The sequence below is a fragment of the Priestia taiwanensis genome (assembly GCF_014638355.1).
Taxonomy (GTDB): Bacteria; Bacillota; Bacilli; order Bacillales; family Bacillaceae_G; genus Priestia_D; species Priestia_D taiwanensis.
Genome location: NZ_BMFK01000003.1, coordinates 115,343 through 173,013 on the forward strand (window position 1 = coordinate 115,343; position 57,671 = coordinate 173,013).

51 protein-coding genes and 2 pseudogenes (1 of these 53 cut by a window edge) are annotated in these 57,671 nt (G+C 37.0%); 16 read left to right on the forward strand and 37 right to left on the reverse strand.

Going from position 1 to position 57,671, the window contains the following annotated elements; all coding sequences use genetic code 11:
- Nucleotides 1–128: 128 nt before the first annotated feature.
- Nucleotides 129–773, forward strand: a complete 645-nt coding sequence (locus tag IEV41_RS15465) for a DUF1796 family putative cysteine peptidase (RefSeq protein ID WP_188389402.1) — start codon at nt 129–131, stop codon at nt 771–773.
- Between the two features lie 144 nt (nt 774–917).
- A complete protein-coding gene (locus IEV41_RS15470; protein WP_188389403.1) occupies nt 918–1,562 on the forward strand; it encodes a DUF1796 family putative cysteine peptidase in 645 nt (214 codons plus the stop codon).
- Between the two features lie 27 nt (nt 1,563–1,589).
- Here IEV41_RS15470 and IEV41_RS15475 read toward each other — a convergent pair whose 3' ends face one another.
- The 3 genes from IEV41_RS15475 to IEV41_RS15485 all read right to left on the reverse strand — a co-directional run bounded on the left by IEV41_RS15475 (nt 1,590) and on the right by IEV41_RS15485 (nt 5,656).
- Nucleotides 1,590–2,114, reverse strand: coding sequence for a 2'-5' RNA ligase family protein (locus IEV41_RS15475; protein ID WP_188389404.1), 525 nt, complete (start codon nt 2,112–2,114; stop codon nt 1,590–1,592).
- Nucleotides 2,115–2,167: 53 nt separating this feature from the next.
- Nucleotides 2,168–4,153, reverse strand: coding sequence for a YhgE/Pip domain-containing protein (locus IEV41_RS15480; RefSeq protein ID WP_188389405.1), 1,986 nt, complete (start codon nt 4,151–4,153; stop codon nt 2,168–2,170).
- A gap of 219 nt (nt 4,154–4,372) precedes the next feature.
- A complete protein-coding gene (locus IEV41_RS15485; protein ID WP_188389406.1) occupies nt 4,373–5,656 on the reverse strand; it encodes a DUF8451 domain-containing protein in 1,284 nt (427 codons plus the stop codon).
- A 273-nt stretch (nt 5,657–5,929) separates the two neighbouring features.
- Here IEV41_RS15485 and IEV41_RS15490 point away from each other — a divergent pair, with 273 nt between their 5' ends.
- Nucleotides 5,930–6,628: a response regulator transcription factor gene (locus IEV41_RS15490; protein WP_188389407.1), complete on the forward strand. Its 699-nt coding sequence runs from the start codon at nt 5,930–5,932 to the stop codon at nt 6,626–6,628.
- Complete coding sequence (locus tag IEV41_RS15495; RefSeq protein WP_188389408.1) at nt 6,606–8,762, forward strand: HAMP domain-containing sensor histidine kinase; 2,157 nt, start codon at nt 6,606–6,608, stop codon at nt 8,760–8,762. The genes IEV41_RS15490 and IEV41_RS15495 overlap by 23 nt, the downstream gene beginning before the upstream one ends.
- Nucleotides 8,763–8,770: 8 nt before the next feature.
- Here the strand turns inward: IEV41_RS15495 and IEV41_RS15500 are convergent, their stop codons facing one another.
- The 12 genes from IEV41_RS15500 to IEV41_RS15555 form a co-directional block, all read right to left on the reverse strand.
- Nucleotides 8,771–9,001 (reverse strand): excisionase family DNA-binding protein, encoded by a 231-nt coding sequence (locus IEV41_RS15500; RefSeq protein WP_188389409.1) that lies wholly within the window; start codon nt 8,999–9,001, stop codon nt 8,771–8,773.
- A gap of 24 nt (nt 9,002–9,025) precedes the next feature.
- Nucleotides 9,026–9,976, reverse strand: a complete 951-nt coding sequence (locus IEV41_RS15505) for a carbohydrate kinase family protein (protein WP_188389410.1) — start codon at nt 9,974–9,976, stop codon at nt 9,026–9,028.
- A gap of 264 nt (nt 9,977–10,240) precedes the next feature.
- Entirely contained in the window at nt 10,241–10,849 is a 609-nt protein-coding gene (locus IEV41_RS15510) for an SAM-dependent methyltransferase (RefSeq protein ID WP_188389411.1), read from the reverse strand.
- Between the two features lie 79 nt (nt 10,850–10,928).
- The gene (locus tag IEV41_RS15515) at nt 10,929–11,522 is read right to left on the reverse strand and encodes a hypothetical protein (RefSeq protein ID WP_188389412.1); all 594 of its coding nucleotides are present in this window, start codon (nt 11,520–11,522) and stop codon (nt 10,929–10,931) included.
- 151 nt (nt 11,523–11,673) lie between these two features.
- Nucleotides 11,674–12,345: a hypothetical protein gene (locus IEV41_RS15520; protein ID WP_188389413.1), complete on the reverse strand. Its 672-nt coding sequence runs from the start codon at nt 12,343–12,345 to the stop codon at nt 11,674–11,676.
- A gap of 1 nt (nt 12,346) precedes the next feature.
- Complete coding sequence (locus IEV41_RS15525; RefSeq protein ID WP_188389414.1) at nt 12,347–12,883, reverse strand: sigma-70 family RNA polymerase sigma factor; 537 nt, start codon at nt 12,881–12,883, stop codon at nt 12,347–12,349.
- Nucleotides 12,884–13,054: 171 nt separating this feature from the next.
- A complete protein-coding gene (locus tag IEV41_RS15530) occupies nt 13,055–14,101 on the reverse strand; it encodes a HAMP domain-containing sensor histidine kinase (RefSeq protein WP_188389415.1) in 1,047 nt (348 codons plus the stop codon).
- The gene (locus tag IEV41_RS15535) at nt 14,098–14,796 is read right to left on the reverse strand and encodes a response regulator transcription factor (RefSeq protein ID WP_188389505.1); all 699 of its coding nucleotides are present in this window, start codon (nt 14,794–14,796) and stop codon (nt 14,098–14,100) included. The genes IEV41_RS15530 and IEV41_RS15535 overlap by 4 nt, the downstream gene beginning before the upstream one ends.
- Before the next feature lie 50 nt (nt 14,797–14,846).
- Nucleotides 14,847–15,311 carry a DM13 domain-containing protein gene (locus tag IEV41_RS15540; RefSeq protein WP_188389416.1) on the reverse strand — a complete coding sequence of 155 codons (465 nt, stop codon included), beginning with the start codon at nt 15,309–15,311 and terminating at the stop codon, nt 14,847–14,849.
- 204 nt (nt 15,312–15,515) lie between these two features.
- Nucleotides 15,516–16,073 (reverse strand): hypothetical protein, encoded by a 558-nt coding sequence (locus IEV41_RS15545; RefSeq protein WP_188389417.1) that lies wholly within the window; start codon nt 16,071–16,073, stop codon nt 15,516–15,518.
- A 119-nt stretch (nt 16,074–16,192) separates the two neighbouring features.
- Nucleotides 16,193–16,996, reverse strand: coding sequence for a GNAT family N-acetyltransferase (locus IEV41_RS15550; protein WP_188389418.1), 804 nt, complete (start codon nt 16,994–16,996; stop codon nt 16,193–16,195).
- Between the two features lie 16 nt (nt 16,997–17,012).
- A complete protein-coding gene (locus tag IEV41_RS15555) occupies nt 17,013–17,888 on the reverse strand; it encodes a LysR family transcriptional regulator (protein WP_188389419.1) in 876 nt (291 codons plus the stop codon).
- 130 nt (nt 17,889–18,018) lie between these two features.
- Between IEV41_RS15555 and IEV41_RS15560 the strand changes: the two genes are divergently transcribed.
- Both IEV41_RS15560 and IEV41_RS15565 read left to right on the forward strand, forming a co-directional pair.
- On the forward strand, nt 18,019–18,966 hold the full coding sequence (locus IEV41_RS15560; RefSeq protein ID WP_188389420.1) for an AEC family transporter: 948 nt from the start codon (nt 18,019–18,021) through the stop codon (nt 18,964–18,966).
- A 98-nt stretch (nt 18,967–19,064) separates the two neighbouring features.
- Nucleotides 19,065–19,406 carry a winged helix-turn-helix transcriptional regulator gene (locus IEV41_RS15565; RefSeq protein ID WP_188389421.1) on the forward strand — a complete coding sequence of 114 codons (342 nt, stop codon included), beginning with the start codon at nt 19,065–19,067 and terminating at the stop codon, nt 19,404–19,406.
- A gap of 65 nt (nt 19,407–19,471) precedes the next feature.
- Here IEV41_RS15565 and IEV41_RS15570 read toward each other — a convergent pair whose 3' ends face one another.
- Nucleotides 19,472–19,999 carry an NAD(P)H-dependent oxidoreductase gene (locus IEV41_RS15570; RefSeq protein WP_188389422.1) on the reverse strand — a complete coding sequence of 176 codons (528 nt, stop codon included), beginning with the start codon at nt 19,997–19,999 and terminating at the stop codon, nt 19,472–19,474.
- 124 nt (nt 20,000–20,123) lie between these two features.
- Nucleotides 20,124–20,723, reverse strand: coding sequence for a TetR/AcrR family transcriptional regulator (locus IEV41_RS15575; RefSeq protein WP_188389506.1), 600 nt, complete (start codon nt 20,721–20,723; stop codon nt 20,124–20,126).
- 165 nt (nt 20,724–20,888) lie between these two features.
- On the opposite strand from IEV41_RS15575, the gene IEV41_RS15580 reads away from it, so the two are divergent.
- Nucleotides 20,889–22,088, forward strand: coding sequence for a YhgE/Pip domain-containing protein (locus IEV41_RS15580; RefSeq protein WP_188389423.1), 1,200 nt, complete (start codon nt 20,889–20,891; stop codon nt 22,086–22,088).
- Between the two features lie 43 nt (nt 22,089–22,131).
- On the opposite strand, the pseudogene IEV41_RS15585 reads toward IEV41_RS15580, so the two are convergent.
- Nucleotides 22,132–23,588: pseudogene (locus IEV41_RS15585) on the reverse strand (amidase family protein).
- A gap of 123 nt (nt 23,589–23,711) precedes the next feature.
- On the opposite strand from IEV41_RS15585, the gene IEV41_RS15590 reads away from it, so the two are divergent.
- Entirely contained in the window at nt 23,712–24,332 is a 621-nt protein-coding gene (locus IEV41_RS15590; RefSeq protein ID WP_188389424.1) for a hypothetical protein, read from the forward strand.
- A 45-nt stretch (nt 24,333–24,377) separates the two neighbouring features.
- Here the strand turns inward: IEV41_RS15590 and IEV41_RS15595 are convergent, their stop codons facing one another.
- Both IEV41_RS15595 and IEV41_RS15600 read right to left on the reverse strand, forming a co-directional pair.
- Entirely contained in the window at nt 24,378–24,854 is a 477-nt protein-coding gene (locus tag IEV41_RS15595) for a DinB family protein (RefSeq protein ID WP_188389425.1), read from the reverse strand.
- A gap of 90 nt (nt 24,855–24,944) precedes the next feature.
- Nucleotides 24,945–25,904: a phosphotransferase enzyme family protein gene (locus tag IEV41_RS15600; RefSeq protein ID WP_188389426.1), complete on the reverse strand. Its 960-nt coding sequence runs from the start codon at nt 25,902–25,904 to the stop codon at nt 24,945–24,947.
- A 402-nt stretch (nt 25,905–26,306) separates the two neighbouring features.
- Here IEV41_RS15600 and IEV41_RS15605 point away from each other — a divergent pair, with 402 nt between their 5' ends.
- Entirely contained in the window at nt 26,307–26,918 is a 612-nt protein-coding gene (locus IEV41_RS15605) for a GNAT family N-acetyltransferase (protein WP_188389427.1), read from the forward strand.
- Between the two features lie 122 nt (nt 26,919–27,040).
- Here IEV41_RS15605 and IEV41_RS15610 read toward each other — a convergent pair whose 3' ends face one another.
- The gene (locus tag IEV41_RS15610) at nt 27,041–28,333 is read right to left on the reverse strand and encodes a helix-turn-helix domain-containing protein (RefSeq protein ID WP_188389428.1); all 1,293 of its coding nucleotides are present in this window, start codon (nt 28,331–28,333) and stop codon (nt 27,041–27,043) included.
- A gap of 1,277 nt (nt 28,334–29,610) precedes the next feature.
- Nucleotides 29,611–30,381: a DUF7225 domain-containing protein gene (locus tag IEV41_RS15615; RefSeq protein ID WP_188389429.1), complete on the reverse strand. Its 771-nt coding sequence runs from the start codon at nt 30,379–30,381 to the stop codon at nt 29,611–29,613.
- A gap of 141 nt (nt 30,382–30,522) precedes the next feature.
- On the opposite strand from IEV41_RS15615, the gene IEV41_RS15620 reads away from it, so the two are divergent.
- The 5 genes from IEV41_RS15620 (at nt 30,523) to IEV41_RS15640 (ending at nt 34,715) form a co-directional block, all read left to right on the forward strand.
- Complete coding sequence (locus IEV41_RS15620; protein WP_188389430.1) at nt 30,523–30,963, forward strand: Rrf2 family transcriptional regulator; 441 nt, start codon at nt 30,523–30,525, stop codon at nt 30,961–30,963.
- Between the two features lie 70 nt (nt 30,964–31,033).
- Nucleotides 31,034–31,732, forward strand: a complete 699-nt coding sequence (locus IEV41_RS15625; protein WP_188389431.1) for a class I SAM-dependent methyltransferase — start codon at nt 31,034–31,036, stop codon at nt 31,730–31,732.
- A gap of 434 nt (nt 31,733–32,166) precedes the next feature.
- Nucleotides 32,167–32,730 carry an alkyl hydroperoxide reductase subunit C gene (gene ahpC, locus IEV41_RS15630; RefSeq protein WP_188389432.1) on the forward strand — a complete coding sequence of 188 codons (564 nt, stop codon included), beginning with the start codon at nt 32,167–32,169 and terminating at the stop codon, nt 32,728–32,730.
- A 42-nt stretch (nt 32,731–32,772) separates the two neighbouring features.
- Nucleotides 32,773–34,302 carry an alkyl hydroperoxide reductase subunit F gene (gene ahpF, locus IEV41_RS15635; protein ID WP_188389433.1) on the forward strand — a complete coding sequence of 510 codons (1,530 nt, stop codon included), beginning with the start codon at nt 32,773–32,775 and terminating at the stop codon, nt 34,300–34,302.
- A 137-nt stretch (nt 34,303–34,439) separates the two neighbouring features.
- Nucleotides 34,440–34,715, forward strand: a complete 276-nt coding sequence (locus IEV41_RS15640) for a hypothetical protein (protein WP_188389434.1) — start codon at nt 34,440–34,442, stop codon at nt 34,713–34,715.
- 419 nt (nt 34,716–35,134) lie between these two features.
- On the opposite strand, the gene IEV41_RS15645 is transcribed toward IEV41_RS15640, so the two are convergent.
- From IEV41_RS15645 to IEV41_RS15660, 4 genes are all read right to left on the reverse strand, one after another.
- Nucleotides 35,135–38,572, reverse strand: coding sequence for a VWA domain-containing protein (locus tag IEV41_RS15645; protein WP_188389435.1), 3,438 nt, complete (start codon nt 38,570–38,572; stop codon nt 35,135–35,137).
- A 111-nt stretch (nt 38,573–38,683) separates the two neighbouring features.
- Complete coding sequence (srtB, locus tag IEV41_RS15650; protein WP_188389436.1) at nt 38,684–39,391, reverse strand: class B sortase; 708 nt, start codon at nt 39,389–39,391, stop codon at nt 38,684–38,686.
- 378 nt (nt 39,392–39,769) lie between these two features.
- Entirely contained in the window at nt 39,770–41,689 is a 1,920-nt protein-coding gene (gene abc-f, locus IEV41_RS15655) for a ribosomal protection-like ABC-F family protein (protein ID WP_188389437.1), read from the reverse strand.
- Nucleotides 41,690–42,168: 479 nt separating this feature from the next.
- Nucleotides 42,169–42,879: a M48 family metallopeptidase gene (locus tag IEV41_RS15660; protein ID WP_373284255.1), complete on the reverse strand. Its 711-nt coding sequence runs from the start codon at nt 42,877–42,879 to the stop codon at nt 42,169–42,171.
- A gap of 427 nt (nt 42,880–43,306) precedes the next feature.
- On the opposite strand from IEV41_RS15660, the pseudogene IEV41_RS15665 reads away from it, so the two are divergent.
- Nucleotides 43,307–43,964 (forward strand): annotated as a pseudogene (locus IEV41_RS15665) (class I SAM-dependent methyltransferase).
- Between the two features lie 72 nt (nt 43,965–44,036).
- Here IEV41_RS15665 and IEV41_RS15670 read toward each other — a convergent pair.
- The 3 genes from IEV41_RS15670 to IEV41_RS15675 form a co-directional block, all read right to left on the reverse strand.
- Entirely contained in the window at nt 44,037–44,723 is a 687-nt protein-coding gene (locus IEV41_RS15670; RefSeq protein ID WP_188389439.1) for a Dph6-related ATP pyrophosphatase, read from the reverse strand.
- Nucleotides 44,724–44,866: 143 nt separating this feature from the next.
- Nucleotides 44,867–44,992 (reverse strand): hypothetical protein, encoded by a 126-nt coding sequence (locus tag IEV41_RS20205; protein ID WP_268235147.1) that lies wholly within the window; start codon nt 44,990–44,992, stop codon nt 44,867–44,869.
- A complete protein-coding gene (locus IEV41_RS15675; RefSeq protein WP_188389440.1) occupies nt 44,989–46,056 on the reverse strand; it encodes a Rap family tetratricopeptide repeat protein in 1,068 nt (355 codons plus the stop codon). The genes IEV41_RS20205 and IEV41_RS15675 overlap by 4 nt, the downstream gene beginning before the upstream one ends.
- 203 nt (nt 46,057–46,259) lie before the next feature.
- Between IEV41_RS15675 and IEV41_RS15680 the strand changes: the two genes are divergently transcribed.
- Complete coding sequence (locus IEV41_RS15680) at nt 46,260–47,123, forward strand: outer membrane protein assembly factor BamD (protein WP_188389441.1); 864 nt, start codon at nt 46,260–46,262, stop codon at nt 47,121–47,123.
- A 109-nt stretch (nt 47,124–47,232) separates the two neighbouring features.
- Here the strand turns inward: IEV41_RS15680 and IEV41_RS15685 are convergent, their stop codons facing one another.
- From IEV41_RS15685 to IEV41_RS15720, 8 genes are all read right to left on the reverse strand, one after another.
- Complete coding sequence (locus IEV41_RS15685) at nt 47,233–48,192, reverse strand: 5-oxoprolinase subunit C family protein (protein ID WP_188389442.1); 960 nt, start codon at nt 48,190–48,192, stop codon at nt 47,233–47,235.
- The gene (locus IEV41_RS15690; protein ID WP_188389443.1) at nt 48,189–48,959 is read right to left on the reverse strand and encodes a LamB/YcsF family protein; all 771 of its coding nucleotides are present in this window, start codon (nt 48,957–48,959) and stop codon (nt 48,189–48,191) included. The genes IEV41_RS15685 and IEV41_RS15690 overlap by 4 nt, the downstream gene beginning before the upstream one ends.
- Before the next feature lie 10 nt (nt 48,960–48,969).
- Nucleotides 48,970–49,677, reverse strand: a complete 708-nt coding sequence (pxpB, locus tag IEV41_RS15695; protein WP_188389444.1) for a 5-oxoprolinase subunit PxpB — start codon at nt 49,675–49,677, stop codon at nt 48,970–48,972.
- 19 nt (nt 49,678–49,696) lie between these two features.
- Entirely contained in the window at nt 49,697–50,896 is a 1,200-nt protein-coding gene (locus IEV41_RS15700; RefSeq protein ID WP_188389445.1) for an NRAMP family divalent metal transporter, read from the reverse strand.
- Between the two features lie 688 nt (nt 50,897–51,584).
- Nucleotides 51,585–52,859, reverse strand: a complete 1,275-nt coding sequence (locus IEV41_RS15705) for a hypothetical protein (protein ID WP_188389446.1) — start codon at nt 52,857–52,859, stop codon at nt 51,585–51,587.
- Nucleotides 52,860–53,478: 619 nt separating this feature from the next.
- Nucleotides 53,479–54,861 (reverse strand): reverse transcriptase domain-containing protein, encoded by a 1,383-nt coding sequence (locus tag IEV41_RS15710; RefSeq protein WP_188389447.1) that lies wholly within the window; start codon nt 54,859–54,861, stop codon nt 53,479–53,481.
- A 526-nt stretch (nt 54,862–55,387) separates the two neighbouring features.
- Nucleotides 55,388–56,302, reverse strand: coding sequence for a replication protein (locus IEV41_RS15715; RefSeq protein WP_188389448.1), 915 nt, complete (start codon nt 56,300–56,302; stop codon nt 55,388–55,390).
- 370 nt (nt 56,303–56,672) lie between these two features.
- A protein-coding gene (locus IEV41_RS15720) for a DGQHR domain-containing protein (protein ID WP_188389449.1) crosses the window boundary here: on the reverse strand, nt 56,673–57,671 show its 3' portion. 102 nt of this gene lie beyond the right edge of the window; only the last 999 of its 1,101 coding nucleotides appear in the window; the start codon falls outside the window, past its right edge — the gene reads right to left on this strand; it ends in the stop codon at nt 56,673–56,675.

Below are 57,671 nucleotides of genomic sequence, written 5' to 3' on the forward strand. Positions count from 1 at the left end.
TATGCAACGTACGCACCTTTTGCTCCAACTATTCATCTTCATCATGTTGAAATAGCATTGCTAGATGAGCATTTGTACCATGTCCTTTCTTTTCTATTGTACATACGATATAGAAAGGGGGGATATTAATGAGATTACAAGATATTAAAGGAAAATATGATGCGACGTATAGCCTTGGGAACCAATGTGCCATCGCCAACAAATTACGTCATTATCGACTACGCCCATATGCTGGCGTAACCGACTGGATGCTGACGGCTTACTTACCTGGATTGTCAAAACTATTACGAAACCGCTTTGCAAATTTCATGGAAAAAGAAAATATGATATTCGACGGATATCACGCAGCTGGTGCACAACTCTTTATCAAAGATACACTCTATGATATTTCCGCTGCACATGACTTTTCAACGATAGCAAATACGCCAACTGATTGGCCCGTATATCCACAATTTAAAGCAAAAGTTGATCGACGAATCCGCCGTTTTTTACGGGACATGGAAACATGTGAACGGATTTTATTCATACGTATGATGGGGACATTCGAAGAAACGAAAGAATTGGAAGCCGCACTCTCTTCCATCATCAAACACGACTTCACTCTCCTCATGTTGAATCCAATTAATGAAATCAAAATTATTGAATATGAATGGGACATTCCACATGTATGTAGCCTTGGAATTCCAATGGGGGATGAATTCCCTGAAGTTTGGGACGTTATCATGGGCGGCATTATGTGTAGTGGACAGCTTATTATGGAAGAACATGTATAGAAATCGTCCAGTATCCATGGGCGATTTTTTAATGCTGTCATCTTCCTATCTTTCAACAAAAGGATACATTTTTATTGGTAAATAAGTATTTCTCCTATGCTCTCTCTCTCCTATGGTACATACACTATAGAAAGGAGGATTGTCATGAAATTACTAGATATTAAAGGAAAATATGATATGATTTTTAGCCTCGGGGATCGCTGCGAAATTTCTACTAAATTACGTCACTATCGATTACGTCCATATGCTGGTGTCTTCGATTGGATGATTACCTTTTCTTTGCCTGATTTGACAAACCTTTTACGTAACCGCTTTGCAAACTTCATGGAAAAAGAAAATATGGTGTTTGAAGGTCTTCATGCTGGTGGGGAAAAATTATTATTGCGTGATACTCTCTATGATATCTATTCTGCCCACGATTTCTCTGCCCCTCCGAACACAGCGTATCACTGGCCAACGTACCCAGCGGTCAAAGAAAAATTTGGGAGAAGAATACACCGCTTTCTCAAAAATCTAGAAGACTGCGAACATATCTTGTTTGTTCGCATGAATGGAACATATGAAGAAACGAAAGAATTAGAAGTGGTCTTATCTTCTCTTGTAAAACATAAATTTACCCTACTCATGCTAAATCCAATCAACGAACATACCATTATCGAATACAACTGGGATATTCCACACGTATGTAGCTTAGGTATTCCGATGGGTAAAGAGTATCCAGACATTTGGGATACTCTCATGGGAGGCATTATGTGTAGTGGTCAATTAGTGATAGAAGAAATTGCATAAAAACCGTCCAATAGCGGACGGTTTTTATCATTGTAGTATATATTCTTTATGCAAAATCCACGTATGTTGTTCCCATCTATATAAGGAAATAGTCGAAAAACTGCTCTCAAAATCACACGGAGATTGGTGCACATACTCCCATAATTCCGAGAATATCTTCTGTATCTTCTTTGACGTAATTGTCAGATGAAAGATTTTATCTTTTCCATCGTGAGCTTGAAACTGTAACCATGGCAATGTTTGTAGGTTTTCTATTAGCCTATCGTGCATTTCTTTCGCTTCTTTTGATGCAAACACATCCATATAAATCACACGATCATCAAAATGATTATATCCTTTTATATGAATTGGTGCAGCTTTCTCTTTCTTAGCAAATCTCTCTAATACATGCTCCATCTCCTCAATTCGTTCCGCTTCAAATGGTGATTTAATCGTAATATGTGCTGGTAGCTTCGATGATTTCGCTCCGAATTTCTCAAATACATCACGACGCATTTCGTTATTGAACGTTCCTGCAGCGTCGTCTAACACAAATGCTAATACATACCTCATACTATCCCTCCTAAAAGAAAAATGGTGCCTATCTACTAGACACCATTTTATCACTATTTAATATTCGCCAGTTTCTTAAATTGAATGCGGAAATACATGTAACTTCCTGCTAAGCAGACAGACATAAATGTACAGATGACCGCAACATTTTCCCAAATATATGTCATATCTCCTGTTGATACAATTGCACGGAACCCTCGAATGGTATACGTCATCGGTAACCATGGATGTAAGTTTTGGAAGAAATTAGGAACCAATTCAATCGGGAATGTTCCCGCTGTTGAAGATAACTGGAATAAAAGTAACAAGATAACGATGAAACGTCCGACATTACCAAATACCGTTATGAAAAACTGTACCATCGCAAAGAACATAAGACTCGCTATAATACATAGGAAGTAGAACATCGGAATACTTGTGACTTCAATCTTCAAGTAACCTATCACAAACGTTGCGACGATAACCGCTTGAAGTATCCCTTCAATCGCCATAACTCCAAATTTACTTGAAAACCAAGCTCCTCCAGATGGTGGTAGGCTAAATGGATCTTTCATCGGGAACACTGTTGATAACATAAATGCCCCAACGAATAAACCAAGTGACAAGAAGTACGGTGCCATACCAACACCATACGTCGTGACGTCGTTATTCGCCGCTTTATCCTTTTCTACTGGAGAAGCAAAATGCTTATACGTCTCTAACGTTGTATCTTGCGTCGCTGCCTCTGCACCTTCACGTAATTTCTCTTTCAATTCTTTCGAACCGTCTGTAAGTTGCTTCTGACCATCTTGCATTTGCGCAAACCCTGCATTCGCAGCCTTCTGTGCATCTTCTACTTTCTTTAATACTTCCTGCACTTGCTTATCTGCAGCTTCTTGCACTTTCGCTTGTTCTTTCGGAAGATTTTCATTAACGACTTGATGCGCCTTATCCTGCAAGATAGGTTTCAAACGATTGAATTCATTTGTTGTCACCTCATGCGCCTTGTTCACTAACACAGGCTTTTGTTTTTCGACTTGCTTTTGCACTTCCTCTTGTGCACGAGGTGTAATTGATTCTGTTACGACTTCCATAAAGCGTTTATCTAACGCTTCTTTATATGGCTTTAATTGCTCTTGTAGTTCTGGTGGTAACGTACTAAGGAGGTTATTTTGATTTGTTACTTCTTTCGCCTTATCGCGCACACCTTTTGCAACAGCTTCATTTATTTTCTGCTTTGCTTCATTTGAATGTTCGTTAATCGTACGATCTAACTTTTCGTGAATAGCAGCATTCGCTGCATCGCTATGTTCAGCAATATAGCTATCAATTTTACCGTTAATCGTGTTCTTCGCCACGTCACCGTACTTATTAATATACGCATCCACCTGGTTAGGTGTTTTTGATACTTTCTCGTTAATTTGCGTATTTAATGTGTCTTTGAATTGCTGAATTCCTTCTCCTAACAGGTTCAGTCCATCCTCGATTTGGCCAGCACCGTCACTCGCTTGTGATAAGCCATCTGCTACATTACTTAACGCAAGAAACATTTGCTCGACATACGTTTCTGTCAAACTAGTAGATACTTCACCACGAATCGTTTCAACAATTTTATCGGCAATCTGTGCTGAAATGAAGTTAAAACTACTATTCTCTTTATAAATTAACTGCATTGGCTTTGGTGAAGGGTCCATAATTGTCGTTGCGTGATCTGACATCCCTTCTGGAATATAAATCGCTAAATAATACTCGTGATTATCCAACCCTTCCTCCGCATCTTCTCGCGTCATGAATTGAAAATTAACGGTATCCTTTTCGCCTAACTTCTTAACCAACTCTTCTCCAACCGCAATACGGTTTCCTTGGAAATCAACAGGTTGATCTTCATTGACAACTGCAACAGGTAAATGTTTTATATTCCCATATGGGTCCCAATTTGCAATTAAATAAATACCACAATAGAGGAGTGGAATAACAAGTAAGCCAAGAAGCGGAACAATTACTTGCCTAGACTTTACTATATTCCGAACTTCTCCCCAGAAAAACGTCCAACCTTTCATTCTCTCATCTCCTTCTATTATTATTTTACTAGTACTAATTACATGCTTTGACTATTTTGTTATTATGTTCATTTTTAAAAATATGTTAGTAATTATATAACTTTAGGCAGAAACTACGCAAGGTGAAGTGACTTCAAGAAAGCGCTTTAATGTTATCTTAACGAAATATTTACATATAAAAAGCACTGTTTTCTATACAAAACAGTGCTCTCTTCTTCTTTATTCAACAGACATATATGCTTGTTTCGGATGATTCGGTTGATCTGGATATTTTAGTTGCAGCAAACCTTTTGCTAATATTTTTCCTAAATAGTTGTTTCGAAGACCATCCGGCGTACGTTCAAGTAAATCAGCTAACTCTTTTAAACGAAGAGACTTTTTCTTACATAATTGAACAATAATCTCTTCCATCACCGCTGGACTAAGGCGTTTTTTCTTTCGTGCTAGCTCGGCAATGTTCCATAACTCTGTTTCGACATCTTCTGTCATAAATATCGATTCACTCACTACTTCTCTTTCCTCTTTATTTATAGAGCTGCCTTCTTTATTATATGAGTTATCCACCATATTATAGGACTTAACACCCTTATTAAAGGAGCTTCCTACATTAATTAAGGAGTTGTCCATTTTACTTATGGAGTCCGGATTTTTATTTATGGAGTTGTTCGTTTTTTCATCGTTATTAACGGAGTTGTTCTTCTTATTAATGAAGCTCAATGGTTTTTTCTGTCGTTCTAGTAAGCTATCTGGAACGTGAACAATCATACGTGTACGTGCTAATTCATTATCTTGTGAAAGTATTGGTGCGTCGACATCTTCTTTACTCCATGCATCATATATACTTTTTACTCCGTAACCGGCACGTTTGCACTGACCAAGTAAGCGGAACATTTTAAAGATATTCGGATTCTGTAAGCTACTTATACCACCTTCTTGCACTTGTTCCATTGATACAGGTAATAAGCCTGGATTAGCGAAGTGAAAGATATTCTTCTCTTTATCAACGAGAACACCGCCATCCCCTTTATAATCACTATGCACAAGCATATTGACAAGCATTTCTTGCATTGCCGATACGATTCTTCCTTTCCCTATAGGAAGGAATTCTTGCACTTTACAATAGAAATCATATATATTTCCCGACCATGTACCATCCTGTGACGTAAGACGCGTTGACCAACCCTTTTTCTTGTTTTCACGATACTCTAGGAAATAACGCGGAATCACTTCCATAATGATTCTCTCTTCGCTGAACATAAGTAAGCCTGCAACCGTCAAACCTTCCTTGTTCGTATCACGAATCTTTCCCCACGCCCCAATTTTATATAGAAACTCTTTCATTTCTAGACTGTTCCACGGATGGCTCGGTTGTAACGTAGCGAAACAATCTCGGTAATGCTGAACCGCAGGTAAATGTAATTCATTCAATCCATAGTGTTCTAAAATAATACTATCTTGTAAAAATGACGGGTATTCCACCACGTTATTCGCATATTTATTCACACTTCTTCTCCCTTTTCTCTGTTAACTATCTTCATTTATTCTACCACTTTTCCTGCCCTTCTTCTGCGGAAATATCCTACTCTTTTGTTCTTCTGCAAGAACAAAAGAGTCTTTTTGTACTACTACCTATCCCACTTCCTACTAATACAGAAGTGATTCCTCTATTAATATTAAGAAATTCTTAAGATTTATCCTTCCTGTATGTTAATAATTACCGTTTATATTAAACGTATAACTAGACGTGTTATAATCTGGAAAGAGAGGTGACGAAAAATGACGAATTATTGTGTATTAGTCGTAGATGATGAAAAAGAAATCAGAGATGCGATTGAAATTTATTTAAAAAACGAAAATATTACTGTTATAAAGGCACAAGACGGACTAGAAGCAATTGAAAAACTACATGAACACGAAGTCCACCTTATTATTTTAGATATTATGATGCCAAGACTGGACGGTATCTCGACAGCTTTTAAAATACGAGAAGAAAAGAATATTCCTATTATTATGCTAAGCGCAAAGAGTGAGGATACCGATAAAATATTAGGGTTACAAATTGGCGCAGATGACTATGTCACAAAGCCTTTTAATCCACTTGAACTCATCGCACGTGTGAAATCTCAGCTGCGTAGATATATAACACTCGGTATTTACGAAGGCGCAGGAACAAGTAAACACGTAAATATTAACGGTCTTGCACTGAATCAAGAAGCAAAAGAAGTTGCCTTGCACGGTGAAACAGTGAAATTAACCCCCATTGAATACAAGATTGTGGAGTTACTGATGCTGCATGCTGGACGTGTCTTCTCCATCAGTGAGATATATGAGCGTGTTTGGAGTGAACCGAGCTACAACGCCGAAAATACAGTAGCCGTTCATATTCGAAAAATACGAGAAAAAATCGAAATTAACCCGAAGAATCCAAAATATTTGAAGGTGGTATGGGGACTTGGATACAAGATGGAGAAGTAAAACACTATTAATTACATGGTTACTACTTATTACGTATGGATTTAGTAACTTTATGATGGGTATACCTGCCGCGACAACTTACACGCACAAAGACTATTTTGAATCCAGTATATTTCACAATAATTTAAGAGAATTCACAAATGGATTACGTGAATATACAGCATTCTCTAAAGAAAAAGAACTAAAAAATCTTACCGTTTCTACTGAGGAAATAAGGAATCATCGCTATCAATATGGAGAATTAACGGAGCAAGTTGCATCTATTCGTCGACAATATGACAACAAAATTTCAGAAGCAACGAATTCAGGATTGAATGACCTTGTAAAGAAATACGAAGAAGAGCAAAACAAAAAAATTGAAGACATTACCCAAAACTTCATGAGCGATGATCACATCCGTGCCAAAATTAAAGAAGAAAAAGAAAAAGAAGTAGAGCAACAATACGCAATGTTAGAAGAGAGAAGACAAGATTTTAACAAACGTTATTCTCATATCCAGTATTTCTTTGAGAACCCTGAAACAAAGCAAATATATACGAATGCTCCTTCTGATTTCAAGACTCTCAGTGATTTTAATAATTATTTTACTGACACAGACATTTTATTTTCGCAAAGCTTCCCAAATAATGATTCCCGTTCATATAATCCAAATATGCCACTATTAAATGGGAAAATAATTATTACGGAGTTATCAGCTACAGGATATGTTGAATTGCAAATGTATGAAGATAAACGAACACTCTACTTTATTCAAATGATTACAGGGTTATTAGCACTCATTGGTAGTTTCTTTTTGTATCGTCATGTAAAAAAATTCGCAGTTAAAGTCATGGAACATCATCACCCAACTTTAACGAAAGTACCAATTGACATATGCCTTGGTGCCCTATTTGTTTCTATCACCATAGCACTGAACGTAATGAGACCATTATCGTCATTACCTTCACTATCACGAGAAGTAATTACGGAATACTTCACCATTACATTGACCATTTCGGTAGCATTTATATTCTTGATTCTTATTGAGCTACTGATACTAATTAGCCATTTTCATCATCAGTCGGAGCCATTAGAAGCTTGGAAAAGTTCGTTTACCTATAAGTTCCTGCAAATGATAAAAGATACCTTCATTCAGCAAAAAGTCGGACTGCAACTTTTCTTCTTACTAGGTGTTGTATACGCAGGTGGATTTGGTATATGTGTCGTCCTATTTCATCCAAACACAATAGTAGTGTATCTTGGGCTATTCATCTTAATCTTCTTACCGGTTCTGTATATATTCTTTAAACACATCGGCTACTACAATCGAATTAAAGCCGCAACAGACGAACTCGTAAAAGGAAACTATAACTACGAAGTACCAGTAAAAGGAAAAACAACGCTAGCACAACTGGCAAAAAACATTAACATCTTAAAAGAAGGCATGAAATCTTCCCAAAAAGAACAAGCGAAAAGCGAACGATTGAAGACAGAACTTATCTCGAACGTAAGCCATGACTTACGGACACCGCTAACGTCCATCATTACGTACACAGACTTATTAAAGAAAGAAAATTTAACGAAAGAAGAACAAGCTGACTATATTACGATTATTGATCAAAAGTCACAGCGCTTAAAACTATTAATTGAAGACTTATTTGAAGTATCAAAAATGTCGAGTGGTAATATCGAGCTACAACGTGAAAATATAGACGTTGTACAGCTCTTACAACAAGCACTCGCGGAATTAGATGAGAAGATTCAGGCATCATCCCTTCAATTCCGCTTCAAAACACAGAAAGAGCAGATTGATGCCTTCATCGATGGTCAAAAAATGTGGCGTGTCTTCGATAATTTAATTAACAATACGTTGAAGTACTCACTAGAACATACTCGTGTGTATATTTCGGTAACTGAGACAGAGAACAACGTTTCCATCTCCTTTAAGAATATCTCTGCGTTTGAACTCGGAGATAACATTGAAGAATTATTCCAACGCTTCAAGCGCGGTGATGAGTCGAGGCATACAGAAGGATCTGGCTTAGGTCTTGCGATTGCGAAGTCAATTATTGATTTACATGACGGAGAGTTACACATCGATGTAGATGGTGACTTATTCAAAATAACCATTACATTAGACAAAAAGAAGGACTAGGGATATCCCTAGTCCTCGTCTTTTATGTCATAATCCTCAGGAATTGGTTCGTTCAAGATTTCTTGAATGAGTTCCCGATACTTCTCCATCTGTTCCATGTGAGTTGTAAACTGCGCTTTGTTAATTACGTACTGTTCACCGTCATAAACAGCACGAATTTTTCGCTGTTGGATGAGACTTTCAATATATTCTTCTGGGAAGTCTAAGTACTCGGCTACTTCTTTAATCGTTACATACACGATTCTTCACCCTTTCCTAGCAAATTAAAATTTTACTACTTCCCATTTTAAACTATCTTTATATGCTTGAACGAATGGATAATCAAGTTCCGGATGAATTGTTTCAGCATGTGAAATTGTAATTGCAGACATTGCAACTGCGTACTTCACTGTTTCTTCCATGCCTAAGTTATTCATATAACCGTGACCAATTCCCGCCACAAGTGCATCTCCTGCACCAGTTACGTTCACAACTGGAATATCTAATGCTTTAATAATACCTTCTTCTTCACCGTTATGGTAGTAGATACCGTCTGCATCTAAGCTTAAGAATACATTTTCTACACCTAACTCACGGAAGTATTTACCTGCTCTGCGTACATCTTCTTGGCTCTCAATCGCAAATCCACATAACGCTTCTGCTTCGTGACGATTTGGCTTAATCGTATGGAAATAAGAGATTAAATCTCTCATTGGCACCGCTTTTGCTGCTGATACAGGATCAAGAACAAACTTTGTTGCGCCTTTGTATTTCTTCACAATATATTCAACAGTACTAGGATTGTCTGCATCGAAGAACATATACTCTGCACCTGTAATTACATCTGCTTTTGAGTCGATGAACTCCTCTGAGAATTTATCTGCAATCTTTAAATCAACAACAGCTGATACCATCTCACCTTTGTCATCTAAGACTGCTAAATAGGTTGGTGTTGACTTCCCCTCAATCACTAACGTGTCATCCATGTCTAAGTTGATGCGTTGTGCATGTGCTAACATGCTGTGCCCGTTTGCATCGTCCCCAACGATAGAGATTAACTTTGTCTTCATTCCGATTCTTGCCATGTTTTCCGCAATGTTACGGCAAACACCACCAAATGATACTTTTACAGCTCCTGGATTTGAATTATACGGCTTGAATTCGCATTGCGTGAATCCAAAGATATCGCAAATTGATACTCCAAAAACAAGAACATACGGCTCCTTACTCTTCATCTTTCCATTCCTTTCTACACCCGCTAATACAATCATGCCTTGTGCATTTTACTCGCTTTATTTATTATTTTAGTATAACATGAGATAAGACCAACTATTACAAGTTAATTTTTTCATAATGCGCCGTTTTCTGCACAATTCGACAAAAAACGTCCTTTACCTAAAAGAACGTTCTTTACACCCAATTATCTACTTTACTACAAACTTCACAAAAATTCACTACCCGATACCCATTTTCGTAAAAAAATGTCGATTTTCTCTCTTCTAATAGGTCAAACGATACACAACAAAGCGTTCACTATCATTATTTTTGTACAAACCCGGTAAAATAATCTCTTGCTTATATTCAAATGGAGTACTGTTTTCTAAGTAGAAAATATACTCTTCTGACGGATAATAAAAAATAAGTTCTACGTCTCTTGCTACTTCTTCGACAGAGCATAAAATATTAGCCGTAATCTTCCGGAAAATGTTAATAGAAAAAGGATTAAAGAAATAAAACTTATTATCACTTGGTTGAATAACATAATCCTCCGCATATCCATGATAAAAATGAATATTGTCCGTTCCTTTCGCCACCTTCTTCGCATACCTTTTCTTATTTTCTATTGCATCACAATAATAGTCATCATTCATTTCCACACCTGTAACAGTCGCACCGTAATGATAATGAAGATAGAAATTTAGCCGACCTTTCCCACATCCAAAGTCTACTACATGATCTTTGCTTGTCATTTCATATTGCTGGCATAATAGTTCTAATCCTTCATACGGTGTCGCTTCATAACGATGGTAATACGTTACTTTATTAAAACCGACTTGTTCGCCAGTTGTTGTAATGTTTAACACCTTATCATAGTCTTGCTTTTTCATTATTCGTCTCCTATTTCTTCATTATTCCTCCATCATACAACAAAAAAGCATTGCGATGTATGCAATGCCTTGTCCTTACCTATTTATCTCCCGCTAACATAAGAATTGTCATCATTGCGAAGAAGCAGAAAAGGACTGCTGCGACGATGTTCCAGCGGGTGTTTTTCTTGCTTACTTTCTGCTGAACAACAACCATCGTTTTTTGACTCATTAATATTTCTGCCGCTGGAATTGTACGTAATACATCAAATAGCTTCTCATAATGCGCTGTTCCTGCATGTAAGATATAACTCTTTCCATCTCTACAACTGATATATAGACACTCTAATTTCGAGTAATGTTCTGTATGTACCGTAATACCTCTTACTTCATCGTAGGCGTAACTAATTGTTTCGATATAGCGATTAGTAGCATCGAAGTAAGAGAGTAATAATCGATTATTCGTTACTGTCACAATTGTATGAACGCCAAAGTCCATCGTCATTCCAAATCTTGATGCCATTGTAGTCGTAGCTTGCATTGCCTTCACTTCTTCGTTCGATGTTGCTAAGATATGAAGAATCTCTTCCCCGTCTGTTAATTCTTCTGCGACATATGTACGTGCTTCTTCTTTCAACTTATTTCGTGCATGAATAATGTTAAATTCGAAATCATTTTCTCGTTTCTTCTCCATATCTTTCATCCCCTTTGCGTTGTTCTATTTACTCTCTCTACTTATTATACGAATTCTAAGTGGTCATTTCTGACAGAAAAAGAAAAAATGTTTATTTCCTCTAAAAATAATCTCGTCAGCAAAAAATGGACCGACGAGACTATTTGACTTCCTATATATCTCTCAGCATAGCTAGAATCAACATTGTTGCGAAGAAGAGGAATACCCCAAAGCCGAGAACATTCCAGATAACATTTTTCTTTCTTACTCTTTTTTGTACCTTTTTCATCCTCTCTGGATCCATTAATTCATCCGCTGCTGGAATCTTCCCTAATACATCAAACAAAATTTCATAATGAGCCGAGCCCGCATGTAATAAATATTGTTTGCCGTTCTTGCATTTGATATATAAGCATTCTAGCTTTGAATAGTTCTCATTATGTTGCACAATACCTTCAATCTCATCATACGTATAGTTAATTGTCTCCATATAGCGATGCATGGCATCGAAGAATGAAAGGAAGATACGATTATTCGTTACTGTCACAATTGTGTGGACACCATAATCCATTGTTAATCCAAATCCAGTTCCAAATGTGGACGCACCTTGTGCCGCCTTCACTTCTTCATTCGATGTTGCCATCACATGGAAAATTCCTTCTCCGTGTTGTAATTCCTTCTCTACGTACTTACTTGCTTCCCTCTTTAAGATACTTCGCGTTGCGATGATTTTGAACTCGTAGCTATCTTCATAATTTAACGTCATGTCTTTCGTAAATTCTGCTAATTCCACTTCGCTTACTTCAACATCATTTAATGCCTGTAATATCGCTCTTTCACTCATGTTATTCTCCTCCTATCGCTTGTTTTATCCGTTTTCGTCCTCGTGACAATCGACTATATATAGTATCAACCGAAAGTTGTAAGTCTGCCGCTATTTCTTCTATCGTATCTTCTTGTAAGTACCGCCTTATAAAGACGATACGATCTTGTTCGTTTAAACACTCAATTAACGTGTAAAAAGATTCATCATCTGGTGTGTCAGCGAAGGATGTCACGTGCTGTTCAATAACCCCTTCCTTGTTCACCTCTTCATATTGATATGCCTTGTTGTTTTTTCGTTTATAATCAATGGCTTTAAATTTCGAGACAGATATAAGCCAGCTTGTAAATTTCCCTCGTTCTTCATCAAATGTGTCGATATTATACCAAAGGGTCATTAGAACGTCGTTCATACATTCGTCGATATTTGATTTGTCGTATGCGCTATCGAGTACGCTATTAATAACTTTATAAATAAGTCCACCATATGTGCTGATAACTAAATGAAGTGCATCCATATTTTTCTCCCGCAAGCCTTGCAGCATCTGGGCTTCGTTCATCCTCTTCACCTCAACCTTTATTTAATCCTCTCATTCATTATACGAAACCTATTTGTTTATTTCTGACAAAAAAAGAAAATTTTTTATCTTTTTTTCAAACGATTTTATATGAAAGGTGATATGAGGTCGTTCAGACGAATAACGAGAAATAAAAAAAGCTGCCTCGTTCAACTAACGAGACAACTCCTTCATAATAGGTATAGTAAAATAAAATGTACTTCCTTTTCCTTGTTCACTACTTACGCCGATCTCGCCTCCATGGAGTTCAACAATCGACTTACAAATTGCGAGCCCAAGCCCACTTCCACCGAATTCTTTGCTTCGTGATTTCTCCACTCGATAGAAGCGTTCGAAAATGAAAGCTTGTTCCTCTAGCGGAATACCCTCACCTTCGTCTATTATACGAATACGAACCACGTGTCCTTCATCTTGCACCTCAACGTACAACTCGCCACCACTCTTTGAATACCGAACCGCATTTTGCAATAGATTCACTACTACACGCATCACCTTTTCTGGCATAACAGCAACCGCTGGGAGTTTCTCCGGTAAGTCAACATGTACATGTAGCTTCTTCTCTTCGATATGCACATATTGATTTTCAAGCGCTTCAATAATTAATTTATCGACATAGTACAACTCAGGTTCGAACTTCTCCGCTTCTGATTCAAGTTGTGTTAACTGAAACAAATCATGAATTAAGTAGCCAAGACGCTTCGTTTCAAGTTGGATTGTTTTTAAATATTGATCGAATACTTCTTTATCTTCAATAATGTCATCTTGCAACGCTTCGACAAACGATTGGATCGATGCCAGTGGTGTACGTAAATCGTGCGATACATTCGCAACTAGCTCTTTTCGCGACGCTTCTGATTGTTGAAGCTTCGTGAAACTCTCTTCTAATTTACGGCTCATCTCATTGAAATTCTCCGCAAGTTGTCTACACTCTTTCGGTCCAATTAATGACACTTTCCCATTAAAATGACCGTCAGCAACCTTCTTTGATTCATCTTTCATTTGTGACACTGCTTGTTCAATTGGCCGAATTAACATACCATGTACGAAGAACGAGAGAACCCCTGCGATTGCTGTAACAAAAGTCAGCATCACAATCGCGTCGTCCGGCAACAACATGCAAAAGTAACTGATCATCAAAAAGACAAAAATAAGAAAAATACTTAACGCGTTCGCAAGTAACAACTGAGTACGCATCTTCATTTCGAACCACTTCCATCAAATTTATAACCAACACCCCACACTGTCTTAATAAAAACTGGCTCAGACGGTGTTTGTTCTAATTTTTCACGAAGACGACGAATATGCACGGTCACGGTCGTCGTATCACCGTAAAAATCAATATCCCATATTTTATCTAACAGCTCACTTCGAGAAAAAGCTCGGTTCGGATACGATGCCAATAAATACAATAAGTCGAACTCTTTTACTGTTAAATCGACGAACCGATTCCCCACTGAAACAGTGCGCGTCTCTTCGTTAATCATTAAATCCCCGAAATGAAATGTTGATTGTTGCATACGTGCCTTTCCAATGTTCATGCGGCGGAAAATCGCTTTTATACGTAAAACGAGCTCTCGAGGACTGAACGGCTTCGTCATATAATCGTCTGCTCCCATTGTTAATCCCATTAAGCGATCTACCTCTTCACTTCGAGCTGTCAGCATAATAATTGGTACATCGTCCACATTTCGAATTTCCTCACATACTTCTAACCCATCTTTCTTTGGCATCATCACGTCTAAAACGAATAAATCTGGCCTCTCTTCCTGCCATAATCGCAAAGCCTCTTCTCCGTTATAAGCCGTGAGTACATAATACCCTTCTCGCTCTAAATATCGCCTACATACGTCTGTTATGTTCTTCTCATCATCCACTACGGCTATTTTGATTGGCAACATCCTCATCCCCTTATACGCTTGTTGTTCTTGTATCATCCCTTAAATAGCTATTGTTTTTCAAGTACAACATGACCAAAATTCACATCAAAAGCACGGCACCATACGACGACTTTGTTATACTCCATGAGATCAACATCGCTTGGTATTTCATAATTTTGATTTCCTTTGTTTCCTTTTAGTTTGCCTAAATCTATCCCTTCACTTGTATCCATTCCTTCTTTTACTACATATACGTTCAAATCTGGACCATTCGTCACTTCAAATTCTTCAAAGCGGATATATGTTTTGCCATCTGCCATAACTGTTTTTGCATTGCCTGTAATGTTGTGAATGTTGTCTACTTCAACAAACATTCCCGCATAGGTCGTTACTTGTTCTTCCTGTACTATTTCGGCTACAACTGGTGCCTTCTCATCTACTGTCTTAGTGATAAATAATGGGGATAATAACCACCATGCAATCGCAATTCCACCAATTCCAAGCACAATAAACATCCAATATTTTCGCTTCATCTCTTCCTCATCCCTTCTCTCTTTCGTTGCTTCTAGTATGAAAGACGAAGCTTATGAAACGATAACGAAAATCTTACGAAAGTATTAAATACAAATTATTAGACATTATATAACGGAAAAAGTTTTCATTTTTTATTGTTTCTCACATTTTTCTAAACATATATAAACAAAAAAGGAGCGACATGTGGATCGCTCCTTTTTGTATTAAATAAACTCAAACTTATTATTCGTAAGTAACGCATTTATTTGCTTCAGTTGCTCCGGAGAATACATACCAATTAAACAATCTTGTCCCAATTCTAGAATCGCAATTCGTTTCTCTGTCTTTTGCTGTGCCAACAGTTCATTGAATCGATCAAAAATTGTTCCGTCTACCCAATCGTTATCTACTTCAAGATCCCAATGATATTCTTTACCCGCTAACGTGAACGTAAGTGTGGCCTCTTCCTCTTCAATATCAACAGCATCTCGTATATTCTCGATTTCTAGCAAACCTTTCGATAATGCTTTTACTCGCTCTACAATTTGGACATAATCACCATTATCTTCGATGCATTCTGTATCAAAGTGCCATACATCATCTGATACATCCACGAAGTCGTCTTCCTCGACTTCTACTTCACCACCCATTGCAACTAACGCAAGTAAATACGGTTCTTTCTCAAACTCTTTCTCGTCGAACTCTTCAAGAAGAATATCTTCTGTCATTCCTTTGCGTAAGTGAATTCCCGCCTTTTGTAACTCCCTCAATTGTTCACTCAAACTTATTTTTTTCTTGGATTTAAAGAAATTAAACATATGTACCACCAATCCTTCTATTTATTCTTCTTACTAAATCATTTGCGGTACAAGCAAAAAAGACGATATTCTCGCTCCTTCTTCTAAAAATAAAACCAATATACACGATACGAATGGCTTCTCACGAGTCCTGCTTTCTCTGCTGTTTTTTGCGAAGCAATATTTTCTTCCATACAGTCCCACCAAACATGGAGTTTCTTCGTGCGTAACAGATTCACTAGCAATATTGTGAGTGAACTCGATAATCCCCTTTGACGATATGCTTCGACTGTCACCACGCCTATCGTATGTGTCGTTTCATAAACATCGGTCACAATCGCAATACTCGCAACCTCATTCTCTTTTGTGAGAGCGATATAACCGTCACCTTTTTCAATAAATGCTTCAATACTTCCCCAATACTGGATAAGATAATTCGTCATAAATTCACGGTTCCGTATCTCTTTGTTTTCAAGGAGATGGGCTGTAATTTCAACGAATGTAAAATCTGTTATTTCTCTAATCTCTTTTGCCGGAGAAGTCCAATCAGATTTGTACACATATTGACCATCTCCCTCTATTTTTCTATCGCGTAACACATGAAAAACAACGTCTTCCCAGCCCTCTGAATCTAGCGCAAATTCAAAATAGCTTATCTCTTTCTCTTGCAGAAAAGGAATAATTTCCGCTTGTACGAAGGCTTCCGTAAATAATGCAGATCCCTTTCCCATGAACTGAAAACATGCTAACCCGTTCGACCATACAAGCGCAGAAGATGGGCTCTTTTCGTCATCTACCCACATTTCTCCAGGGCTATTCCCTATCGCAACCGCTGCGAACGACTTATCACTTGTTTCTGTAATGAATTGGCTTGCTAGTGCTTTGTTTCGATTAGTGATGCGAATCATTATATATCTCCTCATTTCACTCTTCTTGTAACATTTCCTTCGTCACATCCACAAATTTTCTCAACGCATTCGACATCGACACATCACAGCGCCTGATGAAGACCGTTGTTATGTCTTTGTATGTATGTGGCACAGAATAGACTTGGATATGTTCGTCTTCCATTATCTGCTCAGCGATTCGCTTTGAAATAAGCGCCAGACCTAAGCCAGCTTTGACGCATCCGATAATGCCTTCCATCGTACCAAACTCCATTTTCTTCACCGAAACAATTCCTTCGTCTCGTAGCCATTGTTCTAACTTCGAACGATATGTACACCCTTCACGAAAGACGAGAATCGTACGTTGCTTCCATTCTTTCATCATCTGAAAAGGTGGCTGTGATTTATGTGTAATCAATACTACTTCTTCTTGAAGTAATAGCTCCTGCTCCATGTTTGGATGATGAACAGGAGCTGTAACGAACGCACCGTCTATATCATAATTCAACACCGATTCTACAAGTTCCTCTGTCGAACCTGTTTTTAACGATACATCCACGTTCGGGTATTTGTGATGATAAGCCGATAAAATCGACGGCAAATGTACCGCTGTCGTAATATCAGTAGCGCCGATACATAACGGACCCGAAGGCATTTCTGGATTTTGTAATGCTTCCTTCGCTTCTTTCATCAAGTCTACTAGTTTATCTGCATAGGTAAGAAAGACTTTTCCTTCTGCGGTTAAGATCACTCCCCTGTTACTTCGATAGAAAAGCGGTGTACCTAGTTCTATTTCTAACTTATGAATACGACTCGTCACATTGGATTGGACATAATTTAATTCTGTAGCCGCCTTGCTGACGGTACCATGCTTCGCTACTAATCTAAATATCTCTAAGTCTTTCTCGTTCATTCTCTCATCCCCACTTTTGTCATCATTATTTATGATATCTATTATCTCTTTTAGTCGTTTTACGTGATAGTATTCCTAGCATACAATCAACCTTACAATCGATACAACAATTTGAAAGCAGGGAGATACGATGAAACTTTTACTCGATGCCGTCTTACCAATCTTTGCGATTATGCTTTGTGGCTACTTAGCAGGAACATGTGGACTAATTACCAAATCAGGATCAAAAAGCTTAAACAATTACGTCTTTTATATCACACTACCAGCATTGCTGTTTCTCGCTACTGCAACCGCACCAATCGAACAAGTAACAAACTGGCACTTCGTTAGTATTAATCTAGGAGGTATACTTGCGAGTTTTATCATGGCAGTACTTATTGGAAAATATGTCTTTCACTATGACACACCGACTTCCTCTATTTACGGAATGGGAGCCTCTTACGGGACAACTGGATATATGGGGATACCACTCGTTACCGCTGTTTTCGGAACAGATGCTGCATTACCAGCCGCTCTTGCTACGCTTCTACATAACATCCTTGTTATTACAATTGTGTTAGTAACGTTCGAGGCATCGAAGATTAACAGAAAAGAACCACTTATGAAACAAGCATGGGCAATTTTCCAACCTGTCATGAAGAGCCCCATTACGATTTCTGTTAGTGCAGGAATTGTCGTCGCAATACTAGGAATTGACCTACCAGCATCTGTTCATACATTTACTAACTTACTCGCGAATGCTTCTGGTCCAACCGCTCTCTTTGCGTTAGGGCTAGGCTTAGTCGGACAAAAGAATACGATGAAGAATGAACTCCGTGTATCGGAAGTAACAGCAATAGTCGTCCTAAAAATTATCTTTCAGCCGCTTGTGACATTCCTATTGATGATGTACGTATTTGAAGTTGATGTATTATGGGGAGCTATCGCTGTCATTATGTCTGCATTACCAGTCGGAGCGGTCACGTACATATTTGCGGAAAAGTATGGAAAATTAGAGAACGTCACGTCTACTGCTATTCTGTTATCTATGTTGCTCTCTACCATGACACTCTGTCTCTTACTTCTCTCGTTTAGCTAACAAATTGCCTAAATGAAGCAGCCACATCATTTGCAATTAGATGATGTCCTATTCTATTGTAAAAAAGTAGTGATTTCATCTAAAGGAGCGTGTAACATATGAACAAAACATGTGTGCCAAGTGGCGTTGAACTTAAAGACACCGGCTTTGGATATACATTATCCTTAATAGCCGGTAAATATAAAATCATTATTATTTACTGGTTAGCTGAAAAGAAAGTGATGCGCTTTAATGAGTTAAGGCGTAGTATCCATACAATTTCTTTTAAAACGTTAAGCGTCATGTTAAAAGAACTGGAAGCAGAAGGGCTTATTATACGTAAAGAGTTCCCACAAATTCCTCCAAAAGTGGAGTATTCTTTGTCAGAACGTGGACTTTCCCTCGTACCATTATTAAATATGATGTGTGAATGGGGAGAGCAAAATCGTTTAGATACATAACTATTTGTACATAAGAAAAGAAGTATGTCCTCAAAGGACATACTTCTTTTCTTATGTACTACTTCTTATAAGCTATCGATAAAACCGATGTAACCTTGCGCACTTTTCTCCACGTCAGCTCCACCTAGTTCATTTTCTGTACCATAAAAGGCATAAAACGAACGATAATCCGCCTTGCAATATAAGAAAGTTGTTTCAAATGGTACCAATAACTGTTCCATCGTATATCGGTACCTACCACCTTCATGATAATCCTCTTCTTTAATCCCCGCCGACACACTTAATGCAACCTTTCGATTCTTTAATTTATCGCCATGTGAACCATACGCCCAACCGTACTCGAATACATCGTCTAGCCATTTTTTCAGAAGCGGTGGACAATTAAACCAATAGAATGGGAACTGGAGTACAAGCTTATCATGCGATTCAATTAATTGTTGTTCTTTTTTCACATCGATATTTCCATCAGGATATACGTTATACAATTCGTGAACAGTGTATGTTTCTGGATACTTTTTCAGTTCTTCTACCCATCGTTTATTAATAACCGATGTTTCCATACTAGGGTGCGTTACGATAACAAGTGTTTTCATTCCTTTCTCCTCCTTGAATGCTCTTTATATAGTGATCATAAAGCGCACAAGGAAAAGATGTAAGTACGCACTTTTTGTTCACGTACTTACGGAAAGGTTAGTATTGTATCTGCTAATATACTTCTTATTCCTTCAATCCAGCCGCGAACAATGGACCATGGAAAGCTATTGTGGCAAGAATATGTGCCATTTCTTGTGGGGATTCTTTTCTACCATTTTGTAACCATTGTTGTATGATCCCCAAATGCGCAGAAGCAACATAAGAAACAAAGTATTCTTCCGGTACGCGAAGGATTTCCTTCCTCATCTCAGAGTATTTACCGCCTTCGAATATTGTCTTTTTAACAAATTCTTTTACCTTCACTTGAAACCCTAAGTCTCCATTCGGTCCTAGAACTGCTTCCATAAATGCTGCATGCTGATTAAAATATTCAAAGACTGACGTAGCAAAAGCAAAGGTTGTTTCAGCGGTCACATTCTCATTAGAGAGAAAACTCTTTGCAACCTTTGCCATACCTTGCATAATTTCTTGTTGGCACTTCGTCATTAAATCGTACTTATCTTGGTAATGAAGATAGAACGTTCCTCTGTTAATCATTGCCCTCATTGTAATATCCTTCACTGTCACACCTTCAAAGCCCTTTTCCTTTATCAATTCTGTCAGCGCATCTCGAATAGCTGCCTTCGTACGAACAATGCGTAAATCAGTATATGTATCCGACAGTCTCACCTCTTCTTTCTTTTATTCAACACATGTGCACACTGTGTTGAATAAACGTCATATCGAATCTTTCTGCTTATTGAACCGTTCTATATGTAAATTTATAATTCGAATTACAAATAGACACCATGTTGTTTATTAGTATAACGTAGATGCGGAGGAGAACACATGCATTTATTCAAAAATAAGTTAGCTTGGATGGCGCCACTCATTGTACTTTTTGTCATCATTTTATTTGGATTAACCCTTATCCCGTCGGTTCAGCCACAACCTAAAAACTTGCCACTTGCGTTCGTTAATGAGGATAAGGGAATTGTCATACCACAACAAGGAACTATCAATATGGGAAACAACATTGCAGAAATGATTCAACAGAAAACAACATCCGAAAACGATGAAGAACCTATCGTAAAGTGGACATCTGTAGACAATAAAGAAGCAGTGTTAGAAGCATTAAATAACCAAGAGTATTACGGGGCAATTATCATTCCAGAAGATTTCAGCCAGAAGCAAATGTCACTATTAACACCAAGTCCAGCGATGCCTGAAATCACAATTTTCATTAACCAAGGGATGAATCCAATGGTCGCAAGTATGACAACTCAAATGCTAAATAGCATTGCGAATGGAATCGAAAGCGGTATTCAAGCACAAATAATACAGAAAGCACAAACACAAAATCTTACGTTACAAGCAAATCAACTTCAAACATTCGTGAATCCTATTACGGTACACGTAGAAAATATAAATGAAGTAGGCACAAACAGCATGAATGGGAATGCTCCAGTTATGCTTTTCCAACCTCTATGGATGGCCAGTATTGCGGGTGCGGTTCTTCTTTGCTTAGCAATGAAGAACATTGTATTTACTAGTAAAACACAAAAGCTATACACGCTACTTGCACAAACAGTTCTAGGAGTAATTCTCAGTCTCGTAGCTGGCTTTGGATTATCATGGATGGCACAAGCGATAGGAGTTGATATCCCAGACTTTATGAATACTTCGTTATTCCTAACGGTCACTTATTTTGCTTTTTTCCTATTAATCTCAGCCGTGCTATCATGGACTGGCATCAAGGGAATGCCAATTTTCATTCTCATCTTATTCTTCGGTGCTCCGTTACTTTCAATGGCACCTGAAATGATGTCACCATTTTATCATGACTATGTGTACGCATGGTTACCGATGAAATTTATGATTCAAGGACTAAGAGAGCTCTTCTTCTTCGAGCAAACATTTAGCTTCAGTGGTCCAACAGCTACGTTAGGATGGATCGCTTTAGGAAGCTTTGGAGTGCTGATGTTATCTACCATAAAAAAAGATACTAGCTCTACTAAATCAGTAACAAACATACACTCTAATTTATAAATAAAGAAGTAACAGCCACAGGTAGGCTGTTACTTCTTTTTCTTTATTCTCCAGATAATCTCGGCTTTCTCCGATGCTTCGTCGCCTGCTCAAACGCATATGCAATACGGATTAACATTCCTTCTGTATATGCCGTACTTGCAAACGTGATGCCAAACGGTTTACCACTTTCCATATAACCAGCTGGTACAGCAATCGACGGATAGCCTGCTTTTGCCGAAATGGTAGAACCGATATATGCAGGGAAAAGAATCACATCGAGATCGTATGTCTCCAATGCCGCATCAATTCCTTCCTTCTGTGAGAAATAAATATCTTCTACTCTCGCATTCAAATAGTCTGTATCCCGCAACGTATTCGGAAATGTATTCCGATATTCAAGCTTATCTTGTCCGTACTTGAGTGCTTGGTCAGGATATGCTTCATTAAATGCACGCAGCTCGGTAATGGAATGTATCGGTATCGTTGCGGGTAACTTTGCTAAATAATTATCTAAACTATGTTTCAACTCATACTGCAACACCGCATAGCTCCACTTTCGCTGAACAGACGGAATGTCCATGTTTTCGATAACATGAGCCCCTTCGTCCTTTAACACTTGGATAGCACGGTGGAATAATGATTCGTCATATCCCCTGTGTAAAAATTGGTTAGGCGACGCACCTTGAAATACACCGATTTTCGCACCCTTAAGCCATCTATGTCCAAATAAGCTGTATAATCTACCTTCTCACTACGGTACGTTGCCGGGTCTTGCTCATCTCCGCCTGTTAATACTCCTAACAAAATCGCCGCATCCGTCACTGTTCTCGCCATCGGTCCTGCTGTATCTTGCGAATACGTAAACGGAATAATACCCGATCGACTTACTAAGCCAACTGTTGGTTTAATACCAACGACTGAGTTTTCGATAGCTGGACTAAGAATAGACGCATCTGTTTCTGTTCCAACGGACACTACCGTGAAATTAGCTGCAACTGATACTGCTGAGCCAGAACTAGAACCACCAACGAATAAATTCGGATCACCGTACGGATTTAACGTTTGTCCACCGCGCGCGCTGTACCCTGCCCACATTGTCGACGACATCGCATTTGCTAGTTCTGTCATATTTGTCTTACCTAAAATCACAGCACCTGCTTCTCGTAATTTCGTCACAAGAAACGCGTCCTCTTCGCTACAATAATTCGCAAGCGCAAGCGTCCCTGCACTCGTATGCATCTTATCTCCTGTTTCAATATTGTCTTTTACTAACACAGGAATACCATGTAATGGATCTCTTATGCCTTTCATTTCTCGTTCATGGTCGAGTGCTTCTGCGATGAATAATGCATCTGGGTTTATTTCCAACACAGAATGTAAAGCGGGTCCGCTTTGGTCATAATCGGCAATGCGTGTTAGGTAATACATCACTAACTCTTTTGATGTGATGTCTCCTTTCTCCATCGCCACTTGTATATCGTGAATCGTTAGTTCTTCTCGTAAAAAATGGTGAAACATATCCCATCTCCTCTCTCTACTTTTATTACAGAAAACCCCATTATTAACTATATAACTGTACAAGTTGCCCACGCCATTTCACATCCGAGACATATAGTAGAAGGGACAATATAGAAGGGTGAGATGACAACGATGGATGATAAATTTTGCTGTAATACAGGACAAGAGCCATACGCTTCCGATAAGCTCAAACAAGTAGCAGATCAAGCGTTTCGCATTCCTGTCTTTTTAAGTACCGCAAATACATTAAATTCGCTTCAACGTCAATTTCTTGACCGAATGATTGTAGAACTTGAGCGTGAACTTCTTTTTCCTCGCACAATTCCTCGAACTGATTTGTATCCAGAAACACCGTTCACAAGTATCAGGCGCATGATTTTGTCTAGCTACGGATTAGTAGCGATTAACTTCCAACGCTTCCTTGTCCAAGGAATTCGGACAAATGTAGGACCGTTTCAACCATCTGAGCCATTTTGGGAGGGAAGTCCATTCTCCCAAATTGAACCATCGATGGCCTATCAATACGGACTACCACTCTTGTTAGTAAGAGAAGTTGGCACTGATACGAATCGCGGTATTTGGCAACTAGGAAATGCACCGTTCCTGATCCTTGACTGGGACTCTGCAAATCAATCTGTCGATGACTTCTTCGCGAGCGTATCATGGCGCGAATTCTTTGCGAACTGGGAAGGCCATGTACGCAATGGATATTATCTTCAGACAGAGCCGCAATTTAAGTATTAATACATCGTTCTTTCTATAAGAAGGCACATATCACAATGTGTCTTTTTATCTTTGGTCATAAATACCGATACATTTCTTCAAATCTAGCATCGCTTGAAGATGCATTCCTTCATGGAAAATCGTTCGAATAAGCACTTGTTCGATTGTATGCATCCCCATTTCTGTAGGCGGAAATTCTTCTTCTAACCTCTCCCCGTAGGCTTTCTTTATGCGAGTAGGCTGTTCACGAAGTAAAAGTTTTAACTCTTCCAATGAAGGTGTTTCAGCAGTGAAATCCTTCGGAGAACTTCCGAATCCAAACCACGTTGGAAATTGCTCCGGTATGCCCGTTTTTTCTTTCGTCACTGCCTCAATCCATAAATAGTGATCGACGTAGATGTGCCCCATATTCCAGCGAATATTATTCTTGAAATGATGTGGGATGATTTCTGCTTCCTCACTTGTCACATTTTCGATAGCATGCAACATATAGTTCCGGTAATTTTCTACCTGATTAAATAACACTTCATGCCGCTGTTTCATCCTCTATCTCCCCTATCCTATTTATGTAAAAGAAAAGCTATGATGAACATTCTCTCATCATAGCCTTCCTGCCCTACTATCTATTTATCATCATGATTCACGAAATCCTTCTCTATCTTCTTCCATATATTCTAGGAATCTCAACCGAAGATTCACATACCACTCAGGAGGATGTTCAATCCTTTGTTCCTCAATCGACCACAGTACCCTCGCAAAGCTATACAAGTTCGCGAATCGAAGAAACATCGGAAACAAACGTATCGTTTCCTCATCTAATGCTCGTACAGATTGATATCCTTTTAAAAACAGCTCACGGTGCACAGAGTCTTCCTCCACATCAAGAAGCGCCGTTACAATGTCCATCCCGTACCAACTATACATCGCATCGTCAAAATCAATGACGTGTAACGATTTTTTCTCTTCTTCATAAAAGACGTTATCTTGTTGGAAATCGTAATGGATTAAGCCGTACGTTGCTGGTGAAGTTGGCAATGCTTCCAACAACTTTGTCACTTTCGTCAGTTCTTCACGAGCTTCATATTCCTCTGGATGGCGCTGCAATACCGTCTCAATGAATTGGATGCCATCTCGCCAGCTCTTTCGTGTTGCCCCGATAGGCTCATAGCTTTCTGCTAACGTATGCAACGTAGCGAGCGACTGTCCCCACGCTTCGCTTTGTTCTTCCGTCAACTCTTCTAATTGGTTTCCTTCCGCTTCACTAAATACGACGCCGAAGTACATCCCGTCTTCCGTTCTTACTTCTTCTATTAACCTTCCATTTCTCGATAATATCGGAGAAACAGCAGGATACTCATTTTTTTTCACATATTGCATGAAATCAAGTTCCCCAGCAAGTTGCTCATACGTATTCTCTTCTTCGAAACTAAAACGTAACCAGTATCTCTCTTGATTCCACTCAAACACATACACAAAATTCGAACTCGCACGCCAGAACCCTAGCGTACCTTCATCGTGCTCCCAATGCTCCAACAACTGGCGTGCCACACTATCCAACGCACACCCTTTTACAATCGTGTCTAATCTCATCATTTGGCATTCTCCTCTCAGTAGTCATGAGAGGACCGAACTCAACTAAGAAGCAAGCCCTCTCATTACCCTGTTATTTTGAACTTTTAGTCGTTTCAAAATCGTCACCCCTTTCTTTGAGTTTGGCATTGTGCCATTTTTAAGCCTATCATATTCTTGACGACAAATGTCCGAATAAAATTCGCCTTTTTTCTACAAATGAAATATATTTCCAAATTATAAAAAGACATGATAATGTCATGGATAGAATAGATAAAGGAGGCGTTTATCATGATCAATCATTGTTTAACGAAGGGCATATTTTTACAGGGGTACTCGCTTAACTAGCCCTCTCAACCGCGATGTTCCCTTCTAACGAAAAGGGGTAAAGATGATTATTCGTCCGTATGAAAAAGAAGATATGACATGACGCTACTTGTTCCACTATACAAAGCTGTTACAGCACAAGAAAACGCAAAATTCTGGTGCGTTGGCAACGATTCTACGGAACATGCAAACAATCAATTTTTCATTAGCAAAGGGTATAAACGGCTATCTAGTGTATTTTGCATGGCACGTAACTTGAACGCACCCATTTCAACCATTCCATTACGTGAAGAGTTCTCTTTCTCCTACTGGAATATGAAAACACCTGAAGAAGAACAAGATTACTTGCGTATTGAAGCAGAAATTTGGCCAGACACACCGCTCGGACTACATCGACTACGTAGCTATAAAAAACACCCTCACTGGACATCCATGACGATTCGTCAAGACGACACACTTGTTGCTGGATTGATGGCGTGGCAGGAAGAAGATTACGGTGTCATTGAAGATGTCTTCGTCCGAGAAGAATGGCGGAAAAACGGTCTAGCAAAATACTTGTTGGCACAAGGATTGCATTATTTGAAAGAGCACAACTTAGCTCATGTAATGCTGATGGTCTCACCGACAAATGACTCCGCTCTTTCTCTATACGAGTCAGTCGGTTTCTATAAAGACAATGAAGAAATGCGTTACTATATCGATCTCGATTAATAGAATAAGGTGCGCATATGTGATAAATGCGCACCTTTCGTTTATTTTATTTCTTTTTGAAATGTGAGTATCGTATTTCAAACGACTCCCGAAAAATTGTGGCCATTAGAATTATGCTTTTTTTAAATATCCTCCCAATAACGAACGCCTCGATAGATATGATTATATTCCATCGCTAGTTTATAGAAATGAGAAGCGTCTTTATACTTCTTTCTATTCATTAATAATTCACCTATTTTCATACTATACTTATAGGCATGCCGATAGTCTTCTATCTCACTAAAGTATTGAACAATACTTGTCAACTGCTTCACCTGCAAGTGCATTTCTTCACTATATATCTCACGGTAAAACAACAAATGATGCATATATATGATTGGCTCCGTCCGTCCTTCTAGTAAGTCTAATCCCTTTTTAATCCATTCCCGTACGCTTTTCCCATCGTGAAGTCTTGAATAACTTCTAACAATGGAGAAGATAGATAACAACTTTTCTTCTAATTCTGTCTTGCGCGCTAAACTTCTCTTATAGTACATAATTGCTTTTTGAAAATCTCCTAACGCTACGTAGAGACAGCCGATATTTTGAAATAAGACCCTTTCATACTCTTTCAAATTAAATCTCTCAATAATCGATTCAATTTTCCTATATACCTGCATAGATTCCTCGCATTTCTTGATGCGCTTGTATGCAATTCCTTGAAGTGTATAACATTCAATTACTCGTTCAAATTGAAAGTTTCCTATATAAAAGTGAAGTGCTTTCTGACTATATTCGATTGAACTTGCATTTTGTTCATTTACGACATGTATAAGCGCATACATATAATAAAAATCAGCTAACTCCCATCCATCTCGTAAGCGATACGAAAGCTTATACGCCGCATCGAAGTTTACTTTTGCCTGCTTGTACTTCTTTAAGTGAAATGCATACATACCTTCTATCTTGCATAATAAAAACGATTGATATGCATCTAACGAATCACGATCATCAAGTAATGGCTGTAAGTAAAAATGTACTTTTTGCAAGTGGGAACTAGTTGATAAAAGTAACCGAAGCATAACTAAATTATACATATAGAAAATTTCCTTTTTTGTATATAACAATCGATTGTCAAACAAATAACCTATTTTTTCTTGTATATACTCTTTATTCCGATTCTCGGTCACTTCTCTATATATAGTAAGTAGCTCTGGTAATAACTTCTCCTCGATACTCGGCTGTGACAATTCCGGAATTGCATCCATCTTTATACCAAGCTTCTGAAATAGCTGTGCGACTACTTCATCACTTGGGCTCGTTTCATTATTTTCAATTTTACTTAAATGCGAAGGAGAACAAACCCCCGCTGCTAGATGTGATTGTTTTAGATTTTGCTTCTTTCTCTCTCGTTTAATGACATGCCCTAGTATCATCCTTTACACCAACTTTCATCTGAATATATAGTCCCAATTCTTTCTCTATTATACCTATATACCTATAATTTTCTCAATTTTTAGATATTAGTTTCTTGAAAATTATTCAATCTGACTATATAGGAATATAGACTAAGATACATACACAATGAAAACTTCTTTTGTAAACATCTACACATTCTGCGATTTGAGGCCTTTTTTACATTTAGTAAAAAAGACACAAATCATTCAAATTTTTGTAACTGAATGTTAATTTTTTCACAAACTGCTATGATGAAATATACGCTATGATAAACGTGTAGGAACAAGTTGTTCTAGTTAGAGGTTGTTTTCTAGCATAACATGAATATGTCGTTAACTTTGTATTCCAATAGTCTGTACATACCAAAAATATTTGTACGAGTATGATACGCCCTAGAAATAACTTTCCATTATTCTGCCCTTAATCGAAAGTTACATATAGAAACGATTGTATTTCGTACAAACTCACTGACCTTCTCGTCATGGATATACGAAAGTTAACGACAGATTGAATGTTTATCTGTCAACACAAACCTCATAAGAAAAAAGCTCACACCATCGTTCTTACCATAACTAACGTTGCAACTCTCTCACTCGTCGGTATAGTTATAAGCGAATTCATAACCCCACCCGCAATCAAGTACATATACCGAGGAGAATAACAAAACGCTAGCATATGGAAAGATGACGTGCAATACCCTCTAGCTCACTCATGTAGAAAGAACGATGGACACGCTATGTGAGCATAACGAAACGAATCTAACTAGACAACATTGCATACCCCACCATAAGAAACATATAAAGCCATAGGATATTCCCCTCCTTGGCTGCTCCTTCCTTTATTAAATATATAGGAAAACAGACAGCGCTCATGATCATCAAGGCGCTGTCTATTTTTTTGTTACCACTCTCTACTAACATCCTTCATGATACTTCTACAAACGAAATATAGGTTATATCCATTTATACACAAAACGTTAACCTGTTCGTAACGGAATGTTCAAAAAATAACAAATCATTATCCTACTATATACGTTATGATGAAGAAGTAGTGAAAACATAACATAGTTGGAACTCCCACCAAAACGTTAGTAACACGAAATTAATCCAACTAAGTGATAACGCCCTATTGAAGAAAAGTATGGCATTGTACGAAACGCCTTTGGAACCATCCCCTTCGTTCCAAGGCAGCATACAAACCCAAAGAAGAAACGGTATGTACATATCGTTTCTTCTTTGGGTTTTACTGAATACATTTACCCTTTATCCATCTTCTTTAGCTTACTTATCTCCAATTCAAATGTATCACCGTATGTCCTCATAATCGGAAAGATTTCCTCTTTCGGACCATAAAATAACAACTTAAAATCATCTTTCACATATTGTACGACAAAGAAATCGTCAAATTGATCAAACGTCTTCGAATTAATTGTCACAAATCCATTCTCTTGTGCCGTTGTTTTGACACTAATTCTTCTACCACTTTTCACGACATCAAATCCGTGCTGATTCGTTTCTTTCGCCAATTCCCCTTTCGTATGAAGTACGCAATAGAACTCTCCAATTCTGCCAATTAAATGCCTTAATTCTGTTGCTTTACAGCCTAACACTTTCATCTCAAAGCGCAACATCTCTATATATTCTTCATATAAATGTTGAATTTGTCCTAGGCCCATCTTCTGAACAGAAGCACAATGAACCTCGTCCTTCTCATACAATAGAAGCTCTCCATTCAACCATTCTCCTATCACAAACTCTTCACCCACACCTTGTGGTTTATGAAAGATAAGTCCTGTGTATCCATAATTCTCCCCAACATACTTATATTCACTTCTCGTAATATAGACAAAGAGATGCTTTGTAAAACGAGCTCCATGATTGAAACGGTTATAACAAAAATCAGAAGGGATAACGCTCCCCCGATTTGTTTGAAATCGTGCCACTAACATTTCTTTTAGTTCGGAAGAAGAAAAGATTTCTCCTTCTCTTCCTTTCAAAACCTCTCTTAACTGTTCATATATTTTCATGCTGGAACTCCCCTTCGCCACTACATCTTCCCAACATATATCGGCTTGTCTGCTATATTCCTTGAACAAGACCACTACCTTGCCTAAAATGACAACTAACGCTATTATAGACTCAATGAATCTATAATTAAGAGGTGAAACATGAAATATTCAAAAGCAACAAACTACGCTCTTCACACAATTGCGTATTTAGCACTTGTTCCAACAGGAAAAACAATTGGTGTGAAACAGTTAGCAAACGTACAGAAAGTATCACCCACATACTTATCAAAGGTATTAACAACACTCGTGAAAGCCACATTTATTGAATCTGTCCCAGGTGTAAACGGTGGCTATCGCTTAGTAAAAGAGGCAAAAGATATTACGTTTCTCGATGTCATTCATGCGATTGAAGGGAAAACTCCCCTCTTTCATTGTGAGGTAGAAAGCACCATGCATGACCGACAAACTTGCTTCATCGAAAGCATCATGAGCAAAGCAGAACAAAAAACAGAAAACTATCTACGTTCCCAAACAATCGAAAACGTTGTCCAAAAAATGAAAGCACATATAAAAGAATGTGCGCATTCTGCCACCATGTAATTTTCCACACAAATTACAGACTCTATTTATCCGCAATTATTTCTATAAAAAGAAAGCGAGAAAATAAATAATGAAAAAAGAACAGGTAACCACTTCTACACCTGCTCATACATATGAGCAAAAAACACGTATCTCCGTTCCAAGCTACGATGCGTTATTTTCAATGATTCAATCCTACTTTCGCATGCAGCTACAAAAATCCTCTTCTTCCATCCTTATCGTCGGTGCAGGAGGCGGAAATGAACTTTCTGCATGGGGACCACCAAATCCAACATGGACCTTTACTGGTGTCGATCCTTCTGAGCAAATGCTGACACTTGCGAGAAACAAGGCAATAGAACTGGAGTTAGAAAATCGCGTTACACTAATAGAAGGAACAATAGATAACTTGTCATATCCACCAGCTACGTTCGACGCCGCAAGTTGCATATTAGTCCTTCACTTCATCCATGATTACGAAGAAAAACGGAAGCTATTAAAGAAAATCAGAGAACATGTACAACCAGGAGCTCCATTTGTCCTCGTTAGTGCATACGGCGACCGTAACGATCCTGAACTCGAGCAACGAGCGAACATATGGAAAAGCTTTTTGATTGATGGCGGATTTGATGCCGAGGAAATGAATGCAAGAATGAAAATAAGTCTAGAGAAACTATCTCTTCTATCTGAACGTGAAATGAAACAACTATTAGAAGAAGCTGGATTTATACACGTAACGAAATTTTACGCCACTGGCATCTTCGGTGGATGGATATGCCATGCAACTTAATACTTCTCCAAAAGTCCCTACTTGTTAGGGCCTTTTCTTTTTATATAAAGCGATCTATCGAATTTGTCACAATCGTCACAATTCATTTAACTAATCTTTCTTCCACGATAGTTCAAAACAGACAAATTATTTTTGGACTGATAAGATAAAAATAAGAACTCTTTATCACGATACTATTTCCTCCATGAATACTTTCCTATCAAGGGATTATCCTACTATCCCATCTAGTAATAAACTTGAATTTTTCTATCTTACCCCTTTAAATTGAGAATGTTTCTCAAAAAAATCGCGCATATGTATTGACAAAAATAAAAAATCTAATAAAATAATAAATATCTGATTAGAATTATTCTTAATTAGGTCTAATAAAAAATTACACATTTGAACAAACTAATACGTGTTGTTCAAAACATATACTTAGGAGGAATTTTATTATGTTATTAATCGGTACAGAAATCTTACCATTCAAAGCAATGGCTTTCCAAAAAGGCGAATTCTTAGAAGTTACAAACGAAAACTTAAAAGGTAAATGGAGCGTAGTTTGCTTCTATCCAGCAGACTTCACTTTCGTATGCCCAACTGAGTTAGAAGATTTACAACACCAATATGCAACATTAAAAGACTTAGGAGTAGAAGTATACTCAGTATCAACTGACACTCACTTCACTCACAAAGCATGGCACGATCATTCAGAAGCTATCGGTAAAATCGAGTACATCATGATTGGTGACCCAACATTAACAATCTCTCGTAACTTCAACGTATTAGTTGAGGAAGATGGTCTTGCAGCTCGCGGAACATTCATCATCGATCCAGATGGCGTTATCCAAGCTGTTGAAATCAACGCTGGTGGTATCGGCCGTGACGCAAGCATCCTTGTAAACAAAGTGAAAGCTGCACAATACGTTCGTAACAATCCAGGCGAAGTTTGCCCAGCTAAATGGGAAGAAGGCGCTTCAACACTTAAGCCAAGCCTTGACCTTGTAGGTAAAATCTAAGGAATACAAAATAAAGAAATGAAATGTAAGGAGTAGATACACATGTTACTAGAAGCAGATATCAAAGCACAATTAAACCAATATCTTCAATTGATGGAAGGCGATGTACTACTTAAAGTTAGTGCGGGTTCTGATGAAACATCACGAGATATGTTAGCTCTTGTAGACGAGCTAGCGACGATGTCATCACGAATCAAAGTAGAAACAACAGAATTAGAAAGAACACCAAGCTTTAGTGTAAATCGTGTCGGCGAAGATACAGGAGTAATTTTTGCCGGTATCCCTCTAGGACACGAGTTCACTTCATTAGTTTTAGCTTTATTACAAGTTAGTGGCCGTGCTCCAAAAGTTGAGCAAAAAGTCATTGACCAAATCAAAAACATCAAAGGCGACTACCGCTTTGAATCGTATATCAGCTTAAGCTGCCACAACTGTCCTGATGTTGTTCAAGCTCTTAACTTAATGAGTGTTCTAAACCCAAATATCTCACACACGATGATTGACGGCGGAGCATTCAAAGAAGAAGTAGAAAGCAAAGAAATCATGGCAGTACCAACTGTACTTCTAAATGGTGAAGCATTCGGAAGCGGTCGTATGACACTTGAAGAAATCCTTGCGAAATTAGGTAGCGGCCCAGACGCTTCAGAATTCGCAGACAAAGATCCATACGATGTACTTATTGTTGGTGGTGGCCCAGCTGGTGCAAGTGCAGCAATCTATGCAGCACGTAAAGGTATCCGTACAGGTATCGTTGCTGAGCGCTTCGGTGGTCAAGTAATGGATACAATGGGTATCGAGAACTTCATCAGTGTAAAGAAAACAGAAGGTCCGAAGCTTGTTGCTAGCCTTGAAGAACACGTAAAAGATTACAACATCGATGTAATGAACTTACAACGCGCAGCACGTCTAGAAAAGAAAGACTTCATCGAAGTTGAACTTGAAAACGGTGCAGTGCTTAAGAGTAAGAGTGTTATCTTAGCAACAGGTGCTCGCTGGCGTAATGTTGGCGTACCTGGTGAAGCAGAATTCAAAAACAAAGGTGTAGCATACTGCCCACACTGTGATGGTCCTTTATTCGAAGGTAAGGACGTAGCAGTAATCGGTGGTGGTAACTCTGGTATCGAAGCTGCAATCGACTTAGCTGGTATTGTTAAGCACGTAACAGTTCTTGAATTCATGCCAGAATTAAAAGCTGACGCTGTCTTACAAGAACGTCTATACAGCTTACCAAACGTAACTGTGCTAAAGAACGTTCAAACGAAAGAAATCACTGGTACTGACAAAGTAGAAGGTATTTCTTACATCGACCGTGAAACAGAAGAAGTTGGCCACGTTGAATTACAAGGTGTATTCGTTCAAATCGGTCTTGTTCCAAACACTGACTGGTTAGGCGATACAATCGAACGTACGAAATTCGGTGAGATTGTAACAGACAAGCACGGTGCTACAAACGTACCAGGTGTATTTGCTGCTGGAGACTGCACAAATAACCCGTACAAACAAATCATTATCTCAATGGGTTCAGGCGCAAACGCATCACTAGGTGCATTTGATTACTTAATCCGTAACTAATGACATATCGAAAGCCGCTGTACACCATGTACAGCGGCTTTCTTTTTATTCTATCCCGCATCCTTTTCACCTCATAGAGGATTTCCCTACCCAAAGTGCGTATTAATTCAGTAAGAAAAGAAAGGAGCAAACAAACGATGGGATCTATTATCGCTATTACCTTACTCCTCCTTTGTGGGTTAACACTATCCTTAGTCGTTGGGTTCTTTCAGTATTTTGTACACCGCGTACATTTATCCCTTTTCTTTATCGGTGCATACGTCCTTTGTTACTTCATTATTAGTGATTTCTACCTCTTCTCCATTAGTACCTTCTTTGCTTTCTCACTAATCGGTAGCTTGCTTGGAAAGTATGTACGGTATATAAAGAACCTTGCGGATAAAAAAATAGAGAACTTGAAAGAAAAACAGTGACTTTTTCAGTACACTGCTTTTCTTTCTAAAATATTTTTATAAATAAAATCGAAATTCCCAATATAGTCATTTAATAAGTAAAATAGATCATATGCCCAATAAAATAAAAACATAAAATTGAAATAAATTGATTCACTACTACCAATAAAAATTGATAGCATCTCCCTTTATCCCGATACTTTCTAGCAACCATTATATTTGGAATTAATAATAACCAGCTTGAAATTACTGCAAAAGTAAGGGCACATAAAAACCACATCATTTGAACATTCTTCGTCATTACATCAAAATATTTCGCTGCAATTAATGAGGTAAAGAATGCAATAATCATGATTATAATGTTAATTATATACAAATACCAATGTTTCAAATGCATTTGAAAGTAACATTTAACATACCCTTTCATCTTTACATCTCCTTTAATTTAATATGTTTATATTATCATAACGAAGGTTAGAATCAGAATGGAATAAGTTAATCCCATGGATTTCTGAGACTGCATAAGAACTAAAAAAATTCAGTTCGGGATTAATTATATTTTGGTGCTTATCTCTTGGTGTCCATCCCCCTACTTCTTTTCCAATCCTTTTAACATAGTCACTATTACCAAAAAGTTCACCTACAAGATCTTTCTTGTAATAGTAGTTCGTGATTTGCTTCTTCGCCTCGGACACAATACTTCCTTTTAACGTACTATAATGTCCTCTATTGTATCCTAATGCATTGAAAGTCGCACCAGCAGGCTCATTAATATCGTCTTTAAAGAATCCAAACGCTCCATCATTTTTGTCATGAACTTTATAAAAAACATCTTGCGCTAATCTTCCACCTAGTGAATGACCAGTAACATAAAATTCTGCGTTCGGATAATACTTAGCTAAATATGAATAAGTGGTAAATGCATATTTTGATTGAATGCTGTCAATACCGAAGAAAAGTACCCCGTCAGTTAAAAAGTCATGTATAGGGTCACTACTAGGCTCTGTTCCTCTTAACCCAAAAATAATCGCATCTGGCTGGCCAGGACGAGTAATTTTAATTGCCACACTCCCTAAACCAAAATCTTTAGAATCTACCTGTCCCTTTCCACCAGAATCATTTGCATGAATAATTGTCCAGTCTTTCAATTCTTCAATGCCAGAAGAACCAATACTAGAGAAATTATAATTTGATTTTACGAGACTATCGATCGTACTAGATATGTTAGCATTTAAATTACTATAACTCAATCCGGCAACTAATGATAATGTACGATCTGTAATGCTATAAACCATCGGCTTTGGGTCTTTCTTATCTAAAATTCCATCTGTATCGCTATCTTTTAAGGTAGGATTGGATTTCATCAAGAAGGATTCATTCTTATAAACCATCTCGTCTCCATCTTGAATGCTATCACCATCGCTATCTTTCTTTTCAAAATCCGTCGTTATCCATAAACCATTACTTGTTCTCATACCACGTTTTTCATGATAATCAGATAACCCATCTCCATCAGTATCTGTAGCAAGGTCTACTGTTTCCTCAGAAGTATTATCAAAAATTCCATCTAAATCATCCGTGGTAGAAGCATGATAGTACTTTCCACCTGTTTCCGTCGCAATTTTTTGTAAAAGCCCCTCATCAATATCGTTACCTAGACCAATTGTAAACACGACAATTCCACGGTCTATCGCTTCTTTTGTTAAGTTATGATTGTAATAACCTTGACCATCCGTAAGAAGAATAACGTACTTAACATCGGATTCATTGTCTTTTAACGCATCAATAGCAGCTCTCATACCAGCTGTTAAATTCGTTCCTCCCCAACTATCAATACGATCTATCGCTTCTTTAATTGTGTCCTTGTCGCTCGTAAGTGGTGTCAATACATCTGCATACATATCAAAGTCAATAACAGCTGCTTTATCATTATCATCAAGCTTATCAACAAATTTTTTGGCAGTCTGTTTTCTAATTCCTTTTGGATCATTCAAATCCATGCTTCCAGATGAGTCAATCGAGAAACCAATAACTAATTCAACATCCACAATCTCACCACTATGTGGAGGTTTCATTTCTTGTGCCCAGACTTTATCTAATTCCGTCTTATTTAATAGTATATAACTAGAGAAATGAGAGACAGTTGTGCTTACTTCCCCTCTTTCTTTATTAATCTTTTGATTGGGTAATAACTCTAATCCTTTCGTATCCTCGTTAAAATAATAGATTGCTGGATTAAAATTAGAATTGCTAAGTAACTTTTTATCAAATGAAAAAGTCATTTGTGCAGTATCAAAAGATGCTGGTGTATTAAACTCATAAGCTGAACCAATATATCCAGGGATAGCCTCATTTAAATACGGATTGTTGGCGCTAATTTTCGAAATTGAAACACTATCTAAATTCTTCCCCGATAAATTCATCGTTACAGAAGGTTGTACTTTATTATCCTTATTATTTTCATCCACTTTTACAGTCAGCTCAAATGTTTCATCCCCATCTTTCGTGCCATCTCCATCGGTATCTTGCACTAAAGGATTTGTACCTTGAGAAATTTCATTACCGTCTGTAAGACCATCCCCGTCGGTATCTTCATTAATTGGTTCTGTACTATATGTATTTACTTCATCGCTATCTTTTAATCCGTCAAAATCTGAATCAGCATTCAATGGATTTGTTTTAAGCTCATATTCTTTAAGGTTACTTAATCCATCAGCGTCAAAATCTTCTTGATCATCTGTAGTACCATTACCATCAGTATCTTTCTTTAACAAATTGCTGCCTAGATATTGATACTCATAACCATCTGGAAGGCCATCTTCATCGGTATCTGCATTAGTTGGATCACTTTTCAATACTTCTTCTAACGCATCAGGTAATCCATCTTGATCCGTATCAATATTATCAGGAATTACTCCTATTCCAAACTCACTGTTATAAACAGATACTTCATTAGAATCTTTCGTTCTACCATCATGTCCTAGCGCAATAATTTTATATGTATAGACCCCATATTCTTTTATATTGTTATCTATATAATTTGTTGAAGTATGTTCATTAACAATTTCTGTGAAATCCTTTTTCTCAAACTTTCTTAAAACTTTATAAGCTTTAGCGTTTTTAATTTCATTCCATACAAGTTCAAAACTAGCTTCTTGAGCTTTAACTTTCAAAGCAAAGTCATTTGTTAATTCTAATTGACTATAATCAAAATCTATTTCTGCTGTTGTAACAATTTCATATTTTTGATCTTCAAACTGGATCTCATGTGATGTAGAAACAGATACTTTTGATGTTTCTGCTTTCGCATCTGCAAATGGAGCCAAAAGCATTGCTGGGATGAGTAAAAATGTTATATTCTTACTTGCTTTCTTTTTATACATCACTGTAATTGAAACAATAAGAACAAGACTAGATATCCCTAGTATAATTACATATGTTAAAAAATCTGTATCGTCTCCTGTATTAGGAGCACCATCATCAGTATCCGTTATTGAATCTGTTGCTCCGTCTTCAGCTAAATTATCGACCTTACTGTCTACATGTTGGAGTTGTAAATCTAAAGTTATTGTCTCAGATTCTCCAACTTTCTCAAACTCCCAAACTAGTTTCTGATCCTTTGTTACCACATCACCACTTTTACCTTGTAAACTCTCCGGGAGTGTTGTTGTAACTACAAGATTATCACCTGTAATTGGTAGTGTATTTATAATCTGTATTTGTGATTGTACTGGTTCATCAACAGTATAATTTTGTTTATCAGTTGAGACCGTCACTTGCAAACCTGGTTGCTTTTCATTAGCTAAAGCTTGATTTGTTGGTAATAATAAAAAGAAACCAGCTATAAGCACTAATGAAAGTAATCTTTTTAACTTCATGTACTTTTAAACTCCTTACATTTCATAAAATTTACGTTGTGCTATAAATCCTTCATCTTTTCAGTTTGATGTAGCGAAACTACTTATTTTGTATTATTAAGTAATAATTGCTTATTTCATTAATTTCGCATGAACGATAAGTCGTTCGTCATCATCAACTGTACAAGTTGCCAATGTCAGAATCATATCATCTTCAGTTACTTCAACATCTGTCTTTACCTCTGACTGATTTTCAAGCTGTTTGAGATGATTTTTTTGATCTTGACTACTAAAATGTGGATTCATCCAATCTGTATTGGTAGTTGTATAAACAGAAAAAATTTCAAATTCATAATCATTGTCTTGAAATTCCAATTTAATCCTTTTATGAAGGGAATAATAATCAATGTCTAAATAGTTTTTGAGACTTCCAAACATACTTCCATCCTTCATATTGTGCCCATACAAAATAACATTTTTATCCAAATCATCCATTATGTTTCGATAATCCATAAAAATAGCACCTGCGAAATCTTTATTCTTATAAAAATTATGAGAAAGATAAAAATTATTATCTACTGATTGGACAACTGGATAGTCAATTTCTGTATCTCCAATGCTTAGCCAACCTATATAATCCTGATTAATGTTTTCTAAGAGCTTTGAATTACTATCATATTGTTGTTTAGTGTAAACTTCCCTAATACCTTCATAAACTTTTGCTGACTCATGATAATACTTCATATTTACCAATATTGAACTTACTGAATAGATGATTCCCAAACAACTTCCAAATAAAGCTAAAGTTAATAGTACTTTTCTAATAGAATCCCTCCTCACCTTTCCTTACCCTAGGAAAAAAATCACATTATTTCCCTATATTATTTTAACAGAATATATTTTTATGTAAATATTGGATTTGTAGTTAACTTAAACCAATACTTGTTTCTTAATATTTCTATAGCTATTCCATCAATCCCATGATTTATCCGTTTAATATTTTTATTGAATCACTAATTAATAATCCACAAAACTGTTAACTTAGGAGCTAAAACCAAACAATTAGATACTATTGCTTGATTTCTATATAAATTAATGAATGGTTTTATTATGATTTTTTCTTTTTAAAACATATAAAAAGAAATGCCCCATTCAATAAAGTGAACAGGGCATTTCCTTTATATCATGCTTATTTAAATAACTATAATTCCATACATATTACACCTCTAAATGGAGCCATATCTCCATGCTTGAATCTAATTCATTGCTTAATTTCACTTTCCTAAAGTAAAGTTTATTCAGTTCCTCATGATTAAGATGTTCAGCAATCATCGCAGTATCAATCTCACTAATTTCGCTTTCAAGACGTTCAATTTTCGCTAACGTCTTTTCCTTTTCTTTCGCTTTCTTCGTCTCTTCTGGTACAATCCGTTCTTTCTTTACCTTTACAACAGGTTCTTCTATCACGAGTACACTACGCTTTTCTTGCTCTTGCTTATACGCATCATAATTACCAACATACGACTTGAAAGCACACTCCTCAATCGCAATAATTCTGTCACTCATGCGGTTAAGGAAATATCGATCATGCGAAATGAAGAAAATCGTCCCTTTGAAATCTTCTAATGCCGCTTCCACCGTTTCGATGGAATCAATATCAAGATGATTCGTCGGCTCATCGAGAATTAACACGTTAATATCGTGGTACAGAAGCATCGCAAGCTTCAAGCGAATTCGCTCACCACCGGATAGATGCTTTACTTTCTTAAATGGACTGCTTTTATAAAACATAAACTTCGCCAAGTATTCACGGGCCTTCCCTTCTACAATCGAAATCCCTTCCCGAAACGTGTCAACGACTGTCTTCTCTTCATCCTCAAAGAAAATTTTCTGCGGTAAATAGGCCGCCTGTACACTTGCACCTAATTCTACTCTGCCACTATCTGCTTTTTCCTCTCCAAGCAACATCTTTAAGAATGTCGTCTTTCCACTCCCATTCGGACCAATCAGACCAACTCGTTCTCCGAAATGAACCATAAGCTCCGCATCATTGAAAATAACTTTATCATCATACCTCTTCGACAATTGGGTTGCCTTCATCGTTTCTTTTCCGGCGCGGTTCGTCTCGTTGAATGCCAATCGCATCTTACTTCGCTCGAACGTCGGCTTATCAATGCGCTCCATCTTATCTAGCTTCTTCTGCATACTTGCTGCACGTCGGAAGAATTTATTATTATCTGCACGCATCGCCCAGTCACGAAGGCTCATAATTGTTTTTTCCATGTTGACGATTTTCTTCTGTTGCTCTCGGTAATGCTCATATTGGATGCGCATGTTCTCTTCTTTTTGCTCGACAAACGAAGAATAGTTCCCTTTATAGGAAATTGATTCCATATCCTCGATCTCCACAATTTTCGAAACAACATGATCAAGGAAATAACGGTCATGTGAGACAATCAAAACAATCCCTTTATAACTTTTTAAATACCCTTCCAACCACTCAATTGCTTCCATATCTAAATGGTTCGTCGGCTCATCGAGTAACAAAATATCCGGCTGATGAATCAATAACTTTCCTAACACAACCGTCGTCTTCTCTCCACCACTCAGTAAATCAAACTCCCTATCCAAGAAACTATCCGAGAATTTTAGACCAATACACACTTTATTCAATTTCTCTACTCGCTCATAGCCGCCTTTCACTTCAAACAACTGAACGAGTTCACTATACTTCGTTAACGCCTTTTCAAGCGCACGATTTTCTAATGTCTTCATCTGTTCTTCTATGTCACGCATCTCTGCTTCAATGCGATCAACTTCTTCAAACGCAATATTTAATACATCGATTACTTTTAACCCTTTTGGAAATGTTGGTGATTGCTCCAAATAGGCAACACTTCCTCCTCTTGGCAAATGAATCAGCCCTTCATCATAGCCGAAGCTAGAAGTTTGCGGGTAACCAGGGTAGTAATTCATCGGCTCAATCCCCGCAATAATTCTTAGAAGCGTACTCTTCCCGCTTCCGTTCGCTCCGACAATCCCAATTTTGTCCCCTTCATACGCTTCCACTGACACATCCTTCAATACAAGCGTTGCTTCCATATATTTTTTGATACCGTTAATTTTCATCTCTAACATGAGAGTCCCTTCTTTCATCCATAAGATATGTCACGCTTTTATGGACAGGGCAAAGAAGATTACTATTTAGTTGTATAACAAAAAAGACCGTAAGAAGAACGTTCTTCTTACAGCCTACTTATATGAGTACCTATAATTTATCGAATACGTCAAAGCAAACATATGCATAGAAACAAGCACATGTTAATGCTTAACAATCTTGTACTAGCTGCATAAGCAAGTACTTCCATAAATTATCATCTCGATATGAGTAAAGTAAGTGATCTTCTAAATTGCCTGCATTCCATAAAGAGCACAACAAATACACCTACACAAAATAGGCACTTGTACACTCGATACAAAATTTCATATTAATTTTTAACATCAATTAATATTTAGCAATTTATCGGATTCATTGGCTTACTTCCCTCCTCATAGATTTCCTTTATCATCTCACGACTTACAATTTTTGTAAATATTTTTGTTGTATAATAATAAACCTACACCGTCATCTTCCAATTAGAAACAGCCAGCCATCTCTCTTTCTCCTTGTAATCAGGCATAATCTTCCCGACAAGACGCCAGAACGAACGGTCATGGTTCATGTGCATCATGTGACACATCTCATGTACAACAACGTAATCAAGTACTTCACGTGGTGCCATTGCTAGCCTCCAGTTGAATGTCAACTTACGCTCGCCGTCACACGTTCCCCAGTTCTTCTTACTATCCGTAATGCGAATCGAACGTGGCTTCATTTTGAAATAGCTTTGGTAAAATGCAATACTCTCTTCTACTAACGCTTTACATTGCTTGTAGTAAAAGTGGCGTAACGCTTGCTTCACCTTCTCATCCTCTAGCACGTTCACATACACATACAACGTATCCCCTTCAAACACGACGTAATCTTGGGAGATTGTTGTGTCATGATTAATTTGGATTGGATAGTTTCGTCCTAAATAAAGAAACGTTTCGCCTTCATCGTAATTTCGTTGCTTCGGTCCGTTTTGACGTTCTTTCACCTCTCGGACTTTCTGCTCGATGATATCCCATTTTCCTTTTAAAAAGTGCTGTATCGCTTCTTCTGTTGTACCTTTTGGGACGTGGATTTCTAGATTGCCCAAGCTGTCAATTAAAATTCGAATCGAGGTACGGTTTTTATGTTTTATTTCGTAATTAATATGGTTATTGCTCATTGTGTGGCTCCTCATAAAAAAATGCTCTTGTCTGTTCTTGTTTCGTATTATATATACTCCTATCCTTCTAGCGATTTGCCTGTGTACTTCCTTATTATCTACTACATACAAATCTTCTAACTCCATATTAATACACAATCCATAGATTTCAATTACAGTCTGTTCACTTTTTTAAACAAGGACCATATATGTAGAGACTCCAAACATTCTTTTTTTGAAAATTATTGATGCAATGAAGCACCAAAATTACGAAGCGACATAGCCTATTAACAATAGGTGATTATCCATTGGCTAATCTCTATTCCCAACAACACCTAAGTTTAACCCTTCCATTCCACAAACTAAACGTGAACAAGCTAATTCAATTATTAACTCGATTGAATTAGGCTAAAGACTTATTAGATAGTTTACAAAATAGATTGAAGAAAGTTGGTATATGAAGATGGGACGAGAATTTTTAGATATATTTACTGGATGGGCAAAAGACTATGATGCATTTGTTCAAGGGAAAGATGCGGAGTACGCAGACGTATTTAAAGATTATCACGAAATATTAGTGACCATTTCCGATAGAGCTGGCGAAGCTGTTGTAGAATTTGGCAGTGGAACAGGGAATTTGACAACCGAACTACTAAAACGTGGAAAGAAGGTATATCCCTGTTGAACCCTCAGACGAAATGCGTCAAATCGCTACTAGCAAAGAGGAATTAAGAACCGTCACTTTTATTGATGGTGACATGGAAAATTTCCCTTTACCTGATTTTCCAATCGATACAATCGTTAGTACGTTTGTCTTTCATCATTTGACGGATATAGAAAAACAAACAGCTATTAAAAAATATTATGATTTATTAGAACTAGGTGGAAAAATAATTTTTGGAGATACCATGTTCCTATCAAAAGACGTGCACCATGAAAAAATTACAAAAGCCTATGCTAGAAACCATCAAAACCTTGCGGAAGATTTGCAGCGAGAGTATTACCCTCTCCTGCCTAATATGGAACGCTATTTTCGCGAGAATGGTTTCACCACTCGCTTTCAGCAAATGAATGAATATGTATGGATTGTCGAAGCTGTAAAACAAATAAAGAACGTATAAGAATGCTAAGTCTGCATGTAGTCAGACTGTGAGGGATGTATCCCCCACAGTCTTTTCATTTCATACGGTACTCTATTCTAACTCCAATGGTAAAAACGCATACTCTCCGTTCCTAAGAATTTCGCCTTGCCGAACTGGAATAGGTTCTTTAAAAATCGGTCCATCGATTACGGTCGTATGGAACTCCCCACCTTCTCCGCACGGATCAATACCACGATCTTCAAGTTCCTTTATATATTCATGTGTGAACGTTCGTCCTAAATCCTCTTCTCGCATTCCGAGTGACAAGTTAACCGTAACAACGACCGTGACAAAGCCAAGATTGATGAATTCGTCGACTGCTGCGCGATGATCCATCTCCCATAATGGCATCCCAAGCTTTAAGCCAGCATTTTTCGTCACTTTGTCATGCCAACAACCATGTTCAGGCATGTCCAAGTCCCCAGTTACTAACACTTCTGTCCCTTCATTTTTTGCTTTTTCTAATAGTTCCATAAATACTTGTTCATAATCGGCCCAGCTTGCTGCTGCCATATATACAGGCAAACCTAGTGAACTAGCTTGAGCCTGTATCAATTCTGGAGGCATTCCATGCGATCTCGAACGCTGTCCTTCTTCCTCCAACATTACAATGAGTCCAACTGCTTCTCCAACTTGCATTGCTTTATAAAGTGCTAAGACACTATCCTTACCTCCACTAAACGAAGTGATAAATCTATGTCCGTTTGCGCCATTTTTCCAAGCTTTTGATTGTGTCATTTCTCTCTTCTCCCTCGCTTGATTCTTTTACAATATCTATATATCTACATCAATAATAACTACTATATATTCTTCCTGTACATAACGAAAAAAGGAAACAGATTAAAACCTGTTCCCTTTTGTTTATAAAATGATGATTCCTATTAAATTTGTTCTCCATGCTCCGTATCTAATTTGACCACATCTGAATTTCCCTCAATTGTTCCTGGTCCAAAAGAAAACACAAATACACTCATTAGTCCAACCATAGCTAATTTAAGTCCTTTCATTTCAACGCCCCCATTTTCTTTAATATTTGCCTTGCCTCGTAACTCTTACGGAAATATGAACTCGCTTTTAATTCGTTACCAGCATCGTACCATCTATTCGCTAATTCTTCGTTATATATGTGTACATCTTTCCACATTTCCAGTTTTTTCAGATATTCAATTGCTATTAAGAAAATTCCTTCTAATTCTTCAACAGATAAACGATCATTTTTTGCTTTTAACACTAAAAAGTGATGATTGTACTCTTCACTGCAAAACTTTAAACCTTCTTCAATATATATTGATGCCTTTTGTGTTTTCTTTAATTTGTAGTGTTCCCTCGCTAATAGGTATGTTACCCTGATTCGTGGATTCTTTTTATACACTTCAATAAGATGCCTGATTGCAACTTCCGATAAATCCTGATCGGCATACATCAATCCAAGATTATGTCTAGCTTTTATAACGAGTGAATCTTCATTCGCCTCCTTAAAGATATCTAGAGCTTCTAATAAATATTCTTCTGCTAGTTCATATTGTTCTAATACAGTACATGCAGTTCCTAATAAGTTTTTACAGGCGCCCATCTTAATTTCATACCCTTCACGTTGAAAAAAGAATTCTTGTGCCTTTGTAGCATAATGAATGGCTAGTACCGGTTGTGATAAATAGTATTGAAAAATTGCAACACGATAGTTAAATTCTGCTTTTTCTGCTTCATCAGGAATAGTAACTAATAATTCCTCCGCAAGTTGATAATGCTCCTTCGCGTCACTATAATTCCCGATTTCTATCGCATAGATAAATTTAAAGAAATGGTAGTAATACTTTAAGAAGGTATTTGTTTGTTGTTCGGAGATAGGTTTATCGAAATCTGCTTTGAAATCTTCTATTAATATCTTGTATCGAAAGTCTAGTAATGAGTAATAAGTAAGGATATCCCGGTCTTCTTCCATTCGATTAATTTTGCGATCAATCTCTTCTTTCAACTTCCTTGCTTTAATCACATGGTGCACACGCATTTCTTGATACCAGTCATTTAATAACTTTGTAATTTCTTGCTTGGTGATAACCTCTACAGTCAAAAATAATCCTCCTCTCTTATTTTTGATAATAATTCCATTTTATATCGTTCTATCTCACTTTAATAGATAAAATTCTGAATATTTTTTCGATTATTTCACTCTCATTCAATAAATTAGACACCTATGTAAATAATTTGAAGCTTTTCATTTGATATATTGATATAGAAAAAATAAAATAACAATGGTGAAAGGGAGAGATACATATGAAAAAAATGATAGTAATGTTTTTTTGCTCACTTATAATCCTAAGTGGATGCGGTTCGAAAGTATATGATGAACAGGTTGATTTAGGTATCAAAGCAATAGACAAAGGGGACTATACAGAGGCTATAAATTCTTTTGAGAAAGCCAAAAAAGAAAAAGACACAGATGAGGTTCAGAACTACATCCAATTGGTGAATAATCTACAAGAAAGTGCTTCTGCATTGAAAGATGAAAAATATGAAGAGGCAATTACAACTGCTGAAAAAGTATTGAAAGAAGAAATGGATGAGAAAATATCTTCATTCATAAAAACAAAAGCTGAAGAAATTATCGAAGCAGCAAAAGATTCACAAGAACAAGTCGAATCTATCAAGAAAGAAATTCAAGTAGGAAAAGATTTATTAAACCAACAAAAATATGACGAAGCTATTCAAACCTTCAAAACAGTATCTGAAAAAGAAAAACCAGAACAACTTGTGAAAGAAGCAATAAGTTTAATGGATGAGGCTAATACTGCGAAAAAGCAGTATGAAGAAGAACAGAGAAAAGCCAAAGAAGAACAAGCTAAAAAAGAAAAAGCTGAATTAGAAAAGAAACAAGCCGAACAAAAAACAAAAGAAAAAAAGAAAAAGCAACAAGATACAAGTAAAAACGCAGGTACTTTAACAAAAGCAGGAGCTGAGGACCTTGTGCGTAAACAATACCCTATACCAGAAAAAATAATAGCAGAATATTTTCGTACAAATGAACAAGGGGATCATATCATCGAAACGTATCAAATTGTAAGCGACCACCACGCAACTTTCCATGGATACTATAGTGTAAATTCAAAGACAAAAGAAGTAAAGTGGATAGGTAGATAGACCACTATATCCCCTTAAGATAGACAGCAAAAAAGACCATGTGATGTAATGCTCTTAACTGTTATCTTAAGGGGATTTTTGTATGCATATACCTAGTCATTTAACTTCATCACGTATTAACACCTATCGTAACTTTCTCCAACACACGTAAAAACCTCGCTCGTTCCCGATACAATCTCTGAGCCTCTTCTACCGACACAGCCGTAAATCGTACGCTACAACCCGGTAACGCCTGCGCTAACAACGGAATATCAACCGAAATAACCGTAGCTATTCTCGTATATCCTCCCGTTGTTTGCCGATCTGCCATCAAAATGATCGGCTCACCGTTGGCCGGGACTTGTATCCCTCCAAGCGGAATAGCCTCTGAAATAATATCTGCTGTTTCGGCATGCTGCAAGGCTGGGCCTTTCAAACGATAGCCCATTCGGTCTGATTGAGGTGTGACCTCGTAGACAGATGAAAAGAACGTTTCAATCGAAGACTCCAAAAAGGCATGGTGATGTGGCCCTATACAGACACGAACCGTAATCTCCTTTTCATAACGAGGAATCTCTTTAATATGAAGCGCACGGCCCGCTACTACACAAGTCGTTTCTATTCCATGCAATACATCCCCTGTCTGAAGAACGCGCCCCTCTAACCCACCAATATTAGCTTTCACATACGTAGATTTACTCCCCATCACAAGCGGTATATCAAATCCACCAGCTACACTCACATACGTACGAGCACCTTCGATTGGTCGTCCGAATGCCAGTACATCCCCTTTGTTCAAGCGAAAACTTTTCCACATCGGTGCAGGCTCCCCATTTACTGTCGGCGAAAGATTGCCACCGCATATCGCAATTACAACATCCTCTAATACTTGTAAAGTTGGCCCCATCATCGTGATTTCAAGCGCTGCTTCGTCTCTTCGATTACCAACGAGAAGGTTCGCAAGTTGCAAAGCATATTCATCCATCGCCCCCGCTACAACCATTCCATATTGTTGATAGCCAGTACGCCCTAAGTCTTGAAACGTTGTGAAAAGTCCTGGTTTGATGACGCGAAATACACGTTTCGTCATGGACACGCTACTCCAATAGGTTGAATATGTATGTTTTCAGTTAGTAACTTTTCTCGTAATGTTTGTACAAATTGCAACGCTTCCGGTCCATCCCCATGCACACAAATCGTATCCGCTTGAATCGCAATATCTTGTCCGTTCACTGCCTTTACTTTCTTTTCTTTTACCATTCGAAGCACACGCTTTGCCGCAACATTCACATCATGAATCATCGCATTTGGATATGAACGTGGAGTGAGTGTTCCGTCCGGTTGATACGTCCGGTCCGCAAATACTTCTTGTGCTACGGTCAGTCCTACTGCTTCCCCAGCTCGGACAAGCTCACTTCCTGCTAGACCGAATAAAATCAAATCTGAATTCACCGTATACACAGCTTTCGCAATCGCGTCTGCCATTTTTCTATCTGTCGAAGCCATATTATAAAGCGCACCGTGTGGCTTCACATGCTTAACGTTTGTTCCACATACAGTTGCCGCAGCTTGTATCGCACCAACTTGATAGACTACAAGGTTAAAAATTTCCTCTTCTGACATCTTCATCTCACGCCGTCCAAATCCACCTAGGTCAGGAAAGCCTGGATGTGCGCCAATACTAACGCCAAGCGAATGCGCTAGTTTTACCGTATCCATCATGACGTTATAATCACCCGCATGAAAGCCACACGCGATATTCGCAGATGAAACATGCTGAAGTACTTCTTCATCATTTCCGATTGTATACGCCCCGAAGCTTTCCCCTACATCACTGTTTAAGTCAATTGTCTGCATCTTCATCCCCCTATTTTCCCACATGCGTTACTGTATATTCTCCAACATTAATAGCGCTTTCAATTTTAGCGTACTCACTCTCACTTATTGGAACGAAACGAACATAGTGACCAGCAGATAATAGAATCGGATTCTTTCTCGTAGGATCATATAGCTTCACTGGCGTTTGTCCAATAAGTTGCCAGCCACCTGGTGTTTCGAGCGGATAAATGCCCGTTTGATCCCCCGCAATGCCAACAGATCCAACCGGAATATTCGCCCTCGGATTCTCCCTCCGAGGCGTCGCAATCTGCTTCGACATCCCACCTAAATAAGGGAATCCAGGAACAAAACCCATCATATAAATAAGATAGTCTTGCCCAGAATGAATCGTAATTACCTCTTCCTCTGACAGACCATTATACTCCGCGACAAAAGCTAAATCCTCTCCGCTGTAATACGTAGGAATTTCGAAGATAAGCGAAGCCGAACTTTCTACACTTCCTTCTATATTTCTATCCATCACTTCAAGCTGTTCCTGAATCTCACTATAACTCACCACATCAGGGCGATAATAGATAGCTAGTGTTGTATAAGCCGGCACCCACTCTACAATCCCATTAATCGGATGCTTGCTTAAATAATCGACAAACACTCTAATTCGTTGATTCGTCTCTTCCGAAATGACGGTTCCAAATACAAGTTGAATTCCTGTGTCTCCTAGTGGATAACATTTCACACATGCTCCTCCTCACATATTACGAAAATAATTGCGGAAGTTGATTGATTAACGTTATAACCGCTAAATACGCCGTTGCGGCAAAGACAATCACGCCAAAAATAGTTAACCATACTGGATGCTTGTAATCTCCCACGATTGATTTTTTATGTGCCGCAATTAATAAAGCCCCTAATCCAACTGGCAAGATTAATCCATTAAATGCTCCTGCTAAAATAAGCAATGTTACTGGCTTACCAATTAACACAAAAATAATCGTCGAAACAACAATAAATCCGACAATCACTTTCGTATGATTGCGATCCACCTTTTTCGATAACGTACGCAAGAACGATACAGATGTGTACGCTGCACCAATGACGGATGTAATCCCTGCCGCCCATAACACTAATCCAAACATTTTATACCCAACGACACCCGCTGCTTGCTGGAAAACAGATGCAGGAGGATTGGCTGGATCTAGTTTAAATCCTGTCGCGACAACTCCGAGTACCGCAAGGAATAAAAAGATACGCATAATAGACGCAATCACAATCCCAGTAACCGAACTTTTCGTTACATAATGAAGGTTTTCTTTTCCCGAAATACCTGCATCTAACAGACGATGCCCTCCGGCAAAAGTAATATATCCACCGACCGTACCACCTACTAGCGTAATAATTGCAAACATATCAATGGTTGTTGGCGCAAATGTATGAACAATTGCCTCACCTACTGGCGGATTACTTCGAAACGCTACGTACAACGTTAGGAGAATCATCATGATTCCTAATATACGCGTAATCTTGTCCATCGCTACGCCAGCTTCTTTCGAAAGAAAAATCCCAACCGCAATAACTCCCGTAATAACCGCTCCGACGCTAGGATCAATCCCAACTAACACGTTTAGTCCAAGCCCTGCCCCGCCAACATTTCCAACATTAAACGCAAGGCCGCCTAAAGCAACTGCGAAAGCTAAAAAGTACCCAAGTCCCGGCAAGACCATATTCGCAATATCTTGACCACGTCTTTTCGATACAGCGATAATGCGCCAAATATTCACTTGCACACCAATATCCAAAATAATCGACATCAAAATAACAAACCCAAAACTAGCTAACAACTGCTCTGTAAACACAGCCGTTTGTGTCAAAAAAACCGGCCCAATCGCAGAAGAACCCATCAAAAAAGCTGCCCCTAATAACACGCCCCATCTACTCTTTGTAGAAGTATCTCCCATCGTATCCCTCCCCTTTATGATGAAAATAAGACTTATTATTTTATGATAACACAAAATTTTCAGTTTATTAAAAAGGTAAGCATCTAACGTTCGTATGCCTAATTGAAAATGGTTCTAGGCGTAATTAATATAGATAGTATATTACCAACCTAAACTATATTTCCCTACTAAAAATTAAAACCGAAGTCATTCATATTAATGGCGGATATTGAAAGTACTTTTATTCATATGGTTGTGAAAATAGAAAAAAATAGGGGATTTAGAAAAAGAGGATGATTCAATTGTTTCAAGTAACCTTCATTACACACTAAATATATATGATAGTACTAAGACTCCTTTTATAGATAGGACGAAAACGAGCATTACTAAAATTATATTCATACCCAAAAAATGAGTAACCTATATCTAAAATACTTTGTCTATTTCATCGAGCATGGAAATGTTCCTTCTAAGTAAATACTGCCCGAACTTTGAAACAATCTATAGCTTTCTACACAGGTGAACACGAATAAGTACAATAATGGGCTCTTTAAGAGGATTGGGGATTAAAGTAGGAAATACTAAGAGATTTGAGCTGTCCTCTGACTATTAAGCATTTCTAATAATCAAAAGACAGCTCATTGTCTCTCATATGTAGGAATATCAGAAAACTACATAATTTCTAATGTAATTAGTATATGTTTAAGATTTAACTATTTAAGACTTGTATCAACTTCTCAATCTCGATACCTATTGCTTCAAAATTGGTATCCTTATTTCTTTGTCTAATCATTGCTCTTTTCTCTTTTACTTCTACATTATTTAATCTTCCAAACTCCTCTATTAATCCTTTTTCTTTAAAAAACTCAGTTGTATTTAACTCTGAAAAAGGAATATATTCATTAGTTTGATTATGAATTAGGATGCCTTTTATTTTAAATAGCTCCATTAACTCCTTTAAAGCTTTATCATGTGATAAGAAGAAGGGAATATAGTATGATTTTTCTTTATGTATACTAATTTGAACTTCCATAACTCTTGGAACCAAAAAATCCCATGCTATGTTTTCAATTTTTTTCAATAATTCTTTTGAATTACCTCCCTTATTAACTTTATTTAACATAGAAACAGATTTTCCATCCTCAAAATACTTAAAAGCAATGATTAGTTCTCTCTCAAAAATAATACCCACTTCATTTATTACAAAGTCTAATAATTTATTCATTTTATTTTTAGCGCTGGCCTTGCTACTAAACTTTATTTTCCATATACCTATCAATAATAATGTAATATTTGCATGTAAATCGACAAACATTCCCAGCATATCTTTATATTTATTTTTATAAAAGATATCAATCATTTGATCGGTATTTTGTCGCGCTTCATTTGTACTAATTAAAAATTCGATTTTCTTTTCCTCTAGATACTTTTGATGATTAATACTTTTAAAAAGCTCCAAGTAATATAAATTTTCATATACCTTTAAATGATGTGGATTAGAAATGGTGAATGATTTTTCTCCAGCTAAAAATAGATTTTTATAATTTTCCATCAAATAAAAAGTATAATCATAATTAAAGTCCTTTCTAAGTAAATAATCTAAAGTAAGATAGACACTCTCTTGCGAAAAATTAGATTCATTATATCGTTTTAAAAAAGTTCGAATATAACTAGTGTAATTTGTATCCAACATTATAGAATAATCATATTGAATTTGAGCACTTGGATTTTGAAGCATAGTTTGAAGTATATTCGTATCTAAAAAGAGAATTTTTTCTGACCTAAAATATGCAACAAAATCTGTTCCCTTTTTATCTAAGATATCTACTATACCTAAAGGATATATCGCATCTTTATTATATTTTTCAGGTGTCACAATTAATTTATAATCTTTCGTTAACTCATTATACCTTCCCCATATATAAAGAAGTTCTAACGGTTCCTCGGTAGTATTTAATTCATAAAGTAAGTTCCCCATCTCCATTTATAACATTCTCCTTTGTTGAATCATTAATTGCATTTAGGCTTATCACTCCAAATTATTTTTCATTTAAGATTGCAACCTTGCAATGCCCTTTAATTTAAATAAAATCTCAATGAATCACTATAGTTCTTTCAAATATCTAATAATAAAAACATCTATTATATAAAACATATTAAAAATTCCCTTAGTTCTTAATATGCTAGATTTAGATTATACTGATTACTATTCATATATCGTAATCCCGTATGTCAACAGAAAAATAAACAGCTTTTTTAGGTATTCAACCTTTTATTGAATTGGACTCATATAGCCCAATGTTCCGTAAATTTGATGATGATTAAACCAATTTATGCAATCGCTTAATTGTAGTTTTTTTAGACTTTCAAATTTAACTTCTATGATTGCTCTAAATATATTTATATCTAAGCTACCCCTCTATAAAAAAAAACAATACATGCAAATCTCTCTAGAGAGACAATACACATATTGGAGTTTTTCTGACATACTCATTGCTTTATTATTAAATTAATTTCAATAAATCACTATATCACGAGTAGTTTTTAAAATTATCCTCATAAAACAGTTATCGTAATTATTTTGAAAGAATCAATATATATTTTTAGTATAGCCTTTTATGAACTTTGTACCAATGCCTCTTAACTTGTCTACGGATTAAACTATGGCTCTTTAGTCTACTCATTTTAAGATGAGCTTTATAAGCATAAGAAACAAAATTACCATATCCTTGATAGCTATGACCTAAATGTGTATATAAGTCATATAATTCTTTTTTAGGGCCCGGACGTTTGGTTGCTAACGATATCCGCTTACTAGTTTTAGCCTTTCTGTATGCTCTAGAATAATAATTAAATAAGCTTTTTTCTCTTATTTGCATAATTTTTCCGCTCGTTACAAAACCTAAATAATCTAGTGTAGCAGGCTTTAACTGCTCATTTAATATCTCTCCATCTTTATAAAGGCGAATTTCTGTTTTCTCTCCTTGTATGATTAGCCCATCATCTCTATATTTATGAACAAGATCTAGTAGTTCTTCCTTTATCTTATCAAAATTATCTAATTCTTCTGTGGAAAGTGGAATAATTAAAATCATATCATCACAATATCTTCTGTATCGTGAGTGTACATTTTTCTGCCTAGCCCATTTCATTAATTCAGCATCAAAATCAATAAGATGAACATTAGAACAAACCGCACTCATGCCTGAACCTTGTGGTATACCAATTGGTTCTCTATTTACTTCTAAACGCCCTTTTTTAAACTCTCTAAATTCTTTAGGCTCCATAATGTTAGCTAATCTTAGTTTTTTGAACTTTTTAACACCATATTTATTTTTTAAAAACTCATCTATATCAGTTTTATTTATATATGTATACTTAGTTAAATTTTTAAATACCTTGTACCAGTCTTCAGAGAAACTTTCAACATTAAGTACTCTTTTGATATTTCGTTTTAGCGTTTTATGAGATATTTTATCAAAAAAACTAGTAAAATCTATTGAAATAATCATAGCTTGTTTCTGCTCAAACAGATAATCAAATACCTCAAATGCAAAATCAACACTGTTCTTTCCTTTTTTATTATTTCTATACGCTACTGCAATATCATTAATACCATTGTCTCTAGCATAAATATTATAAGCGTTATTTAATAAATCTCCGTAATATTTATAAATGTAACTATCTTTATGTGCTGCATAAAAGATTTTTCGTACTTTACCTTTCTTTTCTTTCCTTTTGCTCTTATTCCCCTGGTCATCTACCTCAGTAATAGTGATATATTTATTAAACACTATTTCAAAATGAATAGACGGCAAAAAAGCATACGAAGCAATCCAATTAGGATCTTGAATGTTAGACTTCATATGCTCTATTTTTATACGCTCATCAAAATGAAGATAGTTTTTTTGTTTATATTTTGACCAGTTAACTTCAGAAGAGCTAGAAAGGTTATGTAATTGTCGTGGTCCCTTACTCTGTTTCATAACAGAAAACCTCCTAGCCTAATGTTGTGGGGTTCGTTCAAATGAACAAAGTGCCCGTTGACCACTGAACCTCGTACTTCTCATAAATTATTACGAAGCGAGATTCTATAAAACAATCAATTATAATTACTATAAGGAGGCAATTATAACCGTGATAAGTTTAAGTAGCTTACCAGAATTACAACTTGCTGTACTGTATCTGGCGTTCAGCTGGTTACTTGTCGAACTTCTTAAGAATAAAACGTTTGACAAATGTGAAACTCATCTCTCCCGCAACCGTTTTCACGGGACTAGTAAAATTATACAATAGACATCCTTAAAAGACAATTAATCTATAATACTAATCTCATAACGTTAAATACAAATGATATCTGGTAAAAACAAGTAGAGTAACCCTCATTTATGGGAATAATTTAGTGCATATATTATTATGGGAACAATATTTTTAAATAGGTAACTATATATTTTCTAAACTGAGGAATGAATTTTAAAAATTATAGAAAAATATGTTCAATGAGCTTCTCACTCAATCATCTAAATCAAAATTTTCTTCGTTATACTTGCTTGGAAGTTCGCTTAAATCGAAATCTTCCTTGTTATATTTTCCACGAACTTGTCTTCTAATCGATGCCCTAAACCGTTCCGCATGACGCTCCAATATGTACGGTACACAATACAAGAAAGAATTGATTTTATCACGGTGGTGCCTTGGTCTATAATGTTGAAAACACTCTTCCATCCATCTGAGCGCATCTTCTCGTGCTATCCCCGTATCCAATACTTCCGTAATACCGTTATAATCGCTCTGTTTCAGCTTACTTCCTGATTTCCGCAACTCCATGAATCGCTGCGCAATGAGCTCTATCTCCATACGACGTACAGAAGCTAACACGTCATCCGCGGAAGATTGCTCTTTTCCTATCTCCTTAACAAATGAGTGGGAAGCGGCGGCATTCTCTGCTGTACTCTCTGAGTTAGTATCTGTAGTACTCTCTGGTATTGGTCGGTTCACCTCTGATTGCAGGGTGGTCAAGTCTGAACCTTCTAGCGGTTCGCTCATACTATGCTGGCTGTTCAAATGGGAATAGTCGGCTTGCTCAGTTTGACGATACGATTCACTTAAATGTGCTAACTTCTCATAATTGATCCGATACCACTTCGTCTTATCCAACTTCAGTCGATTGTAATTGGCTGAAATAATATAACCTTCCTCTTCCAGCTTCCAAACAAGTCGCTTCAACGTCGATATACTCCAGAACGGAAATTGCTTCTGCCAATTTACATAGGAATTATACACCCACGTATAACCATCACGCACATTCTCACTTCTCTGAATCCAATAATGCAATTGCTGCAAAAACATCGCTTCATTTAGTCCACATTCACAAGCTAACACAGGTAACACAAGTAACGGTTTGTCTTCGATTAAAAGATTGCTCATTATGGTTCCTCTTTTCGTGTGATTTGAGTTCGACTATTGAGGTGGGTTCGTGTTGCTGGTTTGATTACAAGTAAAGTTTTTACATCTATACTAAATATATTACTAGCATACTTTTACATCAAATGAAGAGTTTGTGTCTTTTTTTCATAATATACAAATCTAAAGCTTTTCGAACTTGGTTGAATTTGAATAGTTACGCCCTTTCTTTATTATATAAATAAAAGTAAATCCATAAAATAAAGCCTCTCCAAACAGAGAGACTCTCTAATTTCTTATTAATCTTCTTAAGATTCCCACATGATTGGTATACTGAGGTAGAGAAAATAGATTATAACAGCGCTTTAATAGATTTTTTATCCGTTATTGTTACTTATAAATTTATATAAGATTTAAATATCTTATATAAATCATTAGCAGCTTTTTCTCCACTTGCACCATAATTTGTTGAATTAATAGTACCTTCCATTTCCTTCAATCCTTTTAACAGGTGGTTGAAATTCTCAATACTAAAATCTTGTTGTGACTCTGCTTTTTCAAAAACATCTTTAAATAATAGCATTAAAGCATTATAACCTGTTGTTTTAGTCAATAAGCTTTCTTTATTTTTCCAATCTTTTTTCAAAACTATACTGATGGATTTATAATAATTAAATAATATTTTATACATAACAGCTTCATTCTTTTGTATATACAGTTTCCAAAATACAGAGATTGAACCTCTTGCTACTTCGAGATTAGAAATTGACTCGAAATCCTCAGTTAAAATTTTAGTTCTTACAAAATGATATCTTCTATCATCGTATATGTATCCTATTATTGGTTTAACAAAAGCACTTAGACTAATAATACCTTCACTAGATATTTCATCTTTTATACCTAATAACTTTATTTTATTAACCCACGGAGATTCTATATCTTTTGCAAACATAGTTGTAATTGTAGCTGCCATTTTTCTGGGTGTATAAACCTTGTCATGTAATTCTTGAAATATTTGAACTGAAGGGTTAACCTTTGTTTGTTCTGAATTTATTATAGTAAATATTCTTGCCTGTTCTTCAATCGATAATCCAATAAAAATGGAAACTACTAATTCAAAATTAGTTTCTGTATATCCTCTAAAACCTTCTAATCGGTGCTGACCATCAATAACACTAAATGTATTAGTAGTTGCTCTTAAAACTAACGAATCTAATGTTTTTGAAATAACATATTTTTCGTCTACATTCAATATTATCGAATTTGGAAATGTAGCATCCGGAGACTTAATATAATCTTCTAAACTTCGAACTTTACTTTCATTTATCTCTCTTTGAATACCTTTATAAAATAATTCATTTTCTTCTGATTGCATTTCAATCATCAAACGATC

Bases quoted from the DNA above. Each gene is read 5' to 3' on its own strand.
- IEV41_RS15465 (WP_188389402.1), top strand. From the start codon at position 129: ATGAGATTACAAGATATTAAAGGAAAATATGATGCGACGTATAGCCTT.
- IEV41_RS15470 (WP_188389403.1), top strand. From the start codon at position 918: ATGAAATTACTAGATATTAAAGGAAAATATGATATGATTTTTAGCCTC.
- IEV41_RS15475 (WP_188389404.1), bottom strand. From the start codon at position 2,114: ATGAGGTATGTATTAGCATTTGTGTTAGACGACGCTGCAGGAACGTTC.
- IEV41_RS15480 (WP_188389405.1), bottom strand. From the start codon at position 4,153: ATGAAAGGTTGGACGTTTTTCTGGGGAGAAGTTCGGAATATAGTAAAG.
- IEV41_RS15490 (WP_188389407.1), top strand. From the start codon at position 5,930: ATGACGAATTATTGTGTATTAGTCGTAGATGATGAAAAAGAAATCAGA.
- IEV41_RS15505 (WP_188389410.1), bottom strand. From the start codon at position 9,976: ATGAAGAGTAAGGAGCCGTATGTTCTTGTTTTTGGAGTATCAATTTGC.
- IEV41_RS15510 (WP_188389411.1), bottom strand. From the start codon at position 10,849: ATGAAAAAGCAAGACTATGATAAGGTGTTAAACATTACAACAACTGGC.
- IEV41_RS15515 (WP_188389412.1), bottom strand. From the start codon at position 11,522: ATGGAGAAGAAACGAGAAAATGATTTCGAATTTAACATTATTCATGCA.
- IEV41_RS15520 (WP_188389413.1), bottom strand. From the start codon at position 12,345: ATGAGTGAAAGAGCGATATTACAGGCATTAAATGATGTTGAAGTAAGC.
- IEV41_RS15525 (WP_188389414.1), bottom strand. From the start codon at position 12,883: ATGAACGAAGCCCAGATGCTGCAAGGCTTGCGGGAGAAAAATATGGAT.
- IEV41_RS15530 (WP_188389415.1), bottom strand. From the start codon at position 14,101: ATGAAGATGCGTACTCAGTTGTTACTTGCGAACGCGTTAAGTATTTTT.
- IEV41_RS15540 (WP_188389416.1), bottom strand. From the start codon at position 15,311: ATGAAGCGAAAATATTGGATGTTTATTGTGCTTGGAATTGGTGGAATT.
- IEV41_RS15550 (WP_188389418.1), bottom strand. From the start codon at position 16,996: ATGATTCGCATCACTAATCGAAACAAAGCACTAGCAAGCCAATTCATT.
- IEV41_RS15555 (WP_188389419.1), bottom strand. From the start codon at position 17,888: ATGAACGAGAAAGACTTAGAGATATTTAGATTAGTAGCGAAGCATGGT.
- IEV41_RS15560 (WP_188389420.1), top strand. From the start codon at position 18,019: ATGAAACTTTTACTCGATGCCGTCTTACCAATCTTTGCGATTATGCTT.
- IEV41_RS15565 (WP_188389421.1), top strand. From the start codon at position 19,065: ATGAACAAAACATGTGTGCCAAGTGGCGTTGAACTTAAAGACACCGGC.
- IEV41_RS15570 (WP_188389422.1), bottom strand. From the start codon at position 19,999: ATGAAAACACTTGTTATCGTAACGCACCCTAGTATGGAAACATCGGTT.
- IEV41_RS15580 (WP_188389423.1), top strand. From the start codon at position 20,889: ATGCATTTATTCAAAAATAAGTTAGCTTGGATGGCGCCACTCATTGTA.
- IEV41_RS15590 (WP_188389424.1), top strand. From the start codon at position 23,712: ATGACAACGATGGATGATAAATTTTGCTGTAATACAGGACAAGAGCCA.
- IEV41_RS15595 (WP_188389425.1), bottom strand. From the start codon at position 24,854: ATGAAACAGCGGCATGAAGTGTTATTTAATCAGGTAGAAAATTACCGG.
- IEV41_RS15600 (WP_188389426.1), bottom strand. From the start codon at position 25,904: ATGATGAGATTAGACACGATTGTAAAAGGGTGTGCGTTGGATAGTGTG.
- IEV41_RS15605 (WP_188389427.1), top strand. From the start codon at position 26,307: ATGACGCTACTTGTTCCACTATACAAAGCTGTTACAGCACAAGAAAAC.
- IEV41_RS15610 (WP_188389428.1), bottom strand. From the start codon at position 28,333: ATGATACTAGGGCATGTCATTAAACGAGAGAGAAAGAAGCAAAATCTA.
- IEV41_RS15615 (WP_188389429.1), bottom strand. From the start codon at position 30,381: ATGAAAATATATGAACAGTTAAGAGAGGTTTTGAAAGGAAGAGAAGGA.
- IEV41_RS15620 (WP_188389430.1), top strand. From the start codon at position 30,523: ATGAAATATTCAAAAGCAACAAACTACGCTCTTCACACAATTGCGTAT.
- IEV41_RS15625 (WP_188389431.1), top strand. From the start codon at position 31,034: ATGAAAAAAGAACAGGTAACCACTTCTACACCTGCTCATACATATGAG.
- ahpC (WP_188389432.1), top strand. From the start codon at position 32,167: ATGTTATTAATCGGTACAGAAATCTTACCATTCAAAGCAATGGCTTTC.
- ahpF (WP_188389433.1), top strand. From the start codon at position 32,773: ATGTTACTAGAAGCAGATATCAAAGCACAATTAAACCAATATCTTCAA.
- IEV41_RS15640 (WP_188389434.1), top strand. From the start codon at position 34,440: ATGGGATCTATTATCGCTATTACCTTACTCCTCCTTTGTGGGTTAACA.
- IEV41_RS15645 (WP_188389435.1), bottom strand. From the start codon at position 38,572: ATGAAGTTAAAAAGATTACTTTCATTAGTGCTTATAGCTGGTTTCTTT.
- abc-f (WP_188389437.1), bottom strand. From the start codon at position 41,689: ATGTTAGAGATGAAAATTAACGGTATCAAAAAATATATGGAAGCAACG.
- IEV41_RS15660 (WP_373284255.1), bottom strand. From the start codon at position 42,879: ATGAGGAGCCACACAATGAGCAATAACCATATTAATTACGAAATAAAA.
- IEV41_RS15670 (WP_188389439.1), bottom strand. From the start codon at position 44,723: ATGACACAATCAAAAGCTTGGAAAAATGGCGCAAACGGACATAGATTT.
- IEV41_RS20205 (WP_268235147.1), bottom strand. From the start codon at position 44,992: ATGAAAGGACTTAAATTAGCTATGGTTGGACTAATGAGTGTATTTGTG.
- IEV41_RS15680 (WP_188389441.1), top strand. From the start codon at position 46,260: ATGAAAAAAATGATAGTAATGTTTTTTTGCTCACTTATAATCCTAAGT.
- IEV41_RS15685 (WP_188389442.1), bottom strand. From the start codon at position 48,192: ATGACGAAACGTGTATTTCGCGTCATCAAACCAGGACTTTTCACAACG.
- IEV41_RS15690 (WP_188389443.1), bottom strand. From the start codon at position 48,959: ATGCAGACAATTGACTTAAACAGTGATGTAGGGGAAAGCTTCGGGGCG.
- IEV41_RS15700 (WP_188389445.1), bottom strand. From the start codon at position 50,896: ATGGGAGATACTTCTACAAAGAGTAGATGGGGCGTGTTATTAGGGGCA.
- IEV41_RS15705 (WP_188389446.1), bottom strand. From the start codon at position 52,859: ATGGAGATGGGGAACTTACTTTATGAATTAAATACTACCGAGGAACCG.
- IEV41_RS15710 (WP_188389447.1), bottom strand. From the start codon at position 54,861: ATGAAACAGAGTAAGGGACCACGACAATTACATAACCTTTCTAGCTCT.
- IEV41_RS15715 (WP_188389448.1), bottom strand. From the start codon at position 56,302: ATGAGCAATCTTTTAATCGAAGACAAACCGTTACTTGTGTTACCTGTG.